This window comes from Pseudomonas sp. R151218B TE3479, assembly GCF_053629195.1.
In genome coordinates this window covers 3,259,441-3,315,519 of sequence record NZ_JBRJHV010000001.1, presented here as the reverse complement: position 1 = coordinate 3,315,519, position 56,079 = coordinate 3,259,441, and the positions used below count along the sequence as shown (strand labels likewise).

Annotated in this window: 54 protein-coding genes (2 of these 54 cut by a window edge); 28 read left to right on the top strand and 26 right to left on the bottom strand. The window is 62.0% G+C overall.

Annotation, left to right across the window (positions count from 1 at the left end; all coding sequences use genetic code 11):
- Positions 1-160: the end of a glucarate dehydratase gene (gene gudD, locus AB7M32_RS14770; protein ID WP_454250337.1), read on the top strand. Its footprint begins 1,184 nt before the window's first position; 160 of the gene's 1,344 nt are visible here — the last part of the coding sequence; the start codon falls outside the window, past its left edge; the stop codon is at positions 158-160.
- 201 nt (positions 161-361) lie between these two features.
- On the opposite strand, the gene glgB is transcribed toward gudD, so the two are convergent.
- The 3 genes from glgB to AB7M32_RS14755 all read right to left on the bottom strand — a co-directional run bounded on the left by glgB (position 362) and on the right by AB7M32_RS14755 (position 8,158).
- Positions 362-2,596, bottom strand: coding sequence for a 1,4-alpha-glucan branching protein GlgB (gene glgB, locus AB7M32_RS14765; protein ID WP_454250336.1), 2,235 nt, complete (start codon positions 2,594-2,596; stop codon positions 362-364).
- An 11-nt stretch (positions 2,597-2,607) separates the two neighbouring features.
- The gene (gene treS, locus AB7M32_RS14760; RefSeq protein WP_454250335.1) at positions 2,608-5,952 is read right to left on the bottom strand and encodes a maltose alpha-D-glucosyltransferase; all 3,345 of its coding nucleotides are present in this window, start codon (positions 5,950-5,952) and stop codon (positions 2,608-2,610) included.
- A 208-nt stretch (positions 5,953-6,160) separates the two neighbouring features.
- Positions 6,161-8,158, bottom strand: a complete 1,998-nt coding sequence (locus tag AB7M32_RS14755; RefSeq protein ID WP_454250334.1) for an alpha-1,4-glucan--maltose-1-phosphate maltosyltransferase — start codon at positions 8,156-8,158, stop codon at positions 6,161-6,163.
- 211 nt (positions 8,159-8,369) lie between these two features.
- Here AB7M32_RS14755 and AB7M32_RS14750 point away from each other — a divergent pair, with 211 nt between their 5' ends.
- Positions 8,370-8,534 carry a hypothetical protein gene (locus tag AB7M32_RS14750; protein ID WP_170866802.1) on the top strand — a complete coding sequence of 55 codons (165 nt, stop codon included), beginning with the start codon at positions 8,370-8,372 and terminating at the stop codon, positions 8,532-8,534.
- 63 nt (positions 8,535-8,597) lie between these two features.
- Here AB7M32_RS14750 and AB7M32_RS14745 read toward each other — a convergent pair whose 3' ends face one another.
- Positions 8,598-9,104, bottom strand: a complete 507-nt coding sequence (locus tag AB7M32_RS14745; RefSeq protein ID WP_454250333.1) for an MgtC/SapB family protein — start codon at positions 9,102-9,104, stop codon at positions 8,598-8,600.
- Positions 9,105-9,239: 135 nt separating this feature from the next.
- On the opposite strand from AB7M32_RS14745, the gene AB7M32_RS14740 reads away from it, so the two are divergent.
- The 3 genes from AB7M32_RS14740 (at position 9,240) to mapR (ending at position 12,751) form a co-directional block, all read left to right on the top strand.
- Positions 9,240-9,476 (top strand): DUF3203 family protein, encoded by a 237-nt coding sequence (locus tag AB7M32_RS14740; RefSeq protein ID WP_060738240.1) that lies wholly within the window; start codon positions 9,240-9,242, stop codon positions 9,474-9,476.
- A gap of 307 nt (positions 9,477-9,783) precedes the next feature.
- The gene (gene ccoG, locus AB7M32_RS14735) at positions 9,784-11,196 is read left to right on the top strand and encodes a cytochrome c oxidase accessory protein CcoG (protein WP_454250332.1); all 1,413 of its coding nucleotides are present in this window, start codon (positions 9,784-9,786) and stop codon (positions 11,194-11,196) included.
- Between the two features lie 145 nt (positions 11,197-11,341).
- The gene (gene mapR, locus AB7M32_RS14730) at positions 11,342-12,751 is read left to right on the top strand and encodes a GntR family transcriptional regulator MpaR (RefSeq protein ID WP_454250331.1); all 1,410 of its coding nucleotides are present in this window, start codon (positions 11,342-11,344) and stop codon (positions 12,749-12,751) included.
- A 112-nt stretch (positions 12,752-12,863) separates the two neighbouring features.
- Here the strand turns inward: mapR and AB7M32_RS14725 are convergent, their stop codons facing one another.
- Both AB7M32_RS14725 and AB7M32_RS14720 read right to left on the bottom strand, forming a co-directional pair.
- On the bottom strand, positions 12,864-13,610 hold the full coding sequence (locus tag AB7M32_RS14725) for an SDR family oxidoreductase (RefSeq protein ID WP_454250330.1): 747 nt from the start codon (positions 13,608-13,610) through the stop codon (positions 12,864-12,866).
- A gap of 78 nt (positions 13,611-13,688) precedes the next feature.
- Positions 13,689-14,567 (bottom strand): Dyp-type peroxidase, encoded by an 879-nt coding sequence (locus tag AB7M32_RS14720; protein WP_454250329.1) that lies wholly within the window; start codon positions 14,565-14,567, stop codon positions 13,689-13,691.
- Positions 14,568-14,795: 228 nt separating this feature from the next.
- Between AB7M32_RS14720 and ampC the strand changes: the two genes are divergently transcribed.
- Positions 14,796-15,944 carry a class C beta-lactamase gene (gene ampC, locus AB7M32_RS14715; RefSeq protein ID WP_454250328.1) on the top strand — a complete coding sequence of 383 codons (1,149 nt, stop codon included), beginning with the start codon at positions 14,796-14,798 and terminating at the stop codon, positions 15,942-15,944.
- A 177-nt stretch (positions 15,945-16,121) separates the two neighbouring features.
- On the opposite strand, the gene AB7M32_RS14710 is transcribed toward ampC, so the two are convergent.
- From AB7M32_RS14710 to AB7M32_RS14700, 3 genes are all read right to left on the bottom strand, one after another.
- Entirely contained in the window at positions 16,122-16,667 is a 546-nt protein-coding gene (locus tag AB7M32_RS14710) for a DUF4174 domain-containing protein (protein ID WP_454250327.1), read from the bottom strand.
- Positions 16,668-16,938: 271 nt separating this feature from the next.
- Positions 16,939-17,724, bottom strand: a complete 786-nt coding sequence (locus AB7M32_RS14705) for a sulfite exporter TauE/SafE family protein (protein WP_053183477.1) — start codon at positions 17,722-17,724, stop codon at positions 16,939-16,941.
- A gap of 108 nt (positions 17,725-17,832) precedes the next feature.
- On the bottom strand, positions 17,833-18,537 hold the full coding sequence (locus AB7M32_RS14700; RefSeq protein ID WP_454250326.1) for a hypothetical protein: 705 nt from the start codon (positions 18,535-18,537) through the stop codon (positions 17,833-17,835).
- A gap of 339 nt (positions 18,538-18,876) precedes the next feature.
- Here AB7M32_RS14700 and AB7M32_RS14695 point away from each other — a divergent pair, with 339 nt between their 5' ends.
- Both AB7M32_RS14695 and AB7M32_RS14690 read left to right on the top strand, forming a co-directional pair.
- Positions 18,877-20,028, top strand: coding sequence for an aldose epimerase family protein (locus AB7M32_RS14695; protein ID WP_454250325.1), 1,152 nt, complete (start codon positions 18,877-18,879; stop codon positions 20,026-20,028).
- Positions 20,029-20,259: 231 nt separating this feature from the next.
- Positions 20,260-21,081, top strand: coding sequence for an aldo/keto reductase (locus AB7M32_RS14690; RefSeq protein WP_454250324.1), 822 nt, complete (start codon positions 20,260-20,262; stop codon positions 21,079-21,081).
- Between the two features lie 176 nt (positions 21,082-21,257).
- Here AB7M32_RS14690 and AB7M32_RS14685 read toward each other — a convergent pair whose 3' ends face one another.
- The gene (locus tag AB7M32_RS14685; RefSeq protein ID WP_454250323.1) at positions 21,258-23,621 is read right to left on the bottom strand and encodes a DNA polymerase II; all 2,364 of its coding nucleotides are present in this window, start codon (positions 23,619-23,621) and stop codon (positions 21,258-21,260) included.
- Between the two features lie 317 nt (positions 23,622-23,938).
- Here AB7M32_RS14685 and AB7M32_RS14680 point away from each other — a divergent pair, with 317 nt between their 5' ends.
- From AB7M32_RS14680 to AB7M32_RS14660, 5 genes are all read left to right on the top strand, one after another.
- Complete coding sequence (locus AB7M32_RS14680; protein WP_060738251.1) at positions 23,939-24,379, top strand: CBS domain-containing protein; 441 nt, start codon at positions 23,939-23,941, stop codon at positions 24,377-24,379.
- Between the two features lie 69 nt (positions 24,380-24,448).
- The gene (locus AB7M32_RS14675; protein ID WP_454250322.1) at positions 24,449-25,045 is read left to right on the top strand and encodes a paraquat-inducible protein A; all 597 of its coding nucleotides are present in this window, start codon (positions 24,449-24,451) and stop codon (positions 25,043-25,045) included.
- Positions 25,042-25,701, top strand: coding sequence for a paraquat-inducible protein A (locus tag AB7M32_RS14670; protein ID WP_072405287.1), 660 nt, complete (start codon positions 25,042-25,044; stop codon positions 25,699-25,701). Before AB7M32_RS14675 ends, AB7M32_RS14670 begins: the two co-directional genes overlap by 4 nt.
- Positions 25,682-27,340, top strand: coding sequence for a PqiB family protein (locus AB7M32_RS14665; RefSeq protein ID WP_454250321.1), 1,659 nt, complete (start codon positions 25,682-25,684; stop codon positions 27,338-27,340). The genes AB7M32_RS14670 and AB7M32_RS14665 overlap by 20 nt, the downstream gene beginning before the upstream one ends.
- A gap of 17 nt (positions 27,341-27,357) precedes the next feature.
- On the top strand, positions 27,358-27,894 hold the full coding sequence (locus AB7M32_RS14660) for a PqiC family protein (RefSeq protein ID WP_454250320.1): 537 nt from the start codon (positions 27,358-27,360) through the stop codon (positions 27,892-27,894).
- A gap of 103 nt (positions 27,895-27,997) precedes the next feature.
- Here AB7M32_RS14660 and AB7M32_RS14655 read toward each other — a convergent pair whose 3' ends face one another.
- Positions 27,998-28,627 (bottom strand): glutathione S-transferase family protein, encoded by a 630-nt coding sequence (locus tag AB7M32_RS14655; protein WP_454250319.1) that lies wholly within the window; start codon positions 28,625-28,627, stop codon positions 27,998-28,000.
- A 233-nt stretch (positions 28,628-28,860) separates the two neighbouring features.
- On the opposite strand from AB7M32_RS14655, the gene AB7M32_RS14650 reads away from it, so the two are divergent.
- On the top strand, positions 28,861-29,295 hold the full coding sequence (locus tag AB7M32_RS14650; RefSeq protein WP_454250318.1) for a phage infection protein: 435 nt from the start codon (positions 28,861-28,863) through the stop codon (positions 29,293-29,295).
- Between the two features lie 215 nt (positions 29,296-29,510).
- On the opposite strand, the gene AB7M32_RS14645 is transcribed toward AB7M32_RS14650, so the two are convergent.
- The 4 genes from AB7M32_RS14645 to AB7M32_RS14630 all read right to left on the bottom strand — a co-directional run bounded on the left by AB7M32_RS14645 (position 29,511) and on the right by AB7M32_RS14630 (position 34,085).
- A complete protein-coding gene (locus AB7M32_RS14645) occupies positions 29,511-30,605 on the bottom strand; it encodes a DUF1615 domain-containing protein (protein ID WP_454250317.1) in 1,095 nt (364 codons plus the stop codon).
- 836 nt (positions 30,606-31,441) lie between these two features.
- Positions 31,442-32,416 carry a porphobilinogen synthase gene (hemB, locus tag AB7M32_RS14640; protein WP_158455402.1) on the bottom strand — a complete coding sequence of 325 codons (975 nt, stop codon included), beginning with the start codon at positions 32,414-32,416 and terminating at the stop codon, positions 31,442-31,444.
- 116 nt (positions 32,417-32,532) lie between these two features.
- Positions 32,533-33,390, bottom strand: a complete 858-nt coding sequence (locus AB7M32_RS14635; RefSeq protein ID WP_454250316.1) for a PhzF family phenazine biosynthesis protein — start codon at positions 33,388-33,390, stop codon at positions 32,533-32,535.
- Complete coding sequence (locus AB7M32_RS14630; RefSeq protein WP_454250315.1) at positions 33,387-34,085, bottom strand: glutathione binding-like protein; 699 nt, start codon at positions 34,083-34,085, stop codon at positions 33,387-33,389. The genes AB7M32_RS14635 and AB7M32_RS14630 overlap by 4 nt, the downstream gene beginning before the upstream one ends.
- Positions 34,086-34,391: 306 nt before the next feature.
- Here AB7M32_RS14630 and AB7M32_RS14625 point away from each other — a divergent pair, with 306 nt between their 5' ends.
- The gene (locus AB7M32_RS14625) at positions 34,392-35,066 is read left to right on the top strand and encodes a histidine phosphatase family protein (protein WP_072405296.1); all 675 of its coding nucleotides are present in this window, start codon (positions 34,392-34,394) and stop codon (positions 35,064-35,066) included.
- Between the two features lie 99 nt (positions 35,067-35,165).
- Here AB7M32_RS14625 and mnmH read toward each other — a convergent pair whose 3' ends face one another.
- Together mnmH and selD are read right to left on the bottom strand one after the other, a co-directional pair.
- On the bottom strand, positions 35,166-36,269 hold the full coding sequence (gene mnmH / locus AB7M32_RS14620) for a tRNA 2-selenouridine(34) synthase MnmH (RefSeq protein WP_454250314.1): 1,104 nt from the start codon (positions 36,267-36,269) through the stop codon (positions 35,166-35,168).
- Positions 36,269-37,303, bottom strand: a complete 1,035-nt coding sequence (gene selD / locus AB7M32_RS14615) for a selenide, water dikinase SelD (protein ID WP_454250313.1) — start codon at positions 37,301-37,303, stop codon at positions 36,269-36,271. The genes mnmH and selD overlap by 1 nt, the downstream gene beginning before the upstream one ends.
- A gap of 297 nt (positions 37,304-37,600) precedes the next feature.
- On the opposite strand from selD, the gene AB7M32_RS14610 reads away from it, so the two are divergent.
- The 3 genes from AB7M32_RS14610 (at position 37,601) to AB7M32_RS14600 (ending at position 40,121) form a co-directional block, all read left to right on the top strand.
- Positions 37,601-38,551, top strand: coding sequence for a nucleoside-specific channel-forming protein Tsx (locus tag AB7M32_RS14610; RefSeq protein WP_454250312.1), 951 nt, complete (start codon positions 37,601-37,603; stop codon positions 38,549-38,551).
- Between the two features lie 46 nt (positions 38,552-38,597).
- Positions 38,598-39,623 (top strand): purine-nucleoside phosphorylase, encoded by a 1,026-nt coding sequence (locus tag AB7M32_RS14605; protein ID WP_072405300.1) that lies wholly within the window; start codon positions 38,598-38,600, stop codon positions 39,621-39,623.
- Positions 39,624-39,836: 213 nt separating this feature from the next.
- Complete coding sequence (locus AB7M32_RS14600) at positions 39,837-40,121, top strand: hypothetical protein (protein ID WP_454250311.1); 285 nt, start codon at positions 39,837-39,839, stop codon at positions 40,119-40,121.
- A gap of 5 nt (positions 40,122-40,126) precedes the next feature.
- Here AB7M32_RS14600 and AB7M32_RS14595 read toward each other — a convergent pair whose 3' ends face one another.
- Both AB7M32_RS14595 and AB7M32_RS14590 read right to left on the bottom strand, forming a co-directional pair.
- Positions 40,127-40,579 (bottom strand): DMT family transporter, encoded by a 453-nt coding sequence (locus AB7M32_RS14595; protein WP_092174976.1) that lies wholly within the window; start codon positions 40,577-40,579, stop codon positions 40,127-40,129.
- A gap of 2 nt (positions 40,580-40,581) precedes the next feature.
- Positions 40,582-41,079 carry a DMT family transporter gene (locus AB7M32_RS14590; RefSeq protein WP_454250310.1) on the bottom strand — a complete coding sequence of 166 codons (498 nt, stop codon included), beginning with the start codon at positions 41,077-41,079 and terminating at the stop codon, positions 40,582-40,584.
- A 114-nt stretch (positions 41,080-41,193) separates the two neighbouring features.
- On the opposite strand from AB7M32_RS14590, the gene AB7M32_RS14585 reads away from it, so the two are divergent.
- Positions 41,194-42,126: a LysR family transcriptional regulator gene (locus AB7M32_RS14585; RefSeq protein WP_454250309.1), complete on the top strand. Its 933-nt coding sequence runs from the start codon at positions 41,194-41,196 to the stop codon at positions 42,124-42,126.
- Positions 42,127-42,139: 13 nt separating this feature from the next.
- Here AB7M32_RS14585 and AB7M32_RS14580 read toward each other — a convergent pair whose 3' ends face one another.
- Positions 42,140-42,742, bottom strand: a complete 603-nt coding sequence (locus AB7M32_RS14580; RefSeq protein WP_454252140.1) for an NADPH-dependent F420 reductase — start codon at positions 42,740-42,742, stop codon at positions 42,140-42,142.
- A 142-nt stretch (positions 42,743-42,884) separates the two neighbouring features.
- On the opposite strand from AB7M32_RS14580, the gene AB7M32_RS14575 reads away from it, so the two are divergent.
- The 3 genes from AB7M32_RS14575 (at position 42,885) to AB7M32_RS14565 (ending at position 45,341) form a co-directional block, all read left to right on the top strand.
- Positions 42,885-43,814 (top strand): LysR family transcriptional regulator, encoded by a 930-nt coding sequence (locus AB7M32_RS14575; RefSeq protein WP_454250308.1) that lies wholly within the window; start codon positions 42,885-42,887, stop codon positions 43,812-43,814.
- Between the two features lie 98 nt (positions 43,815-43,912).
- Positions 43,913-44,677: a hypothetical protein gene (locus AB7M32_RS14570; protein WP_454250307.1), complete on the top strand. Its 765-nt coding sequence runs from the start codon at positions 43,913-43,915 to the stop codon at positions 44,675-44,677.
- 76 nt (positions 44,678-44,753) lie between these two features.
- A complete protein-coding gene (locus tag AB7M32_RS14565; RefSeq protein ID WP_454250306.1) occupies positions 44,754-45,341 on the top strand; it encodes a hypothetical protein in 588 nt (195 codons plus the stop codon).
- A 242-nt stretch (positions 45,342-45,583) separates the two neighbouring features.
- On the opposite strand, the gene AB7M32_RS14560 is transcribed toward AB7M32_RS14565, so the two are convergent.
- The 3 genes from AB7M32_RS14560 to AB7M32_RS14550 form a co-directional block, all read right to left on the bottom strand.
- Positions 45,584-46,306: an alpha/beta hydrolase gene (locus tag AB7M32_RS14560; RefSeq protein ID WP_454250305.1), complete on the bottom strand. Its 723-nt coding sequence runs from the start codon at positions 46,304-46,306 to the stop codon at positions 45,584-45,586.
- A 65-nt stretch (positions 46,307-46,371) separates the two neighbouring features.
- On the bottom strand, positions 46,372-47,484 hold the full coding sequence (locus AB7M32_RS14555) for a M14 family metallopeptidase (RefSeq protein ID WP_454250304.1): 1,113 nt from the start codon (positions 47,482-47,484) through the stop codon (positions 46,372-46,374).
- A 61-nt stretch (positions 47,485-47,545) separates the two neighbouring features.
- Entirely contained in the window at positions 47,546-48,325 is a 780-nt protein-coding gene (locus tag AB7M32_RS14550) for an ABC transporter substrate-binding protein (protein WP_454250303.1), read from the bottom strand.
- Positions 48,326-49,166: 841 nt separating this feature from the next.
- Between AB7M32_RS14550 and AB7M32_RS14545 the strand changes: the two genes are divergently transcribed.
- Entirely contained in the window at positions 49,167-49,448 is a 282-nt protein-coding gene (locus AB7M32_RS14545) for a fructose-bisphosphate aldolase (RefSeq protein ID WP_454250302.1), read from the top strand.
- Between the two features lie 440 nt (positions 49,449-49,888).
- Here the strand turns inward: AB7M32_RS14545 and AB7M32_RS14540 are convergent, their stop codons facing one another.
- Positions 49,889-50,323, bottom strand: coding sequence for a rhodanese-like domain-containing protein (locus AB7M32_RS14540; RefSeq protein ID WP_454250301.1), 435 nt, complete (start codon positions 50,321-50,323; stop codon positions 49,889-49,891).
- Positions 50,324-50,425: 102 nt separating this feature from the next.
- Between AB7M32_RS14540 and ftrA the strand changes: the two genes are divergently transcribed.
- Positions 50,426-51,385 carry a transcriptional regulator FtrA gene (gene ftrA, locus AB7M32_RS14535; protein WP_454250300.1) on the top strand — a complete coding sequence of 320 codons (960 nt, stop codon included), beginning with the start codon at positions 50,426-50,428 and terminating at the stop codon, positions 51,383-51,385.
- Positions 51,386-51,452: 67 nt separating this feature from the next.
- On the opposite strand, the gene cobF is transcribed toward ftrA, so the two are convergent.
- Positions 51,453-52,211 (bottom strand): precorrin-6A synthase (deacetylating), encoded by a 759-nt coding sequence (gene cobF / locus AB7M32_RS14530; protein ID WP_072405313.1) that lies wholly within the window; start codon positions 52,209-52,211, stop codon positions 51,453-51,455.
- A complete protein-coding gene (locus tag AB7M32_RS14525; protein WP_454250299.1) occupies positions 52,208-52,786 on the bottom strand; it encodes a histidine phosphatase family protein in 579 nt (192 codons plus the stop codon). Before AB7M32_RS14525 ends, cobF begins: the two co-directional genes overlap by 4 nt.
- Positions 52,787-53,085: 299 nt before the next feature.
- Here AB7M32_RS14525 and AB7M32_RS14520 point away from each other — a divergent pair, with 299 nt between their 5' ends.
- The 4 genes in view from AB7M32_RS14520 to AB7M32_RS14505 are tightly spaced (at most 2 nt apart) and all read left to right on the top strand, a layout consistent with a single transcriptional unit that may run on beyond the window.
- Positions 53,086-53,940: a MurR/RpiR family transcriptional regulator gene (locus AB7M32_RS14520; RefSeq protein ID WP_072405315.1), complete on the top strand. Its 855-nt coding sequence runs from the start codon at positions 53,086-53,088 to the stop codon at positions 53,938-53,940.
- Between the two features lie 2 nt (positions 53,941-53,942).
- Complete coding sequence (locus AB7M32_RS14515) at positions 53,943-54,587, top strand: isochorismatase family cysteine hydrolase (protein WP_454250298.1); 645 nt, start codon at positions 53,943-53,945, stop codon at positions 54,585-54,587.
- Entirely contained in the window at positions 54,584-55,936 is a 1,353-nt protein-coding gene (locus AB7M32_RS14510) for a glutamine synthetase (protein WP_454250297.1), read from the top strand. Before AB7M32_RS14515 ends, AB7M32_RS14510 begins: the two co-directional genes overlap by 4 nt.
- Positions 55,920-56,079, top strand: the start of a protein-coding gene (locus AB7M32_RS14505; RefSeq protein WP_072405318.1) for an N-formylglutamate amidohydrolase. 593 nt of this gene lie beyond the right edge of the window; only the first 160 of its 753 coding nucleotides appear in the window; it begins with the start codon at positions 55,920-55,922; the stop codon falls past the right edge of the window. The genes AB7M32_RS14510 and AB7M32_RS14505 overlap by 17 nt, the downstream gene beginning before the upstream one ends.

The window sequence follows — 56,079 nt, the reverse complement described above, 5'->3', positions numbered from 1 at the left end:
AAAACCGGGGTTGGGGATCGAGCTGGACACCGACCAACTGGCCAAGGCCCATGAGTTGTACAAAGGCATGGGCCTGGGGGCGCGGGACGATGCGGTGGCGATGCAGTTCCTGATTCCGGGCTGGACGTTCAACAACAAGCAGCCGTGCCTGGTTCGTTAAAGCGACCGATATCCCTTGTGGGAGCGAGCTTGCTCGCGATGGCGCTGGGTCAGCCACATTGATGTTGACTGACACTCCGATATCGCGAGCAAGCTCGCTCCCACATTTGGATTTAGCTTTTTATGAGCGCCACAAATGACTGTGGCGAGGGAGCTTACTCCCTCGCCACAGTCATCATTCGCCTTCAGGCTTTTGTAAAACCTAACCCTCCGGTCGCATGATCAACACCGCCAACGGCGGCAGGTTCAGTTCCAGCGACAGGGCCTGACCATGGCTGGGCACTTCTTCGGTGGAGGCGCCGCCGCCGTTGCCGTAGTTGGAACCGGCGTAGGTGTCGGCGTCGCTGTTGAGCAACTCCACCCAACGCCCGGCGAACGGCACGCCGACCCGGTAGGCCTCACGCGGCACCGGGGTGAAGTTGGCGACCACCAGCACCGGCTTGCCCTCCTTGCTCCAGCGCAGCCAGGCGTAAACGCTGTTCACCGCATCGTCGCCAATCAGCCACTGGAAGCCCTGCGGCGCGTCATCCTGGTCATGCAGCGCCGGCTCTTCGCGGTACAGCCGGTTCAGATCGCTCACCAGTTTCTGCACGCCCCGGTGCTCAGGGTATTGCAGCAGGTACCAATCCAACTGCTGGTCGTGGTTCCACTCCCGCCATTGGCCGAACTCACACCCCATGAACAACAGCTTCTTGCCGGGATGGCCCCACATGAAGCTGAGATAGGCCCTCAGGTTGGCGAATTTCTGCCAGCGGTCACCGGGCATCTTGTCGATCAGCGAGCGTTTGCCATGGACCACTTCGTCGTGGGAAATGGGCAGTACGAAGCGTTCGGACCAGGCATACACCAGGCCGAAGCTCAGTTCGTTGTGGTGATGGGCGCGGTACACCGGATCTTGCTGGATGTAGTGCAGCGAATCGTGCATCCAGCCCATGTTCCACTTGTAGGCAAAACCCAGGCCGCCCTGCTGGGTACTCTGGCTGACCCCCGGCCACGCGGTGGACTCTTCGGCGATGACCAGCGCGCCGGGAGTTTCCAGCGCCACCACATCGTTGAGGTGCCGCAGGAAATCGATGGCCTCGAGGTTTTCCCGACCGCCGTGACGGTTGGGCACCCACTCGCCGGCCTTGCGCGAATAGTCGCGGTACAACATCGAGGCCACGGCATCCACCCGCAGGCCGTCGACGTGGAAATGCTTGAGCCAGTGCAACGCCGAAGCCAGCATGAAGCCGTGCACTTCGGTGCGGCCCAGGTTGTAGATCAGCGTGTCCCAATCCTGGTGGAAACCCTCCAGCGGGTTGCCGTATTCGTACAGCGCGGTGCCATCGAACTGGGCCAGGCCGTGGGTATCGGTGGGGAAATGCGCCGGTACCCAGTCGAGGATGACGCCGATATCGGCCTGGTGGCAGGCATTGACGAACGCGGCGAAATCGTCGGGCGATCCGAAGCGTGCCGTTGGCGCGAATTGCGACAGGGGCTGATAGCCCCAAGAGCCGCCGAACGGGTGTTCCATGATCGGCATCAGCTCGATGTGAGTGAAACCCAAATCCTTGACATATGGAATCAGCCGCTCGGCCATTTCATGCCAGTTGTATTGCCGGGCCACCTCGCCCGCCTCGTCGATTTCGCACTGCCAGGAGCCGGCGTGCAACTCATAGATCGACAAGGGCGCGCCCGGTAGTTGGCGTTCGCGACGACTCTGCATCCACTCGTCGTCCTGCCACTCGATCTTCAATGGCGAGGCGACTTTCGAGGCGGTGTCCGGTGGCATTTGCGTGGCCAGCGCCACCGGGTCGGCCTTGAGGGGCAGGATGCCGTGGGCGCCGAGGATTTCATATTTGTAGGCCTCCCCCGCCCCCAGCCGCGGGATGAACAACTCCCACACGCCGGATGGATAACGAATGCGCATCGGATGCCGGCGCCCGTCCCAGACGTTGAAGTCCCCCACCACCGAGACGCGTCGTGCATTCGGCGCCCACACGGCGAAGCGCACGCCCTCGACACCGTCGACGGTGGTCAGCTGTGCACCGAGGCAGGAACTGAGGTCGCGGTGATTGCCCTCGGCGAACAGGTAAAGGTCCATCTCCCCCAGCAGTGGGCCGAAGCTGTACGGGTCTTCGGCAACCTGCTCGCCGCCGGCCCAACGGGTGCGCAGCAAGTACGCTTGGGCGCGATCGAAATGGCCGACGAACAATCCCGGGGTTTCGGTGGGTTGCAGTTCCCCCAACTCTTCGCCGCCCTCCCGGGTCAGCACATGCACACTCAGCGCACCAGGCAGGTAGGCGCGGATGAACTGACCGCCAGCACCGTCGCCATGTGGCCCCAGGATGGAAAAGGGATCGTGATGTTCGGCGCGCACCAGCGCGTCGATGTCATGGGGGGCCGGCAGCAAGGATTCCTTGGCCTGGCCCTGGGGTTCTTTATTCGAGACGCTCATGATTCTCTCCACTAAATCGGTCCGGCTAAGTCGGAAAAGGGTTGCAGCCCACTCAACAACCCGACCAGACCGTGCAACGGCACGGGCAGCCAGGCGGGGCGATTCTCGGCTTCATAGGCCACTTCATAGGCCGCCTTCTCCAGGCCGAACAACGCCAGCGCGGCGTCTTCGCCTTCAGCATCCTTCCACTCATGGGCAAGACTAGCTGCCGCCAGCCGATATGCCTCGGCAAATGCCTGGCGGGCCTCTTTCAAATAACGCTCGGCGACCCGTTGCCGCGCCGCATCGGCATCGGCCGTGCTGTCGACGGTATTCAAGTGGATCGCCATGGCCGCCGCATAATCGAAGGAACGCAACACGCCGCTGACGTCCTTGTAGGGGCTGTGCTTGCCCCGTCGTTCATGCAATGGCCGCGCCGGCTCACCTTCGAAGTCGATCAGGTAGGCGTCGCCCTTGATCACCAATACTTGACCCAGATGCAGGTCGCCATGGACGCGGATACGCAAGCCACCGACGGCCTTGCCGGCCAACGTCTGGACATGGGCCAGGACGGTTTTCTTGTGCTCCAACAAGCGTGCGACCATGGCCTGGTCCGCGGGGTTCAATTGGGCTTGGTTCTGCTTGAGCAGGCGCAAGGCGTTTTCCACCTGGCCGGACACGTCCTTGCCGATGGCCTGGGCTTCCTTGGCGTTGGTGGCCTGCGGCGCGAAGTCCGGATCGTCGGTGGTCTGGGCCAGCACCTGGTGCATTTCCCCCAGGCGCTGGCCGAGCATGCCGGCGAAATCCTTCAATTCACCCAGGGCGTTGTAATGCTGCTCCTGCTCGGAAACGGCGTCCGCCAACTCATCGCGCAAAGCGCGTTCGAGGTTGTTCTGGGTCCATTCCCAGGCGTCGCCCTGATTGCTCAGGTAGCCCTGGGCGATCATCAGCAAGGCATCTTCGCCTTCGGCATCGCGGCGAACCACCGAACCCAGCAACGGTGAAATATTGCTGAAACCCGCGGCGGTCAGGTAGGCGCTCATTTCCAGTTCCGGGTGTACGCCCGAGGCCACCTTGCGGATCAGCTTGAGTACCAGACTCCCCCCCACCACCACCGAACTGTTGGACTGTTCAGCGGACAGGTAGCGTACTTCCGGCTCGTCTCCCAGGTTCAACGCAGCCAGGCCTTCGGTCGGTTCGAAACGCAACTCACCTTCGGCGAACGGCAGCACCGTGGCGGTCTGCATGCTGTGCAGCACAGCGCGCACGAAGCTTTCCAGGCTGAATGCATCGGTGATCAACCCCACCTGACGCCCCCGACGTACCCGCGACAAGGCCAGTTGCTGCGGCAATGCCGCACCGACCTGGTCTTCGGCGAGCAAGCCGAACGGCAACTGATAACGCAGGGTCTGGCCGCCACTGGTGACATCGATTTCACTGAGCAGCACCGGATGCTGCGGATCACCGAAACGCACACCATAGACAATGTCGACCTTCTCGATCGCACTGTCCTTGCCGGCGAACCAGCGCCGGTTCTGTAACCAGCTCGGCAGGATGGTTTGCTCCAGCGTGGTGCGCGACGGCACTTCGAGCAACTCTTCCAGGCGTTTTTTCAGTACCAGGGTCGTGAAGTCCGGCAGGCTCTGAGCCGGCTCCACGTGCCAGCTCGGCATCTGGTTTTCCGTCGCCAGGGCAAACCAATAGAAGCCATAGGGCGGCAAGGTCAGCAGGAAATTCAGCTGGCCGATGGGCGGGAAAGCATTGCCACCCAGCATCTCGACCGGGACCATGCCCGCGTAGGTCGACAGGTCCAGCTCGGCCGCCTGGGCGCTGCGGGACACGTTGGCCACGCAGAGGATGATTTCGTGCTTGCCTTCCGGGCTGGTGTACTCCCGGGTATAGGCCAGGATCCGACGGTTGCTCGGGGACAGCATTTTCAGCGTGCCCCGGCCGAAGGCCTGGGACTGCTTGCGCACCGCCAGCATCCGCCGGGTCCAGTTGAGCAGCGAGTGCGGGTCGCCGGCCTGGGTCTCGACGTTGACCGACTGATAGCCGTATTGCGGGTCCATGATCGGCGGCAGCACCAGACTGGCCGGGTCGGCCCGCGAGAAGCCGCCGTTGCGGTCGATGGACCATTGCATGGGCGTTCGCACACCATCGCGATCGCCGAGGTAAATGTTGTCGCCCATGCCGATTTCATCGCCGTAATACAGGGTCGGCGTGCCAGGCATCGACAGCAGCAGGCTGTTGAGCAATTCAATGCGACGACGATCGCGTTCCATCAGCGGCGCCAGGCGCCGGCGAATCCCCAGGTTGATCCGCGCCCGACGGTCGGCCGCGTAGTAATTCCACAGGTAGTCGCGCTCCTTGTCGGTGACCATCTCCAGGGTCAGCTCATCGTGGTTGCGCAGAAAGATCGCCCACTGGCAGTTGGCGGGTATCTCCGGGGTCTGGCGCAGAATGTCAGTGATTGGGAAGCGGTCTTCCTGGGCCAGAGCCATGTACATACGCGGCATCAGCGGGAAGTGGAACGCCATGTGGCATTCGTCACCGTTCATACCCTGGGCATCGACATCGCCAAAGTACAGCTGGGTGTCTTCCGGCCACTGGTTGGCTTCGGCCAGCAACATGCGGTCGGGGTAGTTGGCATCGATCTCGGCACGAATCTGCTTGAGGACGTCGTGGGTCTCGGGCAGGTTTTCGTTATTGGTGCCATCGCGCTCGATCAGGTACGGGATCGCGTCCAGGCGCAGGCCGTCGATGCCCATGTCCAGCCAGTAGCGCATCACCGACAACACGGCCTTGATGACCTGCGGGTTGTCGAAGTTGAGGTCGGGCTGGTGGGAGTAGAAGCGGTGCCAGAAGTACTGGCCCGCCACCGGGTCCCAGGTCCAGTTGGACTTTTCGGTGTCGAGGAAGATGATCCGCGTGCCGTCATACTTATGGTCGTCATCGGACCAGACGTAGAAGTCCCGCGCCGCTGAACCCGGCTTGGCCTTGCGCGCGCGCTGGAACCAGGGGTGCTGGTCCGACGTGTGGTTGATGACCAGCTCGGTGATCACCCGCAGGTTGCGCTTGTGGGCCTCGGCAATGAACCGCCGGGCATCGGCCATGGTGCCGTAGTCGGGGCTGACGCCACGGTATTCGGCGATGTCATAACCGTCGTCGCGCCGGGGAGAAGGATAGAACGGCAGCAGCCAGATGGTGTTGACGCCCAGGTCGGCGATGTAGTCGAGTTTCTCGATCAGGCCGGGGAAATCGCCGATTCCGTCGTTATTGGAGTCGAAATAGGATTTAACGTGGACTTGGTAAATCACCGCATCCTTGTACCAGAGCGGATCCTTGATGAAGGTGGCAGACCGGGGTTTCTTCGCCATTTGCAACTCCTGATAAGTCATTAAAGCCGCGTATACAAGGCTTGAGAGGTCTTTTTGTGGCGGAGGGCTTTATCCCCCTGTAGGAGCTGGCGAAGCCTGCGATCTTTTGATCTTTCGCTTGGGATTCAAGTGTTTGGGGAAAGATCGCAGCCTCGTTGCACTCGACAGCTCCTACACAGCTCCCAGGCAGCGCCTGTGGGAGTGCGCGTTACGCCACGCTGATCCGCCAAATACCGAACGGCTGGTACGCCGGATCGATGCGCATGAACTGGTACTTCCCGTACCAGGTCCAGCGATGCCCGTTCATCAAATCCTCGCCCTGGGTCTGGGCGTCGTCGGGCAGGCCCATCTCCCACAGCGGCAACTCGAAATTGGCTTCCTGCGGGTTGTGCGGATCAAGGCTCACCGCCACCAGGATGAAATTGCTGCCGTCGGCGGTGCGCTTGCCGAAATAGAGAATGTTGTCGTTCCACGCGTTGTAGATTTTCAGGCCCAAGTGGGTCTGCAGCGCCGGGTTCTGTCGGCGGATGCGGTTGAGCTGGGCGATCTCGGCAATGATGTTGCCCGGCGCGGTGAAGTCGCGAGGACGGATCTCGTACTTCTCCGAATCGAGGTATTCCTCTTTGCCCGGTACCGGGGCCGATTCGCACAGTTCGAAGCCCGAATACATGCCCCACAGACCCGAGCCCATGGTGGCCAGGGCTGCGCGGATCAAGAAGCCCGCGCGCCCCGACTCATGGAGAAAGGCCGGGTTGATGTCTGGCGTGTTGACGAAAAAATTCGGCCGGTAGCATTCACGCCAAGGCGATTCGTTGAGCTCACTGAAGTAAGTCGCCAGCTCGGCCTTCGTGTTGCGCCAGGTGAAATAGGTGTAGCTCTGGGAATAACCGACCTTGCCCAGTCGCGCCATCATGGCCGGGGTGGTGAACGCTTCAGCCAGGAAGATCACTTCGGGGTATTGGGCCCGGACATCGGCGATCAGCCATTGCCAGAACGGCAGGGGTTTGGTGTGAGGGTTGTCGACGCGGAATATCTTCACGCCTTCCTTGACCCAGCCCACTACGATGTCCCGCAGTTCCATCCACAGGCTGGGAATCGCGTCGGCCGCGTAGAAATCGACGTTGACGATGTCCTGATATTTCTTCGGCGGGTTTTCCGCGTATTTGATCGTGCCGTCCGGCCGCCAGCTGAACCAGCCCGGGTGCTGCTTGAGCCAAGGGTGATCCTGGGAACACTGGATCGCGAAGTCGAGAGCAATCTCCAGGCCGTGCTGCGCGGCGGCCTCCACCAGGCGCCGGAAGTCCTCGCGGCTGCCCAATTGCGGGTGAATGGCCTCGTGCCCGCCCTCCTCGCTGCCGATGGCATAGGGGCTGCCCGGGTCGTCGGGACCGGCAGTAAGGGAATTGTTCGGGCCCTTGCGGAAACTGCGACCGATGGGGTGGATCGGCGGAAAGTACAGCACGTCGAACCCCATGTCCTGGATCACCGCCAGGCGCGAATGCACATCATTGAACGTGCCATGGCGCTGGGGATCGTCGGTGATCGAGCGGGGAAACAGCTCATACCAACTGGCAAACTCGGACAGCTTGCGCTCCACATCCAACGGGTACTCGGGGCTGATGCTCAAGTAAGGTCGATGATCGGCCAGGGACATCAGGTCGGCACTGTGCGGCGCCAGGAACAGCGCCACCTGCTCCGTTGGCAACAGGCCGGAAAGTTCGTGGTGCAAGGCCGCCAATTGCTCGCTCAGTTCCCCCGTGCTGCGCTCGGCGGCCATTTGCACTTGGTTGCGTCCTTCCTGCAACTCCAGGCTGATCGGCACCCCGGCACCGAATTTCTTCTCCAGTTCGTAGCGGAAACTGGCGAACTGATCGATCCAGGCCTCGATGCAAAAGACATAGCGTCCTTGCTCCGGCACGTTGAACTGGCCGCGCCAGCCGTTATTGCCCAGTTCACTCATGACCTCGCTGTTCCATACCTCATCCTGCAGCGAACGCCAGCGAATGCGCACCGCCAACTTGTCGTGACCGTCGGCGAACACTTTACTGGTCACCGTCACGTCCTGCCCGGCCACGGCCTTGACGGCAAATTGCCCGCCGTCGATCACCGGCATGGTGTTTTCAATCGCGATACGCGGTAACAACAAGGCTTGAGACAACGGCAAATGCGGGTTGTAGGCCAGGTCAGACGGGTGTTCAGCAGTCATCGAGCATCGCTCCTTTTACGCCCCATGGACGCGCTTGTGGCGGTAAAGGCCCAACGGGTCCCTGAAAAAACTCACTTAAACTCCGAACCGGGGCGACGGCTAAAAGTTCAGCGGGATTTTGCCCTCGATGTATCGGGATCAAACCCGGTACAGGGTGGTCAACAACAATAAGCACGACTCAAGCCATGTGCGTTACGGAGATCCGTTCCTGATGAATATTCCCATCCCGGCCGAAACACCCGATCCGAACATCGACGACCCCACCTTGCCTCCGCCCGGTCCTGATCCGGAACCGATTCCAGAGAAAGACCCGCCGTTGGCTCCACAACCGCCCAAGGGTGACCCGCCCAGCGAGGCGCCGCCGGAGCGGGTGTGATGCAGCGACTCGGTGTCATTCCCAAGACCTGTGGGAGCAAGCTTGTTCCCACAGGTCTTATGTTCAGGCTGATGGCTTATTGTCCTTCTCCAGCGCCCGAACAATGACCGGCATCACACTGAAGATGGCCAGGGCCAACACCGTACTGAGTACCGCAGTCGCTTCCCGGCCCAGTCCGGCGGCGACGCCGATCGCCGCGGTCATCCACAGGCCGGCGGCGGTGGTCAGGCCTTTGACATGACTTTCATCGCCGTCGCTGTTTTTCAGGATCGTGCCGGCACCGAGAAAACCGATGCCAGCGACCACTCCTTGTATCACCCGGCTCATGGCGTCGGCCTGGGACCCGGACATCTGTGGCACCAACACGAACAACGCCGCTCCCAAGGCCACTAGCATGTGGGTTCGCACGCCGGCAGCCTTGCCCTTGTGTTCACGCTCGAAACCCAGGATGCCGCCCAACAGCGCGGCCATGACCAGCCGCACCGTGACCCGGGTCATCTGCTGGGCATCGGTGATGTCGGCGAATTCCGCTTGCAGGGTTATCCAGACTTCATGCCACCAAGCTTCCATGGACCGTCCTCTTTCTCATTGGATAAACGATGGACCGCAAGCGAAGCCAGAGGTGCACCCGACCGCTGATCAGCCACAACGAACCCTGGCTTGGCCGCGCGACCTAACGTTCATGACCCCTGAAGGAGGAACACCATGACTGTCCGTATCGATGAGAACCAGACCTGCCATTTCGAAACCCCCGACGGCACCGAACAGCGCCCCGCCAGCGAGCTGACCATCATCACCGACCCGGACAAGGCCATGTCAGTCGTGGAGCTCAATGGCGACCGGTTCTATATCACCGAGGCCGAGGCCGATGCACTGACCGTGGCCGGCGCAGTCGACGGGCGCAAGCATCTGAAGGCCAGCGACAGCGGCTCGGCGATCTGACGCCACCCACCAACTGCGACTGTACGAACTGAGTAGGAGCTGTCGAGCGAAGCGAGGCTGCGATCTTTCCATTCCTCATTGAGTCCAAAGCGAAAGATCAAGATAAAAAGATCGCAGGCTTCGCCAGCTCCTACAGAGCCCAACGGGGGCAAGGTGTTGTTCGCTCGCCCCCCGATGCATCAAAGTGTCGCAGGGCTTGGGCTTTGCGGCATCTGATCCGGTTTTTATCGAAACACCTGAGTCTGTTATGCAAACAGTTCCATGGTCATAGTGCGCCGGCCAGATAGAGGCTGATGAGCGACCGACCATGAGCGATAGAATCCCCGTCCAGTTGATACAGACGTTCGAACCTGCGCCAACGAAGATCAAGGCCAGGACCACCGACAACCTGATCCACACCCGCAGCTTCACCGGTTTGTTCCGCACCTTGCGCATCAGCGGTGCGGGGGTTCTGTTCCTGCTGTTCTTTGGCACGGTGTGGTTGAACTGGGGTAACCGCCAGGCGGTGCTCTGGGACCTTTCCGAAAGCAAATTCCACATTTTTGGCGCAACCTTCTGGCCCCAGGATTTCATCCTGCTGTCGGCGCTGTTGATCATCGCCGCTTTCGGCCTGTTCGCGATCACCGTGTTCGCCGGGCGTGTGTGGTGCGGCTACACCTGCCCACAGAGCTCCTGGACCTGGCTGTTCATGTGGTGCGAGAAAATCACCGAAGGCGAACGCAACCAGCGGATCAAGCTGCAAGCGGCCCCCTGGGGCCTGAACAAACTGTTGCGCCGCGGCGCCAAGCACACCTTGTGGCTGGCCATCAGCCTGCTCACCGGCCTGACGTTCGTGGGCTACTTCACGCCGATCCGCCCCTTGGCCGAAGAGCTGCTGACGTTGCAAATGGCTGGCGTGAGCCTGTTCTGGGTGCTGTTCTTTACCGCCGCCACCTACCTCAACGCCGGCTGGCTGCGGGAAGCGGTGTGCATGCATATGTGCCCCTATGCACGATTTCAGAGCGTGATGTTCGACAAGGACACGTTGACCATCTCCTACGACACGGCCCGTGGCGAAATCCGCGGCCCGCGCAAGCGCGAGGTGAAGCCGGCCAATATTGGCCTGGGGGACTGCATCGACTGCCAGATGTGCGTGCAGGTCTGTCCCACCGGCATCGACATCCGCGACGGCTTGCAGATGGAATGCATCGGCTGCGCGGCGTGCATCGACGCCTGCGACTCGATCATGGACAAGATGGGCTACGCCCGTGGCCTGATCAAATACACCTCGGAGCATCAATTGCAGGGGGGCAAGACTCATCTGCTCAGACCTCGGCTGATCGGCTATACCGCCGTGCTCCTGGTGATGATCGGCGCGCTGGCCCTGGCTTTGGTGCAACGGCCCATGGTGTCACTGGACGTCAGCAAGGACCGCGGCCTGTTCCGCGAAAACAGCGCGGGCCAGATCGAAAACATCTACAGCCTGAAAATCATCAACAAGACCCAGCAACGCCAGGACTATCAGCTGTCCCTGGTGGACGGTGACGGTTTTGTCCTGCAAGGCAAGACGCAACTGAGCCTGGCACCCGGGGAAATCGTCGATGTGCCGGTGTCGGTGGCGATGCTCAGCGAGCGGCCTCGCAGCGGCTCCCAGGAAATGACCTTCAAGGTAGCCGACAGCGATGAACCCGGCATCTACAGCCTGGCCAAGAGCCGTTTTGTCGCGCCAATGAATCGTTGAAGCTTTAAGATGCCGTGCGCCCTGTGGGGAGCGAGCTTGCTCGCGATAGCGGTGGTTCATGTGCCTCCGTCATCGTCGGAACGCCGCCCGGAGCAAGCTCGCCCCACAGTGAAGTCCACACATGCCACCCAAGACTGGGCCCGCCATGAAACGCTATGAAAAATTCGCCGACGACATCGCTGAACTGATCCGCTCCGGCATGCTGGGGCCCGGCCAGCGCGTACCCTCGGTGCGTTATGCCAGCCAGACCTACGGCGTCAGCCCGTCCACCGTGTTCCAGGCCTATTATCTGCTGGAGCGCCGCGGCCTGATCCGCGCCCGGCCACGCTCGGGCTATTTCGTCAACACCCATGCGCCGAGCCCGTTTTCCGAACCGGCCATCAGCCCCCAGGTGCACGAATCCACCGAAGTGGACGTCAGCGAACTGGTGTTTTCGGTGCTGGACTCGATCAAGGACCCGGCCACCGTACCGTTCGGCTCGGCATTCCCCAGCCCGATGCTGTTTCCGTTGCAACGCTTGTCTCGCTCGCTGTCCAGCGCCACACGGGACATGGACCCACGGGTAGTGGTCACGGACATGTCGCCAGGTAATCCACAATTGCGTCGACAGATCGCGTTGCGCTACATGGTCGGCGGATTGATGCTGCCCATGGAGGAACTGCTGGTCACCAACGGCGCCCTGGAAGCCTTGAACCTGTGCCTGCAAGCCGTGACCGAACCCGGCGACCTGGTGGCGATCGAGGCACCGGCGTTCTACGCCAGCCTGCAAGTGCTGGAACGACTCAAGCTCAAAGCCGTGGAAATCCCCGTCCATCCACGCGACGGCATCGACCTGGAGGTGTTGGAACAGACCCTCGAACGCCATCCGATCAAGGCCTGCTGGTGCATGACCAGTTTCCAGAACCCCATAGGCGCGACCATGCCCGAGGAAAGGAAAAAGGCCCTGGTGGAACTGTTACGCCGCCACCAGGTGCCGTTGATCGAAGATGACGTGTACGCCGAGCTCTATTACGGCCAGCAGGCCCCCAAACCCGCCAAGGCGTTCGACACCGAAGGGCTGGTGATGCATTGCGGTTCGTTCGCCAAGAGCCTGGCGCCGGGCTATCGCATCGGCTGGGTGGCGGCCGGGCGCTACGCGCAGAAAATCGAACGGCTCAAGCTCATGACCTCGCTGTGCGCCTCGATGCCGGCCCAGGCCGCCATCGCCGACTACCTGCAACACGGCGGCTACGACCGCCACCTGCGCAAACTGCGCTACGCCCTGGAAGAACAGCAAAGCGCGATGCTGGCCGCCATCGCCCGCTATTTCCCGGCCCAGACCCGGGTCAGCCAGCCGGCGGGCGGCTACTTCCTGTGGCTGGAGCTGCCGGAACGGATGGATTCGCTGAAACTGTTCCAGATGGCCCTGGCCCAAGGCATCAGCATCGCCCCGGGGCCGATCTTTTCACCGACCCGACGTTTCAGGAATTGCATTCGCTTGAATTACGGCAGCCCGTGGACCGAGACCTCGGAAAAAGCCATGGAGACGTTGGGGCGGATTATTCGATCGTTTTGATAGGGGTTGTCGGTCAGGACGCCATCGCGAGCAAGCTCGCTCCCACATTGGAACACCGTCCCCTGTGGGAGCGAGCTTGCTCGCGATGGGGCCAGACCAGACAACCCGGGGGTCAGCGCCCACCCCCCAGGTCCACAAATGTCCCGGTGGCGTAGGAAGCCTTGTCCGACAGCAGCCAGATAATCGCCTCGGCGACTTCATCCGGCCGGCCGCCCCGGGCCATGGGAATCGCCGATTCCAGCTTGCTGACCCGGTCCGGATCGCCGCTCAGGGCATGAAAGTCGGTGTAGATGTAGCCGGGACGCACCGCGTTGACGCGAATGCCTTCGCCGGCCACTTCCTTGGACAAGCCAATGGTGAACGTGTCCAAGGCGCCCTTGGAGGCCGCGTAGTCGATGTACTCGTTGGGTGAGCCCAGGCGAGCGGCCACCGACGAGACGTTGACGATGCTGCCGCCCTGCCCGCCATGCCGGGGCGACATGCGCAGCACCGCGTGCTTGGCGCAGAGAATCGGGCCCAGCACGTTGGTCTTCAGAATCTTGAGAATGCGAAATTCGGACATCTCATCGAGCCGGGACTTGTGGGCGACCGTGCCAGCGTTGTTCACCAGGGCGGTGACACGGCCGAGCTCGGCATCCACCCGACTGAACAGGGCGATCACTTCGTCCTCGATGCTGACATCGGCGCGCACGGCAATCGCCTGCGCCCCCTTGGCCCGGACCTGTTCGAGCACCTCTTGCGCGGCGCTTTCATCGGACTGGTAGTTGATGCAGATCCGATAGCCCAACTCGGCAGCCAACAGCGCCGTGGCCGCCCCGATTCCGCGGCCGCCACCGGTGATGACGATGACTTTATCCACGCTTGCTTCTCCCATTCCACGGATAGACGTCCGGCCCAAGGATAGCGTTCACGTCACGCTTTGCACAAACCGCGGCGCCTACCGGGCCAAGGCGCGCAGATCCAGGCGTCCGTCCCGCAACGGCGGGCACCAGTAATAGCCGCCGGTGATCGGTCGGCTCATGCGGTACAAGCCGTCGGTGATGCCGTCTTCCAGGCCGCTCATGCGCCGCAATTGGGCCTCGAAGGCATCGAGGGAGAAACCGAACGCCAGGAACATCAGCCCTGCACGGTCGCCTTCGATCCAGGGCATGGACCGACGGACCACGAATGCCTCCGGGGCAAAGCTTTCCTGGGCGGTGCGCTTGACGTGGGCCGATTCCGGCGCGTCGTCGATTTCTTCGTTGTCGCTCAGGCGCCGGCCCATGATGTTGTCGCGCTCATGGGGCTGCATCGCTGCGAAACCGTCCAGGTCGTGTTGCCACTGCTGGATCGCGGCGAAACTGCCACCGCGGACCCCGTCGGCGCCCTGGGCCAGGGCGGCGGCGATGGCCGCTTCGTCGTGGGGGTTTTCGGTGCCGTCTTCATAGCCGGTCAGGTCATGGCCGGTCATGTGGCGGAAAGTTTCGTTCATCTGCACCAGGCGCAGCGCCGGGGCCAGTGCTGCTTCGATGACGCGGCTGCGGTGCATCAGCTCGCCGCGGTCCTCACCGTGCAGCCAGCACCACAGGGCATGTTGGGTCGAGGGGTTGTCCACGCCTACGCCCGTCAACGCCGGAAAAGCCCGCAGGCCAGCGACCTGGGCACCCAGCGCCTGGACCAGCGATTCGCCAAAGCCGATCACGGCCCGGCCATCGAGCGACAACAGGAGTTTGTCTAGCGCAGCCGGCAATGCCTCGACCGATTCCAAGGCAAAAAACAAATGACGGGCCTGAGGCGGAACAGGGGTGGCGAGAATGCCGGGCTGGTAGTAACTCATGTGAACTCCTTTAGAAAGAGCCGCGAGTTTACCCGGCGGCCGCCGCTTTGTGTGGTTTGGCTTGAGGTCCGGTCGCGTCGGGCAACCCGACCGTTTTGTGGGAAGGTTCCCGTGGCCCCGTCAGACAACTCAGAAACATCCCCCCGGCCCGATAGCCTCGGATTGCCGGGCCGCCAAAAACGCCCTAGATTGAGCCCCCTCCAGGAAGGCCAACGAGAACGCTGCACCATGCCAATTGCCAGATCGATAATCGCGGGGATTTTTTTGCTGGTCTGCGGGATGCCCGTAGGCTTTGCTCAGGAACGCATTGAAGACACGGTCAATGCCGTCATCCAGCCCTTGATGAAACAACAGGACATCGCCGGCATGGCCGTGGCGATCACCTACAACGGTCAACGCCATTATTTCAACTACGGCGTGGTCTCCAAGGACACGAAAAAGCCGGTCACCGACCAGACCCTTTTCGAAATCGGCTCGGTCAGCAAGACCTTCACCGCTACCCTCGGCGCCTATGCCCAGGCCCAGGGCAAACTGTCCCTGGCGGATCCGGCCAGTCGCTTTGCCCCGGAGCTGCGCGGCAGCGCCTTGGAGGGCACCCGCCTGCTCGACCTTGCCACCTACACCGCCGGCGGCCTGCCATTGCAGTTTCCCGACGAGGCGGATCATCCGGACCGGATGTTCAGTTACTACAAGAACTGGAAACCGCTCTACCCGGCCGGCACCCAGCGGCTCTACTCAAACCCGAGCATCGGCCTGTTCGGCTATCTGGCGGCCCGCAGCCTGGGCCGGCCATTTGACGAGGTGATGGAGCGCACGCTGATGCCTGGGTTGGGCCTCAAGCACAGCTATGTGCGGGTACCGCAGGATCAGATGGGCCGATACGCCCAAGGCTATGCAAAGGACGGCAAGCCTGTGCGAGTCGGCGCCGGCGCATTGGATTCCGAAGCCTACGGGGTCAAGATCAGTTCAACGGACCTGATTCGTTTCGTCGAGGCCAACCTGCGACCTGAAAAACTGGACGCGGACCTGAAGCAAGCCATCGCCACGACGCATACGGGTTTCTATAAGGTTGGCGGAATGAATCAGGGGCTCGGATGGGAGTTCTACCCCGCGCCGTTCACCTTGGACGACCTGCTCGCCGGCAACACACCGCAGATGGCCCTGGCCCCACAAAAAACCGAACCTCTCGACCCGCCCCGCCCGGCGCCGGACGGCGCCTGGATCAACAAGACCGGCTCCACCAACGGTTTCGGCGCGTACGCAGCGTTCGTGCCCGGGAAGGACATGGGGATCGTCATGCTTGCCAACAGGAACTACCCGATCGAGGAACGGGTGAAGGCGGCGCACCAGATCCTGATGGCGCTGGATGGCCAATAACAAGGGCGACAAGTCCCGCTGTGGCGAGGGGATTTATCCCCGCTGGGCTGCGCAGCAGCCCTCCTAAGCGGTCACCCCGATCTGTCTGACACGCCAGATTGCCAAAATTCCAGGGCCGCTTCGCGCCCCAGCGGGGATAAATCCCCTCGCCACAAGGGCTTTCGGAGCTATTGGAAATCAATCCTCCAATGGCTTCGCCACCGCCGGCTTGGTTGCCTTACCAGGCTTGGTGCCTTTCGCATCCTTGGCCGGTGCGGGCTCCGGCGCGGGAGGTGGCGCCGGGGGCGTCGCTTCCTTTTCCGCGGCGGGGAGTTTATCGACGGTGTCGAAGAGGTCTTTCAATTCGATCGCCCCGGAATGCTCAAGCTTCTTTTCCCCGTCCTTGCCCACCAGGATGATCTTGGTCTGGGCCCCGGCACCCAACTTGAGGGAGCGGATCAGCGCCATGGTGCTTTGCGGGTCCAGGTCCTTGCCATCACGCTGCCCAATGGTATTGAGCACGGTGTAGAGGACCATATTGCGCTCGGAAAAACCCTGCTTGCCCGCCGGTTCATCCAAGGCCTTTTTCAGGCTGACCCAGGCCGGGTCGACCGTACTGGGCGCGATGACGATCAGGGGACGAGCCTTGCCTGCATCCGCCACCAGGGGGGAGTCGCCATCGGCAGCGAACAGGGGGCCGGCGATGGCCAGCAAGGTAGCGAAGGTCAACGACCGAATGAGCATGCGCCTCTCCTTTTGATATTTACGCTGTACTGATTGCACAGGGCGGCGATTGTTCCGCGAGAGTCGCTCGATACTGCGCCTGCCTGCCTTGAAGCTTAGGCCAGGGGGATCATCGCGCAACCGTGAGGAGAGTTCGGCGCGAGAGTTGGAACGGGGACCACTGTGGGAGCGAGCTTGCTCGCGATAGCGATCGCCCCGTCGACTTCGGTGTTGACTGTCATGCTGCTATCGCGAGCAAGCTCGCTCCCACAGTGGAACGGGAGTGATCGTTCTAGAACGCCAGCTTGAACCCGATCATCGCCAGCATCACCGCCAGGCAGGGGCGCAGCAACTCGTCGGAGATACGTCCGGACAAATGACTGCCCAGGTAGATCCCCGGCAACGAACCGATCAGCAGGAAGCCCAGGATGTGCCAGTCCATGTTGCCCATGCTCGCATGGCCCAGGCCAGCGACCAGGGTCAGCGGCACGGCGTGGGCGATCTCTGTGCCCACCAGGCGCTTGGTGACGAGGAACGGGTAGAGAATGAACAGCGCGACTGTGCCCAGGGCGCCGGCGCCGATGGACGTCAACGCGACCATAGTCCCCAGCACGAGGCCGGTGATGACCGTCAGCACATTGAGACGCGCGCCAGAGGGGTTGTAATGACCACCGGCACGGTCGTGGGCGAATTGCAGCAGACGTTTCTTGAACAGGATTGCCAGGGCAGTGGCGAACAACACGAAGCCCAAGGCTTGCTTGATCACCGCGTTCATGGCGTCGGGCGAGCTGTGCAGGCTGCTGAGGAACCACAAGGTCAAGCCGACCGCCGGCACGCTGCCCAACGTCAACCAGCCGGTGATGGCCCAGTCGATGTTGCGGTTCTTGGCATGAACCAACACACCGCCAGACTTGGTAATGGCCGCATACAGCAGGTCCGTACCCACTGCCGTCGCCGGGTTGATACCAAACCACAACAGGATCGGGGTCATCAGCGAACCACCGCCGACGCCGGTCATTCCAACGATGAAGCCGACCACCAGGCCCGCAACGACTAAACCGACATTACCGAAATCCATTAAACCCGTCTCAGCACGACCGCATGAAAAATCTGGCCGCGAGCATAGCGATTTTTCTTATAACTCCCTATATCGATATGATCTATCTTTATTCCTTTTCACCACTAATCACTGAACCGGCAGGAAATTGAGGAACAGCAGGCTCTGGGCGTAATTCAAACCGATACGCCGGTAGCGCTCGTCGAGCATCTGGGTCAGCAGGTCCAATCGGGCAACAATTTTCCCGAACTCGACGGCAAAACTCAGGTTGCTGCCCTCCTCCGAAATCTCATTGGAAAACAGCAGCGGCTTGCCGTCCTTGTTCTGCCGCTGGCTAAGCAGCCAGGTGGCTTTTTCGATGTTGCGCGCCGCATTGCTGACAAAACGCGGGTCGATGGTGTCGGTCATGTAGAACTCGAGGCGATTGCCATGAGCGGTGACCAACATGCTGCCGATGGCATAGATGAACGCCCCGACCCGATCACCGAGAAACTCCGGGCTCATGGCATAGCTCAGGGCGGCCAGATCCTTCTTGCCACCCAGGGTCGGCAAGGGTTGTTGCTGCTCAATGGCCATGCGCACCTGTTTTTCCGCGGTGCGGGCGTCAAGAAAGCCGGATTTGCGCAACTCCTCGGGGTTGCGCAGATAAAGCTTGCTCATCAGCAGGTAGAGGCTTTGCAGGTTGTCGTGCATGGCCAACGTTGCCATGCGGTCGACACTGGTCTGCAAGAACTCCTGGGGCTTGGCGTTGCTGAACTGCGTGACCATGTCCTGCCCCTGCTGATGGCTGCAGCCGCCGCTGAGCAGCATCGACACACCGACCAACCCTGCCATGCAGGCACGGTGCAACCTCGTCACAGAAGAAAAAACACCGGCCATCGAGTCTCAATCTGGGCAGGGGGAAGCGACGGGGGTCGCCGCTTCCAGGCCATGGATAGAGCGGCAAAAATCGCAAAAGTGCAGTGTCCAGAGAAAATCCTCGCCCTTTAGCAAAGTCTTTTTTGCCTAATTAGTCTTACTTTTTAATTGATAAATCTTCATTTATGGCTATAAATCCCTTTTCATCCTTTAAATAGAAAGACTACTAGACACAAAAGCCTTCATCGCTGTCCGACCAGTAACGGACTCGACCCGCGTTAAAACAACAACAAAACAACAGGAAGGAAGGTCACCATGCTTGAATCAAAACAACTGCTCACGGCCCTCGGAGTGTCTCTGATGATCGCCACCTCGGCTTCCCAGGCTGCCGGCCTGACCAATGAACGCGGCGCGTTCGGCAAGACCGACGACGGCACGGCGGTGGAAAAATTCGTACTGCGCAACAGCCATGGCATGGAGGCCACGGTCATCACCTATGGCGGCATCCTCCAGTCATTGAGCGTGCCGGACAAAAACGGCAAGGTCGCCGACATCGTGCTCGGTTTCGACGATGTGCAGGGTTACCAGAAGAATGGCAGCGTGTATTTCGGCGCGACCATCGGCCGTTTCGGCAACCGCCTGGCCGACGGGGCTTTCGAGCTGGACGGCAAGCGTTACCAAGTGCCACAGAACGACCATGGCAATTCCTTGCACGGCGGGCCGCAAGGGTTCGACAAGCGTGTCTGGAAGGCCCAACCCCATAATGCCAAGGACTCGGTGGGCGTCACCCTGACCTACCTGTCACCCGATGGCGAGATGGGCTTTCCCGGTGCACTGAAAACCGACGTCACCTATAGCCTCAACGAACAGAACGAGTTGCGCATTGAGTACAAGGCCACCACCGACAAGCCCACGGTGCTGAACCTGACCAACCACAGCTATTTCAACCTGGCCGGCGCAGGCAACGGCGACATACTCGAGCAGGTCGCGACCCTGCACGCGGCCCACTACACGCCGGTCACCGGCAAACTCATTCCCACCGGCGAACTGGCCCCGGTGGCCGGCACACCGATGGATTTCACCCAACCCACCGCCATCGGCACCCATATCAAGGCTGATCACCCACAACTCAAGTTCGCCGAACCGAAACAGGGCGGCTTCGACTTCAACTGGGCACTGGACGCCAAGGGTGACGTGACCAAACTGGCCGCCGAGGTGTATGACACGGAGTCCGGACGACGCCTGCAGCTGTACACCACCGAGCCTGGCGTGCAGTTCTACACCAGCAACTTCCTCGATGGCACCGTCAAGGGCAAGCAAGGCAAGGTCTATCCGCATTGGGGCGCGTTCACCCTGGAAACCCAGCACTACCCCGACTCGCCCAACCAGCCGAACTTCCCTTCGACGCGACTTGATCCGGGCCAGACCTACACCCAGACCATGGTGTTGAAGTTCTCCGCGAAGTAATTCCCCCGCCGAATCGTTCCCATGCTCTTGTGGGAGCGAGCTTGCTCGCGATAGCGGTGTGTCTGCCAGTGATGAAGCTGGATGGGCCGACGCCTTCGCGAGCAAGCTCGCTCCCACGGGTTGGTGTTGCGTTCGGATGCTGCGGGCTCGCGCAGAGCATGGGAACGATCCATGCGGGAACACTTGGTCTATCCTGCTGCCACACGTCAAAGCAAAAAACAGGAGATAGGCATGAGGACGCTGGAATTGGCGGGTGTGTCCGTACCGGTAATCGGCCAGGGCACCTGGCGCATGGGTGAAGAACCGTCCCATCACAAGAAAGAAGTAGCGGCCGTGCGGTTGGGGATCGAACTGGGCATGACCCTGATCGACACGGCGGAGATGTATGCCGAAGGCGGTGCGGAGACCGTCGTTGGCGAAGCGATCACCGGCCTGCGCGACCAGGTGTTCCTGGTGAGCAAGGTCTATCCCCACAACGCCAGTCGCAAAGGCATCCCCCTGGCCTGCGAACGCAGCTTGCGCCGGCTCGACACCGATTACATCGACCTTTATCTGCTGCACTGGCGCGGGCAGTACCCCTTGGCAGAAACCGTCGAAGCGTTCGAACGCCTGCGCGAAGAAGGCAAGATCGGCCGTTGGGGTGTGTCGAACTTTGACGTCGATGACCTCGAGGAGTTGGCCTCGCCGGCCTGCGCCACCAACCAAGTGCTGTACAACCTGCAGGAGCGCGGCATCGAATTCGACCTGCTGCCCTGGTGCCAGCAACGGCGCATGCCGATCATGGCTTACTGCCCGGTCGGCCAGGGCGGGCACCTGCTCAAGGATCACACCCTGGGAAAAATCGCCGAACGCCATCGGGCGACACCCGCGCAGGTCGCACTGGCCTGGTTGCTGCGCCAGGACAATGTGATCGCCATACCCAAGGCGGTGAAACCTGAACATGTGCGCCTGAATGCCGAAGCGGCCAGTCTCAGGCTCGAACCTCAGGATCTGGCCGCCCTGGACCTGATATTTCCCCAGCCCCAGAGCAAGCAGCGATTGGCGATGGTGTAGGAGCTGTGTAGGAGCTGTCGAGTGCAACGAGGCTGCGATCTCTCCCCTGACACTTGAATCTCAAGCGAATGATCAAAAGATCAAAAGATCGCAGGCTTCGCCAGCTCCTACAGAGCCCAGCGGGAGCAAGCTCCCTCGTCACAAAGGCGTCCTGCCAATAACAGGGCCTCCTCCCGTCAGAACAACCCCATCTGCCCTCCCACCAATGTCGAAAAATCATCATCCACAAACGGCAGGATCGCATCCGCCACCGGTTGCAGCTGTTTGGTCACGTAGTGGTCGTAATCGATTGGCGCACTGCGAATTTCCAGCGGCTCGGGGCCGGCGACAGTGATGACGTAGCTGATCCAGCCGCCATTCTGGTATTGCCGCGGGCGGCCCTGGCGCTGGTTGAACTCATCGGCCAGCCGCGCGGCCCGCACGTGAGGTGGGACGTTGCGCTCGTAATCTTCCAGCGGCCGTCTCAGGCGCTTGCGGTAGACCAACCGATCATCGAACGCACCGGCCAGGGTCTGCTGCACATAATCGCGCACATACTCCTGATAGGGCTTGCGGTGGAAGATCCGCTCGTACAACTCCTGCTGGAACTGCCGGGCCAGCGGCGACCAGTCGGTACGCACGGTTTCCAGGCCTTTGTAGACGATTTCATCGCTGCCGTCGGCGCGGGTCACCAGCCCGGCGTAGCGTTTCTTGCTACCCTCCTCGGCCCCCCGGATGGTCGGCATCAGAAAGCGCTTGAAGTGCGTTTCGAACTGCAGCTCCAGCGCGCTCTCCAACCCGAACTCGGCACGCACCTGCTCACGCCACCAGTGGTTGACGTGTGCCACCAACTCGCGACCGATCCTGGCCGCTTCCTCCTGACCATGGGCACGACGCAACCAGACGAACGTCGAGTCGGTATCGCCATAGATCACCACATGGCCCTGGGCTTCGATCAACTGGCGAGTGCGCTGCATGATCTGGTGGCCGCGCAGGGTAATGGACGAGGCCAGGCGCGGATCGAAGAAGCGACAACCACTGGAGCCGAGCACGCCATAAAAGGCGTTCATGATGATTTTCAACGCCTGGGACAACGGCGCATTGTGTTCGCGCTTGGCGATCTCCCGGCCTTCGGACACCCGCGCGACGATGGCCGGCAGGCAATGCCGAGTCCGGGAAAAGCGCGCCCCGCGAAAGCCCGGCACCGACTCACGGTCATCCGGGTGGCGCAGCCCTTCGATCAAGCCCACCGGGTCGATCAGGAAGGTGCGGATGATCGACGGATACAGGCTCTTGTAGTCCAGCACCAGCACCGACTCGTAGAGCCCCGGCTGGGAATCCATGACAAAACCACCCGGGCTGGCCTCGGGCGGACGCTGGCCGAGATTGGGGGCAACAAAACCCTGGCGGTGCATCAGCGGCATGTACAGGTGCGTGAAGGCCGCCACCGAACCACCGCTACGGTCCGCTGGCAGGCCGGTGACGCTGGCCCGTTCCAGCAGGAACTTGAGGAGCTCGGTCTTGGCGAAGATCCGCGTCACCAGCTCGCAGTCCTTGAGGTTGTAGCGGGCCAGGGCCGGCTTGTCCTCGGCGAACATGCGGTTGATCTCGTCCATGCGCTGGTACGGGTTGTCGATGGACTTGCCCTCCCCCAGCAGCGTCTGGGCGACGTTTTCCAGGCTGAACGACGGGAAGCTCCAGGTCGCCGAGCGCAGGGACTCGATCCCGTCGATGATCAACCGGCCTGCCGCCGAGGCGAAGAAGTGATTGTTGCGCGCGCCGTGCTCGCGCCATTGCATTTCTTCGCCACCGCGCCCCAGGCGCAACGGCACCGCCAGTCGCCGGGCATGTTCATGCAGCACCCGCAGGTCGAATTGCACCAGGTTCCAGCCGATGATCGCGTCGGGGTCGAAACGGGCGAACCAGTCGTTGAGTTTCTTCAGCAGCAGCGTGCGCGATTCGCAGTATTCCAATTGGAAATCCACGCCGCTATCGTCGCCATTAGGGGGGCCGAGCATATAGACCTGGCGCTCGCCGCAGCCTTCCAGGGCAATGGAATACAAATCGCCCTGGGCAGTGGTTTCGATGTCCAGGGACACCAGGCGCAACGGTGGACGGTAGTCGGGCGCCGGTTTCATCTGGGCATCCACCAGCAGGCCATCGGCGGCCGGCGTACCGCCGAACCACACCGGGGCGGTGATGAAGCGCTCCATCAGGTAGCGCTCCGGTGGCCGGATGTCCGCTTCGAACACCTCCACACCGGCGCGGCGCAAGGTGCCGTCCAGGCGCATCAGTTGGGCGTGTTGCTGGCAATACAGGCCCAGCACCGGGCGATGCTCGAAATCCAGCAGGTCCAGGGGGCGTAGCTCTATCTCCTTCTCCCCTTGCAGCAAGGCTTCGAGCTGGCCACGCTGGATCTGCGGCACGAAGGCCACCGACGTCTGCACCGGCAGGCGTACCCGCCGGGGACCGGCGTCGGTCGCCAGCCAGAATTCGACTTCGGTGCCGGCCGGGGTGTCGCGCCAATGCCGGGTCAGGACGAAGCCCTGCTGTAAATCCACCGCTGAAACCTCGAATTTTGCGTAGGCGACGATTCTACCTGTGGCGAGGGGATTTATCCCCGCTGGGCTGCGAAGCAGTCCAAAAACCTGCCAGCGCGGTGTGTCAGGTCGATGTCATCAGCTTATTGGGGCTGCTGCGCAGCCCAACGGGGATAAATCCCCTCGCCACAACAGCGCCTGACCACGAGATGGGTGGTAATTTCCCGGGCAATGACGCTTTTGGACGATTGGCCGCCGCTTTACCGCTTGCTCTGCGCCGTTGGGTCTACGATGCTTTAACAACCAGCAAAAACAACACCCCGACCCGAGGCTTCCCCATGAAAACCGTCGCGCAGTTGCTCCGGCTAAAAGACGATAAGAACCAGCAAGTGCACACCATCTCACCGGACGACATGGTATTGCAGGCGCTGATGCGCATGGCCGAGAAGAACGTCGGCGCCTTGCTGGTGGTGAAGGACGAAAAAGTGCTGGGGATCATCAGCGAGCGCGACTATGCACGCAAAATGGTCCTGCACGGTCGCTCGTCAGTGGGCACGAAAGTGAGCGACATCATGGTATCCCCCGTGATCACCATCGACCCGCATCAGAATGTCGAGACCTGCCTGAGCATCATGACCGACAAGCACTTGCGACATTTGCCGGTGGTAGAAGACGGCAAGCTCGTCGGGCTGCTGTCCATTGGCGACCTGGTCAAGGAAGCCATCGCCGAACAGGCCGACCTGATCCGACAACTGGAGCAATACATTCGCGGCGAATGATCCTTTCCATCGGGTTGCTCATTCTCAACACACTTCTATATTGAAGGGGTTGTTCCTGCGAGCATCCCGATGGCCGCCACCGACCGACTGATCATTTGTGAACATTGCGATGCGGTGTACGAGCCGATTGTGCTCGCCCCGCATCAAAAAGCCACGTGCGTGCGCTGCCACGCGGTGATCCAGCGCTACAACGGCCTGACCATCGAACAGCGCCTGGCCTTGAGCGTGACGGCCGCGGTGCTGTGGGCGTTCGCCAACCTCTACCCGGTGATGAGCATCCGTCTCCAGGGCCTGAGCAACAGCGCGACGTTGTGGGACTCCATCGTGGCGCTGAGCCAGGGCCCCATCACCTTCATCGCCCTGGTGACAGCGGTGGCGATCATCGTTGCACCGGCCTTCCAACTGGCGCTGCTGCTCTGGGTACTGAGCCATGCCTACCTCCAGCGACGGGCGCCTGGGTTCAGCCTGTGCATGCGCAGCCTGGAAACCCTGCGGCCCTGGAGCATGCTGGAGGTGTGCCTGCTGGGCGCGCTGGTGGCGGTGATCAAGCTCGCCGGCCTGCTGGATGTGCTCCCGGGTATCGGCCTGTTCGCCCTGGCGGCCTTGAGCCTGCTGATGATCCGTATTGCCGGGCGCGATGTCCGCGACCTGTGGGACAGCCTATGAACGGCCGGCCGCAGGACACCCCGCCAGAGGCCCGCGACCTGAACCTCTGCCTGTGCCACAGTTGCGGCCTGGCCTGCGACATGGCCGACGGCCCCCAGACCTGCCCGCGTTGCGACGCCGCCCTGCACCGCCGTAAACCCGACGCCATCACCCGCACCTGGGCCTATATGCTCGCGGCGCTGGTGTTCTACATCCCGGCCAACCTGCTGCCGGTCATGAATACCCAGATGCTCGGCGAAGGCGCCGACAGCACCATCATCAGCGGGGTCATCGAGTTCTGGCACAGCGGCGCCTGGGACATCGCGCTGATCATCTTCATCGCCAGCATCGCGGTACCCGGCATCAAGTTCGTGGTACTGACCCTGCTGCTGGTGACCGTACAACGACGCAGTACCTGGGCCCAGGTCCAGCGGGCGAAGCTGTACCGGCTGGTGGAAGTCATCGGCTATTGGTCGATGCTCGATGTGCTGGTGGTGGCCCTGGTGGCCGCCCTGGTCAAGTTCCAGGCACTGAGCGATATCGAGCCTCGACCGGGTATCCTGTTCTTCGGCCTCGTGGTGCTGTTCACCATGCTCTCGGCCATGAGTTTCGACCCCCGGCTGATCTGGGACACTCAACCATCCGAGGAGGTCATGAATGAAGTCGCAAGCCACTGACGGGCAACAACCCGCCCCCGGCCGGGCCCACGTCACCACCCGGCGCTGGACGGTGTCGCTGGTGTGGATCGTGCCGATCATCGCGGTGCTGGTAGGTGTTTCCCTGGTGGTCCACAACTGGCTGCAGGAAGGCCCGACCATCACCATCACCTTCAAGACCGGCCAGGGCCTGACCGCCAACAAGACCCAGGTGAAATACCGCAACGTGGTCATCGGCCAGGTCACCGACGTGCAACTGAGCCAGGACCAGAAGAACGTCACCGCCACGGTCAAGCTCGCCAAGACCGCCGACACCTTCACCCACGAAGACTCGGTGTTCTGGGTCGTACGGCCGCGCATCGGGGCCGGCGGGATCTCGGGGATCGACACATTGCTGTCCGGTGATTTCATCGGCGCTGACGCCGGCCAGTCGAAAGTACGTGCCAAATCCTTCACGGGGCTGGAGAACCCGCCGCCGATCACTTATGGCGAACCGGGCAAGCGCTTCACCCTGCACGCCCAGGACCTCGGCTCGCTGGACATCGGCTCGCCGGTATACCTGCGCAAGATCCCGGTGGGCCAGGTGGTGTCCTACGCCTTGGACGCCGACGGCAAAGGCGTCAACATCGACGTGTTCATCAACGCGCCCAACGATGTGTATGTCACCGAAAACACCCGGTTCTGGAACGTCAGCGGCGTGGACGTGAACGTCGGCGCCAACGGTTTCGCCGTCAAGACCGAATCGCTCTCGGCCTTGTTGCTGGACGGCATCGCGTTCCGGGCACCGGAGTACAGTCCCAATGACAGCGCCGCCAGTGAAGACAAGACCTTCGAGCTGTTTGCCGACCAGCAGAGCGCCCTCGCCCCACCCGATGGCAAGGGCCAATACCTGGCCTTGCGTTTCGACCAGGCCCTGCGCGGGTTGCGCGTCGGCGCGCCGGTGGAGTTCCTCGGCGTGGAAGTCGGCAGGGTGGTGGCCATCAACCTCGATTTCGATGAGAAGCAACGCAGCTTTCCGGTCAACGTCGGCGTGGTGATCTATCCTCAGCGCCTGGGCAAGGCCCATGAAAAACTGCTCAAGTCGCTCAATCATGATCCCGAAGACGAAGCGGCCGGTGCCCGCCTGATCGGCAGCTTCGTCGAGCGCGGCCTGCGCGCCCAGGCCCGCAGCGGCAACCTGCTGACCGGGCAGTTGTACATCTCGCTGGACTTCTACCCCAAGGCCGAAAAAGTGGCCTTCGACCCCAGCGCCCGCCCCGTGCGTATCCCGACCCTCCCGGGCAGCCTCCAGCAATTGCAGGAACAACTGCAGACGATGGTCGAGCGGATCAACAAGCTGCCACTGGAGAGTATCGCCGGCAACCTGGATGGCAATCTGGTGGAACTGCGCAAAGGCCTGGCCCAGTTCAACAGCAAGACCCTGCCAAGCGTGCAACACACCTTGCAAGACGTCAGCAAGACCCTGCAATCGGCCAATTCGACCCTGGCCGAAGATTCACCCCAGCGCGAACAACTGACCCAGACCCTGGACGACCTGGGGCGCATGTCGCGCTCGCTGCGCGAGCTGTCGGACTACCTGAGCCGGCATCCCGAATCGCTGCTTCGCGGTCGTCCCAAGGACGCACCGGCACAGAACCTCATATTGCCGGTAAAAGAATGAGTACAGGAGCCCGTCCCATGCCACTGACGCTGAAATTCACCTTGGTCGCCGTGGCACTGCTGCTCGGCGCCTGTCGCAGCGATCCGATTCATTACCACACCCTGAGCCCGGCTCAGCCGACAGGCCCGTCACGCTCCGGCGTGGATATCCAGATCGAACAGGTGAGCGTCCCACCCCAGGTGGATCGCACCCAAATGGTCATTCGCCAGGGCAACAGCGGATTGGCGATCCTGGAAACCGAATGGTGGGGCGCCAGCCTGGCAGATGAACTGCACAGCAGCCTGGACGAACAACTGAACAACCCTGGCGCGCCGAAATCATCGCTGCGGGTGGACGTGCAGCGCTTTGATTCGATCCCCGGCCGCTATGCCCGCATGGACGTGCAATGGCGCCTGCGCAACCTGGGTGGCGACACCCGCCTCCTCACCTGTCGCAGCAGCCTGCAAACGCCAGCGGGGGCCAGTATCGACGAACTGGTGACGGCGCATCAGCACAACGTCCAGCAATTTGTCGACTTGGTTGAGCAGGCGGCTGTACGCAAGGCTTGTCCTTGACCTGTAGGCGCTGCCGAAGGCTGCGATCTTTTGATCTTTTGATTTTTCGCTTGAGATTCGAGCGTTAGCGCAAAGATCGCAGCCTCGCTTCGCTCGGCAGCGCCTACAAAGGCCAATGCAACGACAGCATCGGTGCAACGCGCGGATGGTGATCGATGCGCTCCAACAATCCGTAAAACTCCGGACGGGCGTTCAGCATTGCCTCCCGCGTGTTTCTCCACTTCGTGATCACCGCCGCCAGGATATCCATCGCCCCTGGCTCGGCACCGCCGAGAAACGGCCGGGCCGGGAACTGATCGGCAAACAGCGCCCAGTTTCGGTACAGCCGTTGCTGGGTGCCCGCTACCAAGCGCTGCCGAGTCGCTTCATCCGCATCGTCCAGCCAGCGTTCCGGAAAGTCGATGATGCCGATGGGCGTGTAGCAATTGGCTGCGATATAGACCAGCCCCCGTATGGCTTGCGCACGCTGGGTTGGGTCATCAGGGAGCAGCTTCGACGCCGGAAAGGTCAGCCCGAGGTGAATCAGGATCGCCGCCGCTTCGGTCAGCACCGAGCCGTCCGGCAACTGCAAGGTCGGGACCTGCTTCTGAGGGTTGAGTGCCTCGAGTGCTTTCGCGGCGTCGCTGTCCTGGGTCGAATAGGCATCGACCCGCCGATACGCCACATCACAAAGATCCAGGGCAATCTCCACCGCCGCAGAACCGGATTGCCTGTAACCGAATAACTGATACATGAACTTGCCTCCTGCCTGTGGGTTACCCGGTAGAGCCCACAAACCTGGCCGTGTTCCACCCGGAGGACGACACGCACGTTGTGGCCCAGCCTCGCTGGATCAACCGACATCGATGGACTGACGAGCTATCACTGCCGTCGATGTTCACCATCATGCCAATGAAGTTCTCTTGATGGTCGCCCGGGACAACAATGGCCCCACACAAAACCACTGCACCCCCGGAGCACACCATCATGAAACGCCAAGTCATCCTCAGCCTCGCTTTCTCCGTACTGGCCGCCAACGTATTTGCCGCCTCCTCGCAACCCGTCGTCGCCGAAGGCGGTTCTGATCGCCTGATCGAAAACCGTGTCGCCGAAGGTGGCTCTGACCGCCTGCTGGAACGCCGTGTCGCCGAAGGTGGCTCCGATCGCCTGCTGGAACGCCGTGTCGCCGAAGGTGGCTCCGATCGCCTGCTGGAACGCCGTGTCGCCGAAGGTGGCTCTGACCGCCTGCTGGAACGCCGTGTCGCCGAAGGTGGCTCTGACCGCCTGCTGGAACGCCGTGTCGCCGAAGGTGGCTCTGACCGCCTGCTGGAGCGCCGTGTCGCCGAAGGTGGCTCCGATCGTTTGCTGGAACGCCGCGTTGCCGAAGGTGGCTCCGATCGTCTGATCGAAAACCGCGTATGAGTTGCTTGACCGCAATGCCTGGAAATATCGCAAATGATGGGCAACACACCCCGTGGCGAGGGAGCTTGCTCCCGCTCGGGCGCGCAGCGGCCGCAACCTTCACACAGCCGCTGCGCAGTTCACCCGATGCACCGTTGCAGAACACTCCCAACCCAAACCCATCACAATAAAAGCCCGGCCTCATCCGCCGGGCTTTTTCATGCCTCAACGCCTGGCTAGCGCCCCGCCGCCCGCGCCATGCAGCGCTGATAACGCTCATCCACCCGCTTGGCGAACCACGCCGTGGTCAGCTTGCGCGTGATTTTCGGGCTCTTGAGCACGATCCCCGGCAATACCGCCCGCGGCAACGGCTTGCCCTCGGCCCGCTCAGCCAGTTCGAACACACGCTTGTAGAGCGTGCTGTCCTCGAAGGCCAGGCTGTCGCCCTGCTCCAATTGATCGCGAATGGTCGGGTTGCGCATTCCCAACGACTTGCCCAGCGTGCGTACCGCCAACTCCGTGCTGCCCGGCATGATTGAATCATGGGCAACCAGATCGCCATCCAGCGCCAGGGAGATGCCCGACGCTACACTCACCGCATGCTGGAAAGCCGCGTTGCGACTGGCGTACCACCCGGCATTGAAATCGGCGAAACGATACAACGGCTCGGTATAGTTCACCGGATAGCCCAGCAAATGCGCGATACCGAAATACATCCCGCCACGGCGACTGAACACTTCGCGACGAATCGAGCCATCCACCGTGTAGGGATAATCCCGCGCATTGGCTTGGGCAAACGCGATACTGACCTGCATCGGCCCACCCGTGTGCACCGGATTGAAACCGCCGAACAGCGTCTTGCCCAGCGGCACCATGCCAATGAAGTCATCGAAGATCCCGCTCAGCTCTTTCTCGCTACGGGCCGCGTTGAGCCTGTCGCTGTAGCTTTTGCCATTGGGCGAGCGCACCTGGAGCGCGCCGCTGACCAACAGCTCCGGAATGTGCACCTTCGCCGCACGGCGGTTGATCTCCTGACGGGCGATCTTGCCCAGCCCCGGCACCGGTGGGTCGGCCTGGAACGTCGACTCCTGCTCGGTCACCGCCAGGACCGCACAGATATTCTGCGTCGTGGACGGAATCTGCTGGGCCGCAAAGGCCACGTAGATGTCAGTCGCCCAACCTTCACGATCCGCCGTCTTGGCCGGCAACAACTGCACGATCTGCTTCTTGACCTCGGCGGGCTGGCGCTCGGGCTCCTGCAACTGACGGCTGCCGCAACCGGCCAGGGCCAGCAACGCCGCGAGGCTGATCATCAACTGGTTGAATTGCATGGTGCTCCATCGCGTTCGTTATTCCGGAGCAACCATACGATCAAAAGCGGATGCGGGCTATGCCCAATGTGGGAGCGAGCCTGCTCGCGATGACGGCGGCACAGGCATCCTCGATACAAGCTGACCCACCGCTATCGCGAGCAAGCTCGCTCCCACAGGAGAATGGCGGTGTACCCGGATCTTCCGTCCAATCCAAAACCCATGTGGGAGCGAGCTTGCTCGCGATGACGGTGGCACAGGCGTCCTCGATACAAGCTGACCCACCGCTATCGCGAGCAAGCTCACTCCCACGGGAGAATGGCGGTGTACCCGGTTCTTCCGTCCAATCCAAAACCCATGTGGGAGCGAGCTTGCTCGCGATGACGGTGGCACAGGCGTCCTCGATACAAGCTGACCCACCGCTATCGCGAGCAAGCTCACTCCCACGGGAGAATGGCGGTGTACCCGGTTCTTCCGTCCAATCCAAAACCCATGTGGGAGCGAGCTTGCTCGCGATGACGGTGGCACAGGCGTCCTCGATACAAGCTGACCCACCGCTCTCGCGAGCAAGCTCGCTCCCACAGGAGAATGGCGGTGTACCCGGATCTTCCGTCCAATCCAAAACCCATGTGGGAGCGAGCTTGCTCGCGATGACGGTAGCACAGGCACCTTCTATGCAAGCTGATCCACCGCTCTCGCGAGCAAGCTCGCTCCCACAGGAGAATGGCGGTGTACCCGGATCTTCCGTCCAATCCAAAACCCATGTGGGAGCGAGCTTGCTCGCGATGACGGTAGCACAGGCACCTTCTATGCAAGCTGATCCACCGCTCTCGCGAGCAAGCTCGCTCCCACAGGGATCAGATCCCGCTCAGCGCCAGGTCCATGGCGAAGTAGGTGAAGATCAGGTCTGCCCCCGCCCGCTTGATTGCGCCAAGGCTCTCGCGAACCACACGGGCTTCGTCGATGGCGCCGGCCTGGGCGGCGAATTTGATCATCGCGTATTCGCCACTGACCTGGTAAGCCGACAGCGGCAGGTTCGAAGCCTGGCGAATATCGCGGATGATGTCGAGGTAGGCACCGGCCGGCTTGACCATCAGCGCATCGGCACCTTCCTGCTCATCGAGCAGGGATTCACGCAGGGCTTCGCGGCGGTTCATCGGGTTCATCTGGTAGCTCTTGCGGTCACCTTTCAGCGCACTGCCGCCGGCCTCGCGGAACGGCCCATACAGCGCCGAGGCGAATTTGGTGGAATAGGCCATGATCGCCGTCTGGCTGAAGCCGGCTTCATCCAAAGCTTTGCGAATCGCCTGCACCTGGCCGTCCATGGCCGCCGACGGCGCGATCACATCGGCACCGGCGCGGGCCGCCGCCACGGCTTGCTTGCCCAGGTTGATCAAGGTCCGGTCGTTGTCCACTTCATCGCCGTGGAGCACGCCACAGTGACCATGGTCGGTGTATTCACAGAAGCAGGTGTCGGACATCACGATCATTTCCGGCACCGCGTCCTTGCAGATCCCGGCCATGCGTGACACCAGGCCGCGCTCACGCCAGGTGTCGCTGCCATCATTGTCCAGGTGATGGGACACACCAAAGGTCATCACCGACTTGATGCCAGCACGGGCATAGCGCTCGATCTCACCGGCCAGCTTCGACTCAGGGATGCGCACCACGCCGGGCATGCTCTTGATCGGTACGAAATCGTCGATTTCTTCTTCGACGAAGATCGGCAGCACCAGATCGTTCAGGGTGAACTCGGTTTCCTGGAACAGGCTGCGCAGGCTTGCATTGCGGCGCAGGCGGCGTGGACGTGCTTCGGGGAACTGGCTGGACATGGGACTCCTGGGCAAAAAATGCGGCTCGATCACAGGGAGCGAAGCTTATGCCCAGGCCAGCCGGGGCACAAACGCCAGCTGGAAAACAGAGTGTTACCAGCCGGGTAATAATCGCCTCACAAGGTCAACGAGCCATTGATGCACGTCACCACCGCGCCACCAATCCAGACCTCTTCCCCCAGTTGCTCGACATGAATTCGCCCGGCCCGGCCCATCGTCAGCCCCTGGCTGACCACGTAGGACGCAGGTGCCAACCCTTTGCCGAGCATCCATTGCGCAAGCCCGGCGTTCAGGCTGCCGGTGGCCGGATCCTCGGGCATGCCATCACCGGCGATGAAGCCCCGCACCTCGAAGTGGGCCTCATCGCCATCCACGGCCCGATCCCAGGGTGCGATCACGCCCACGGCCAGGTCCAGCAACTGCTGGTAATCAGGCTCGAGCGTCAGGACTTGCCGGCGATCCTTGAGCATCACCGCCAGCCAGCCGGCACCGTTATCGACCCATTGCGCCTCGACAATCGCCTGCGCTGCGAGCCCCAGCCCCTTGCGCACCCGCTCCAGCAGCTCGGCCTCCAGCGGACCGGACTTGAGCAAGGGCGGCGCGAGGAACGCCAACCCATGATCGCTGCGGCGCACCCTGACCAGGCCGACGCCACATTCCTGCACGATCTCCTGCCCTTTGGGCACGCCTCCGGCTTCCAGCCAGGCGTGACAACTGCCCAGGGTCGGATGCCCGGCAAACGGCAACTCGGTGGAAGTGGTGAAAATACGCACCCGGTAATCGGCTTCCGGGTGCCGCGGCGCCAGCAGGAACGTGGTTTCGCTGAGGTTGGTCCAGTTGGCAAAAGCGGCCATGCGCGAGTCACTGAGCCCATCGGCTCCCAGCACCACCGCCAGCGGATTGCCCTTGAGCGGTACATCGCTGAACACATCCAGTTGCTTGTAATCGAATCGGCTGGTCGTCGGCTTGCTCATTCCGGAATCTTCAACCCACGGGCCACGGCCGGTCGCGCCAGGAAGCGCTCCAATACCCGCGTCACATTGGGGAAGTGCTGGATACCCACCAAATCACCGGCTTCATAAAAACCGATCAAATTGCGCACCCAAGGAAACGTGGCGATATCGGCAATGGTGTAGCGCTCGCCCATGATCCAGTCCCGCCCCTGCAGACGGCCATCGAGCACCTTGAGCAGGCGCTTGCTTTCTTCGACATAACGATCGCGTGGCCGCTTGTCCTCGTAGTCCTTGCCGGCGAACTTGTTGAAGAACCCCAACTGCCCGAACATTGGCCCGATACCACCCATCTGGAACATCAGCCACTGGATCGTCTCGTAGCGCGCCGCCAACTCCTGGGCCAGTAATTGTCCGCTCTTGTCCGCCAGATAAATCAGGATCGCCCCCGACTCGAACAACGCCAACGGCTGGTCCCCCGGCCCATGGGGGTCGAGAATCGCCGGGATCTTGTTGTTGGGGTTCAGGGAAAGGAACTCGGGCGACAGCTGGTCGTTGCTGGCGAAGTCCACTTTGTGGGGCTCGTAGGGCAGACCGGTCTCTTCCAGCATGATCGAGACCTTCACGCCGTTGGGGGTTGGCAGGGAGTAGAGCTGGATCCACTCCGGGTATTGGGCGGGCCATTTTTGGGTGACGAGGTATGGCGTCAAGTCGGGCATGGGGTCGGCTCGGAAATGAAGGAAACCCCGAGGATAATCCAAGATGTTGAGGACGACATCACTGCCCGTCACACAATTCACGTCGTCCCTTCTTAATTCAGCAACATCCTGTCGTTAACGTTCGTCCCATCTCCTGACGGAGATCGCTACAGTGCACCGGAATCGAACCAAAGTGCTCGAAGGGACTCTGAGCAATGCCCCCAAAGAACCAACGAGGCGTAACGACAGGGAAAACACCCGAGGCCAAGCGCTTCGCGGTGCCAGGGTTTGTCAGCCTGACTCAAGCGTGCTGAAGACTATTATTCGATGATGAACCCACTGAATTTCGCCAGACGCTTCAAACACCGTTCGTGGCTGATGCTGCCAACGCTGCTTGTGGTCTGTGGCCTGGTGCTGTCGCTGGAATCCAGCGTCAGCCGCGCCCAGCCAGCCGACGGCGTACAGACCCTGGTGTTCCTGCGCCACGCCGAGAAACCCGCCGGAGGCCTGGGCCAGCTCAACTGCCAGGGCCTCAACCGCGCCATCGACCTGGCCACCCTGCTGCCGGAAAAATTCGGCAAGGCCGACTACGTGTTCGCGGCCAACCCGACCCGCAATGTCGAAGAGGGTGAGCTGGACAACTCCTACAGCTATATTCGCCCGCTGATGACCATCAGCCCCAGCGCCATCAAGCTCGGGCTGCCGGTAAACATCAATTTTTCAGCCAACGACACCAGCGACCTGGCTGACGAGTTGCTGCACGACAAGTATCACAACTCCACCATCTATACCGCCTGGTCCCATGGCTACCTGCCGGAGCTGATCAACAAGGTCGCCGCAGAGGCGGTGGGCAAGAAGCAGACCATTACCGAAGACTGGGCCTCCGGGGACTTCGATTCGCTGTATGTGCTGACCCTGACCTGGCACAACGGCAAGGCCAGCCTCACCAGCCAGAGCTACAAGCAAGGTTTGGACAACGGCCAGCAAACCTGTCCGACCTGATCATCACTGTGGGAGCGAGCTTGCTCGCGATAGCGGTGGGTCAGCTTGCATCAAGGGTGCCTGTGTCGCCGCCATCGCGAGCAAGCTCGCTCCCACAGGTCACCGTCCCCGGGCCTCCCGCTCGCGCAAGTACTCCAGCACCGCCGCCTGCTCTCCCGAGAACTCGATCCGCAAGCCCTTCTTTTCCCGCTGGAACACGTACATCGGGTCGTAATACTCACGCAGCAAACCCTCGATCCAACCGCGATGCACATCGACGGCGCCGCTGTGGGCCTGCTCGGCCAGGGCGGTTTCCAGGATGTCTTTCAAGCGCCGGTGACGGTCGCCACCCAGGCGTTTGTGAATGTTGTCCAGGCTTGCCAGCAATCGCTCGGAAAACAGCGAAAAACCTTCGTCGCCATGTACCGCGACAAATTCCGCACACAGGTCAATGACGTAATCCTGCAGGATCCGTTCGACCCGGCCCTCCAGGCTGTCTTCCAGCCAGACCATCGGAACCTGCTGCATGCGCTGGTACAAGGACAGCGGCAAGGCGCAGCTGCCGACCGCACGGCTCTCATCTTCCAGCACAAACTGTTCGATGCCGCCGGCGCGTTTTTTCAGCACATCCACGGCCAGGCGGTTTTCAAAATCGATGTTGGAAGGCTGGCCGGTGGCGCGTTTGCCGAAGCTCGAACCGCGATGGTTGGCGTACCCTTCCAGATCCAGGCTGTTGCCCAGTTGGCCCAGCACTTCGGTCTTGCCGGTACCGGTCATGCCGCCCAGCAGCACCAGGTCGCACTCGGCGACCGCCTGTTCGATGGTGTCCAGCAAGAACGTGCGCATGGCCTTGTAGCCACCGCCGACCCGAGGGTAATCAATGCCCGCTTCGTCCTTGAGCCATTGCTGGACGATCTGCGAACGCAAGCCGCCGCGAAAGCAATACAGCAGACCACCGGGGTGGGCCTTGGCGAACGCCGCCCAAGCCTGGATGCGTTGGGCCTTGGTCTCACCGGACACCAGTTGATGCCCCAGGACGATAGCGGCCTGTTGCCCCTGTTGTTTGTAGCAGGTCCCGACACGTTGCCGTTCGTTGTCGGTCATCAACGGCAAATTGACCACGCCGGGGAAAGCGCCCTTGATGAATTCGACTGGGGCGCGCGTGTCCATCATCGGTCGGTCATGGAGGAAGATGTCGCGGTAATCGGTGATGTCATGGCTCATCAAGACACCTCGACCGCGTAACGCTGTCGTTCGACCAACTCGCCGATGGGCTCCAGCGCCAGGCCGAGTTCAGTGGCCATTCGCAGGAATTCGTCCTCGCCTTCGGAGGTGACGGCAATCAACAGGCCGCCGCTGGTCTGCGGGTCGCACAGCACTCGCTTATGCAGTTCCTGGACCCGACCGACCTTGCTGGCGTAGCTGTCGTAGTTGCGCAGCGTACCGCCCGGCACACAGCCCAGGTCGAGGTAGTATTCGACGCCCGGCAGACGCGGCACCGCGTCATAGCGGATGCGCGCGGTCAACTGGCTGCCGTCGGCCATTTCCACCAGGTGCCCGAGCAGGCCGAAACCGGTGACGTCGGTCATCGCCGTCACGCCATCGAGCTTGCCGAAGCGGCTGCCGGGTTTATTGAGGGTGCACATCCAGTCACGAGCCAGGCCAACATCGGCGGCGCGCAGCTTGCCTTTCTTTTCCGCCGTGGTGAGGATGCCGATGCCCAGAGGCTTGGTCAGGTACAGGCGGCAACCGGCGGTGGCCGTGTCGTTGCGTTTCATATGGCGCTTTTGCACCAGGCCCGTGACCGCCAGGCCGAAGATCGGCTCAGGCGCATCGATCGAATGCCCGCCAGCCAGGGGAATACCGGCCTCGTCACACACGGAACGACCGCCGCGAATCACTTCCCGGGCAATCTCCGGGGCCAATACGTTGACCGGCCAGCCAAGAATCGCGATGGCCATCAGCGGATCACCGCCCATGGCGTAGATGTCGCTGATGGCATTGGTGGCGGCGATGCGACCGAAATCGAAGGGATCGTCGACAATCGGCATGAAAAAATCGGTGGTCGAGACCACCCCACGCTCTTCGTCGATGGCATACACCGCAGCGTCGTCGCGAGAAGCATTGCCGACCCACAGCTTGGGATCGAGGTTCTGCGCACCACTGCCGGCCAGGATCACTTCCAGCACTTGGGGCGAAATCTTGCAGCCGCAACCGGCGCCGTGGCTGTACTGGGTCAGGCGAATCGGCTCGCTCATGGGCATATCTCCGGTCAGTCAAGGGGATCGATTCTAACAGCAACGTCGCCGACTCAGTGCCGTGCCGAGCATTCGCCCGTGCAACACTTTGGTGCTGCTTCAGGCGGGCGTGAAGCATTCGGCGCACCTGGCCTGACCAAAAGGACAGGAAAACCGCCTTAAACCCAAGATTTTCAAGCCACTGCATAAAATTGGTATGGGATGTGCAAACGTTTGCGCATTCGCTCACCTCCAGCGGATCGACGTTTTTTTCAATCACGGAACACGGGCTTCGGCCCGCACGAACAAGGACTTTCCATGCACTTCACTTCCCGGTGTCGCGCCACGCCCGGCGTATGGGCAACCACCCTGCTACTGACCGCCGTTACCGGACTACTCAGCGCCACGACCCACGCCCAACCCACCGAGGTGTCCGCCCAAGGCGAAACCCTCAGTCCTGAAGCCACCCCGTCGAAAAAAGGCGCCTACCTGTCGGACTGGTACAACCAGGACCTGACGCTCATCGGCAGCAAGGACATCAGCTTCGGCCCGCAACCGGTCGACGATATCTATCTGGAATATGAATACTTCGGACGCAAGGGGCCCTTCGAGCTCTATGGCTACGTCGACATCCCGAAGATTTTCAACATTGGCAACAGCCACGACAAAGGTGCGTGGGACCACGGTTCACCCGTGTTCATGGAACACGAACCGCGGATTTCCATCGACTACCTGGCCGGCCGCAGCCTGGCCATCGGGCCGTTCAAGGAATGGTATGTGGCATTCGACTGGATCTACGACCACGGCAGCAACAGCGCCAATCGCGCGAACACCCTGTACAGCGGCCTGGGCACCGACATCGACACTCACTCGAAGGTCAACTTGTCGGCCAACTTCTATGGCCGTTATCAATGGGAAAACTATGGCGCCAGCAATGAATATTCCTGGGACGGCTACCGCGCTCAACTCAAGTACATCGTGCCGATCAGCCAGTTCAGCAATGGTGCCTCGCTGACGTACATTGGCTTCACCAACTTCGACTTCGGTTCGGACCTGCACAAGGACAACCCGGCCCGCACCGCCAACGCCACGGTCGCCACCAATGTCTTGCTGTACGCGTTCACCCACGTGCGCTTCACTCTGGTGGGCCGCTACTTCCACAACGGCGGCAACTGGCAGGATGGCAGTGAACTCAACTTTGGCGATGGCAACTTCCGCGCCCGCTCCGATGGGTGGGGGTATTACGCCGGGGTCGGCTATCAATTCTGAGCACATCGTCGCAGCACCCTTTCGAATCCATGGAGGTCACGAACACATGATCAATCGCCTGTTTGCTTCAATCGGCCTGGCAAGTACTGCACTCTTTGCGGCAAGCGCCGGGGCCGCTCCGCCACTTCAACCCAAAGTGATGCTGATCACGATGTTCGCCCCCGAAGCGCAGAACTGGATCGATCGCTTGCAGCTCAAGGATGAAATCCGCGTACCAGGGTTGTCCGCCGAGTACCCGACGATCCGCTGCAATGCCGAACGGGTCTGCCTGCTGATCACCGGCATGGGCCAGACCAACGCGGCGGCTTCGACCCTGGCCCTGGCGCTCTCCCCGACCTTCGACCTGCGCAAGAGCTATTTCCTGGTGGCCGGGATCGCCGGCATCAACCCGCACCACGGCACACTGGGCACAACCGCCTGGGCCCATTACCTGGTGGAGTTCGGTACTCAATGGGAGCTGGATTCGCGGGATGCGCCCAAGGATTGGCCCACCGGCTACCTGGGCATCAACACCAAGGGGCCGAACGAAAAGCCGCCGCTGGACTACAAGACAGAAGTCTTCGAACTCAACCCGGCCCTGCAAGCCAAGGCCTTTGCCCTCAGCCAGCAGGTGACCCTGGCCGAAAGCAAGGAGTCCGCAGCCTGGCGCTTGAAGTATCCGTATGCCCCGGCCAACCAGCCGCCGGTGGTGACCCGCTGTGACACCCTGGCCGGCAACACTTGGTTCTCCGGCACGCGCCTGAGCGAGCGTGCCGAAGTCTGGACCCGCCTGCTCACCGACAACAAAGGCGTCTACTGCACGACCCAACAGGAAGACAACTCGACTTACGAGGCCTTGCTACGGGCCAGCCGTGAAGGTCGGGTGGACATCAACCGGCTGGCAGTGCTGCGGGCCGGGTCCGACTTCGACCGCCCCGAACCCGGTGGCAATGAAGTGGATAATCTGCTCAAGTACGCCGACCAGGGCGCGTTCGTCCCTGCGTTGGAAAACCTGTTCCGCACCGGCAACCCGCTGGTGCAGGACATCGTGAAGAACTGGTCGGCGTGGAAGAACGGGGTGCCAGGCCTCTGATTGCTCCTCCGTGGCGAGGGAGCTTGCTCCCGCTGGGCTGCGCAGCGGCCCCTGGCTCTTAGCGGCTGCTGCGCACCCGAGCGGGAGCAAGCTCCCTCGCCACGGGGCTATCGAGCTGAACCCCAGGGCTGTTCCCAACGGCTCAGCCAATGGAATTTTCCGTCCCGGGCAGGATCATTTGAACATCAGCCGCGCGCCCCCAGGAGACCGCCGATGCCTCTCACCCCCTCCGCCGCCGACAGAACTCACCTGGACTACGGTCTCGACACCCTGTTCGGCCGCCAGACCAAAAGTATCGACTGCCAATACGCCGTCCAGCGCCTCGACGAGGACAAGCCGGTGTGGTTCGCGCTGCACGTTCAACCGCCGATGCCGGACGACCTGGACAAGGCCGAAATCGTGGTGTTCAGCGCCGAGGGCCGGCGCCTGAGCGGCATCGTCCGCAGCACTGAACGCCTGGCCGATGGCAGCCTGCAACTCAATGTGGAACCCGACTGAACCGTTCAGGCCTGACGGGCATTGCTGCGATACATGAACACCAGCGCCAATGCCAGGCAGGCCATGGCGAGGACTCGACTGCCGGACAATTCGATGGCCGGGTTGCCCAGCCAGCCGAAGTTGTCGATCAGCATGCCCATGCCCAGTTGCCCGACAATGACCGCTACGGTGGCCACGGCAGTGCCGACCCTGGGCACCGCGCCCACCATCACCATCATGTACACGACACCGAACAAGGCCCCGCTGAGTTGCCATTTCGGCATGTCCAACAGCGTCAACCCGTGGGCCGGTTCGAAAAACACGATCAGCAGCCCGGTGGTCACCGTGCCCACCGTGAACGTCAGCAAGCTGCTGCGCAACACACCGACCGTCTGGCCCAGGCGCCCGTTGATAGCCGCCTGCACACTCAATACCGCACCGGCCGCGACGACCAGCAGCAACAACACAAACAGGTTCATGTTCAACCTCGGGCAATCAGGACAAGGGCGATGACAATCAAGGCCAACGCCAGCCAGCGTTCGCTATTGACCCGCTTGCGGGCCGTCCCGAACCAGCCGAAATGATCGATCAGGACACTTTTGCCCACCTGTCCGGAGAGAATCGCGATCATGGTCATGGCGATGCCGATATGCGGCGTGGCGAGTGTCAGCACGACCACATAGATCGGACCGAGGAAACCGCCGATCAATTGCCAGCGCGGCAACTCATGCAAGGCTGGGCCTTGCTGCCGGCCACTGAGCAACAACAGCAGGAAAAGAATCGCCGAACCGACGCCGAAGATGCTCAGCGTGGCCCACAGATGCCCGACCTGGGCCCCGAGCGGCCCGAGCAGGCCGGCTTCCACCGATAAGCCCATGCCGGCCAGGATCACCAGGGGCAGCAATAGCCAGTGCAGCAATGTCCGGGGTCTGGAGGGAGCCGATACCGGCGCGGCCTCGCTGAGTGAAGATGCTTGCATGATCGGAACCTGTTCATTGAAGGATGGCCGGCATTATCGGCTGGTGTCGCTGTGCGATAAATGTGAGTATCCCGATAACACTTTTGCGTAACGCGCACAGGAAAACCCCGCACCATGCACGGCCTCACTGAACTGGGCTTCAAGGCATTGCGATTGTTCGTCGCCGTGCTCGATCACGGCAGTTTTTCGGAAGTCGCACGGCGCGAAGGGTTGGCGCCGTCTTCGATTTCCCGGCAGATACAGTTGATGGAACAGGCCCTGAACCAACAGTTGCTCTATCGCCACACCCGCGCCGTTTCACCCACCGAGGCTGGCCGCCTGCTGGGGCATCATGCACGGCTGCTGCTGGTGCAACTGGAGGAAGCCGAGCAGGCGCTGCAGGAGCAACACAGCGAACCGTCCGGACTGGTGCGGATCAACGCCCCGGTGGTGTTTGGCCAGCGCCACCTGACACCGTGGCTGGGGCAGCTATGCGAGCGTTATCCGAAGCTGCAACTGGAGATCCAGCAGACCGACAGCTACGTCGATCCCCTGCAAGAAGGCGCCGACCTGCTGTTCCGCATCGGTGCGCTGCACGATTCGAGCATGCAGGCACGGATCCTCGCGCCCCATCGTTTCCAGATCGCCGCCAGCCCGAGCTACCTGGCTCGCCACGGCGCGCCACTCAAGCCCCAAGACCTGGCTCACCACCAGTGCCTGGCCTACAAAGGCGTGACCGGTCAGCAGCGCTGGTTCTTCCGCCGCCCGGGCCAGGCCTGGACACCCTACAGCGTCAGCGGCCCGATCACCGGCAACCACGCCGATACCTTGACCCAGGCCGCCGAACAAGGCCTGGGGCTGGTGATGTTCCCGTCGTGGCTGATCGGCGAAGCCGTGCGTAACGGCACGCTGGTCCCGGTGCTACAGGATTACCAGGCGTCCAACAGCCTCGAACCGCAACAGATCGCCATCCTCTGGCCGGGCAGTCGACGCCTGTCGGTGAAGGTCCGCACGGTCATCGATTTCTTCCTCGAGTGTTTTGGCGAAGTGCCCTACTGGGATCGCTGAACACGGCGCGGCCTCAGTCGAACTTGACCAGATTCAGTACCGGCAGCGGGCCGCCCGGGAATTGGGTCAAGCGTGCGCCGACACTCAAAGGGCCCAGGTCCACGCCGAAAAAGCCCAGGCGCTCGATCAACTGCGCGACTTCACTCCGTGCCTGCGCGTCGTCACCGGTCAGGAACAGCACCCGCTTGCCGCCTTCGGACGCCGGGTCTGCCTCCAGCAGGCGCGCCAGCAGATGATTGAAGGCCTTGACCACCCGTGCGCCCGGCACCCACTCGCTGAACACCTCGGTCGAGGCCCGGCCCTGGAGATCCACGGCCTTGAACCCCGGCACTTCGATCGCGTTGTTGGCGTCGATCACGACTCGCCCGGCAAAATCCGGCAAACCGCCCAGCGCCTGGGGCAACTTCGACCAGTTGACCGCCACCAGCACCATCGGCTGGGCGGCGGCCTCCTCCACGGTCCCGGCACGCACGCTTGGACCGAGGTCAGCCACAAGCTCGGCCAGGCTTTGCGGGCCACGGCTGTTGGCAATCACTACATTGATGTTCTGGCGGGCCAGGGCGCGGGCGAAAGCACTGCCGATGGCGCCGGCGCCAATGATGCCGATGGTGTCGATGCTGCTCATGTTTTGTGTCCTCAAGGTTGGATAAGCCTGGCGGTGATGTCCGCCGTTGAGGTGCATAGTGCCCTTGCCATTACCTTCTGATTAGTCGGTAATATGGTGAATCATTTTCAAGCCTTAATATCAGGTCCATGCCATGGAAAGCCTTGCCAACCTCGAATGCTTTGTCCGCAGCGCCGAAACCGGCAGTTTCTCGGCGGCCGCGAGACTACTCGCCCTGACGCCCGCGGCCGTGAGCCGCAACGTGGCGATGCTGGAGCGCAACCTGGGGGTGCGGCTGTTCCAGCGCTCGACCCGCAAGCTGTCCCTGACCGAAACAGGAGAACATTTCCTGGCCAGCATCGGTGGCAACCTGCACGCCCTGCAAGCGGCCATTGGTGCGGTGACCACAGAGCGCGGCGAACCGGCCGGCGTCTTGCGCGTCAGCCTCTCGCCAAGTTTTGGCATCGGTCAGGTACTGCCGTTGATGCCGCAATGGCTGGCTCGGTATCCGCTGATCCGTCCGGACTGGCACTTCGAAAACCGCCCGGTGGACCTGATCGCCGAAAGTTTCGACGCGGCCATTGGAGGCGGCTTCGCACTGACGCCCGGGGTGGTATCGCGCACCCTGGCGCCCGCTCACCTGATTGCCGTCGCCAGCCCCGCCTACCTGGCCGAACGCGCCCTGCCCCGGCAACCCGAGGACCTGGCCGGCCTGGACAACATCGTGCTGCGGGCCAGCCGCACCGGCCGGGTGCGCCAGACCGTGCTGCGCAACGCCGCCGGGTGCGAGTGCGCCGTGCAACTGGCCGAATCCATGATCTTCAATGATCCCGTTGCCATGCGAGAGGCCGCCTTGCTCGGCCTGGGCGTGACCCTGCTGGTGGTGCCCGACGCGCTGCCCTGGCTGGAACGTGGCGAACTGGTGCGGCTGTTACCGGATTGGTACGTCGATCTGGGGGTGATTTCCCTCTACTACCCCAGTCGCACGCTGATGCCGGCCAAGACCCGGGCCTTTATCGACTTCATCACCGAGCACTTCGAGCGCGAGGCGTTGGCTCGGCGCTTCAGGGCCGGGCCGGGTTGAATATCGGCGACACGGCATTGATGGCGCGTCGGCTGTCGGTGGATGACCTGGGCGAGGCGGTGCTAACGTGACGGCCCATTTCCGACAAGGATGATCGCGTGCTGCTGCTCAAACTGCTGGTGATTCCCGCCTTCCTGCTGCTGATTTCCCGGGCGGGCAGGCGTTGGGGACCGAGCGTGGCCGGCTGGCTCTCGGGGTTGCCAGTGGTGGTGGGGCCGATTCTGTTGTTCCTGGCCCTGGAGCAAGGCGAGGTGTTCGCCGCGCAGTCGGCGACTGCGGCGCTGGCGGCGATGTTCGCGATGATTGCCTTCTGCGTGGTGTACGCCCAGGTCGCCCAGTATCGCAACTGGCCCTGGGCGCTGGGCATCGCGCTAGGCGTCTGGGCCTTGGTGGCGTTGATCCTGTCCTGGCTACCGGCTTCGCTGCCGCTGTCGAGCTTGATCGCCCTGGTCGCGCTGCTGGGGGCGCCGTATCTGTTCCCGACGGTCCGGCCGATGATGAAAGGGCCGACGGCCAAATCCGACAAACTGCTGCTACGCATGATCGCTGGCGCACTATTGACCCTGGCAGTGACGATGCTGGCCAGCACCGTGGGCGAACGCTGGAGCGGGCTGCTGGCGGTGTTCCCGGTGCTGGGCAGTGTCATGGCGGTGTTCTCTCAACAAACCCGCGGGCCGGCCTTCACCGCTGCGCTGCTGCGGGCCACGGCCACCGGCATGTATTGTTTCGCCGCCTTCTGCCTGACCCTGGCTCTCGCCCTGCCGGTGCTGGGCATGCCGGCCTTTGCCTTGGGCGTCGCGGTGTCGATGGCCATGTTGCTGGTGACCCGCCGCCTGCTGGTGCAGGCGGCATCGCCAAAATGACGGTCTCTTGCTGGAGTCCGGTAGGACGCCCATGGGATGATCGGCCTTCAAGCGCGACCCTCTGTGGAGATTTTCAATGTCATTGCTGACTAAACAAGCCGCCGCCCTGTTGCTGGGGGCCTTCGCCAGCCTGGTCGTGGTATCCGCCCTGGCGGCCCCGGCCAAACCTGCCAGCGATGCACCGGCGCAGAAGGTGTCGATGCTGGGCGGCAAGTTCACCTTCACCTTGCCCAAGGGGTTTACGGCGACGCCATTGCCCGCCGGTGAAGCCGCCCAGGGCACCGCCGGGGCGACGGGAACGATGTACAGCAATGCCACCAGCAAGACCGTGGTGATCGCAGCGGAAAACATCATCATCGACGGTGCGAACGTGAAAGATGACGATGGCGCGTTCCTCGACACCACCATGGCCGACTTCGCCGCCCAGCGCCTCAAGTCCCTGCCGGATGCCAAGATCCTCAGCGAAAAAAGCCTGAAGCAAAAAGGCACCGGCCTGGGCCTGCGCCAGCTCGACACCCGCGCGACCCAGGGCGGTGGGCCGACCCTCGACACCACCTTGCTGGGTGCCTCCGGCACACGCATGGCGGTGGTGCAGATCATCTCCCGGGCCAGCGACAAGACCGGCCATGAAGCCTTGGTGAAACAGATCGCCAGCGGTCAATAAGCCCCCCAGAACATGTGGGAGCCGAGCTTGCTCGCGATGGCGTCGGCACACCCAACTTTGATGCAAGCTGAACCACCGCTATCGCGAGCAAGCTCGCTCCCACAAGGTTCTGTATTCGCCGAAAAATCGAGGACAACCGCCGTCAAAATGTGAGAGCGAGCTTGCTCGCGATGGCGTCGGCACACCTGGCATCGATGCAAGCTGACTCTTCCCTATCGCGAGCCCCCCGCTCCCAAAGGGATTTAGAGTGATCGGGGATTGAGCCGCTCCAGCCAGGCCCGCAAGTCCTGCACCTCCAGGGCACTGATGCTGTGGCCGACCCCGGGGTAGGCATGGAATTCCGGCTCCAGCGCCAGGGTCTTGAGGAAGGTGTTGGCCTCGGTGCCATCGTGGTAGGGAATGATCGGGTCTGCCGTGCCATGGCCGATGAACACCGCCAGTGTCCGTCGTGACTCGTCGGGGGTCAGTTCCGCCCGCAGCACCGACAGGACCCGTCCGCCCATCGCGGCGATGCCGCCGACGGCTTCGGGGTGTCGCAAGGCCACTTCGTAGCTCATCATCGCTCCCTGGCTGAACCCCACCAGATAGACCTTGCTCGCGTCGGTCGAATACTTGGCCCGCGCCTTGTCGATGAACTCCAACAGCATCTGGCCGCTGGCCTTCAGGTCGGAGGTGTCACCGTCGTAGGCGCCCTCGCCCTTCTTGGCGAACCACTGGTAACGATCCTGCTCCATGCTCTTCGGCGCCCGCACCGAGAGGTAGTTGTAATCCTGCGGCAACTCGTCCTTCAGTGCGAACAGGTCCTGCTCGTTACTGCCGGAACCGTGCAGGAAGATCACCAGCGGTCGGTTCCGCGCCTGCTCATCGACTTGGGCCAGGTAGTTGAGTGGCAAGTCCGTGTGCAAAGGTTGGGCCTGCAACCCGGACGAGACCAGCAACAGGAACAGGGCGAGCGCTTTGAACATCGATCTTCCTCCATCGTTTCGATAGCCGCACGGCAAGGCGCGTGCGGTGAGGTAGACAGCAGTTATCAGTCGTTGATCAATTTCCCCGTACGAATCGGTTCACGCCCGGCGACTTTTGCCTGCCAGATCCCTGGCTGGGTGTAGCGTCCACGGTCCAGGGCAAACAGCACGCCACTGGTGCCGGCCCGCACGGTAGTGACCCGATCATTCAGCGGGTCGACCACTTCGAACAGCGGATCGCCCCGCTCCACCCATTCACCAGCCTCCCGCAGGAAGCTCACCACGCCATGGTGCGGCGCGAACAGGTATTGCGTGCCTTCGAACGGAAAGCCCTCGCAGCATTCGCTGGGTGCGGGCGGCCAGTCCCCAGCGATAAGTCCCTGCTCGGCGAGAAACCCGAGGATGGCTTCACAATTGGCCTGGGCCTGCTCCACCCGAGTATCGCCCATGCTGCCCAACTCCAGCGTCGTCGCCAGGTTCGCCGGTGGGATCGCCGCCGCAGGAAAGGCCTTGGCCAGGCGCAACCAGGGCGAGGAGCAGGACTCATCGAAAGAACTGCCGCCCGAATCCTCGCACAGCAACGCCACACCGGCTTTCAAGCGTGCGGCCAAAGAACGCCATTGCGGCCACTGCTGTGGCAAGGCATACAAATGGATCGCCGCCTCGAAATCGCAATGCAGGTCCAAGGTGATGTCGGCGTCGCAGGCATGGCGCAGCAGCAGGCGATGCAGCGCTTCGAGTTGCGAAGGGGGTGGCGACAGGTCATCGAGGACCTCGGCCATGGTCTGGCGGATCAAGGTGATATTGGCGGCCGGGTCGTCCCCCAGGCGATCACCGATGCGTTGCGCCACCGGTGCACTGAGCTCCACGAAGGAACGGTTGAAATTCTTGCCGCTGCCCAGTTCGAAACGCCCCATGTGAGCACTTTGCAGGTGTTGATCCAGACCGATAGGGTTGGCCACCGGCACCAGCTCGATCACTCCCTTGAGCATGCCCTGGGCCTCAAGATCGTTGAGCCGCTGCTTCAGCTCCCAGGCAGTACGCATGCCCGGCAATTCATCGGCGTGCAGGCTGGCCTGGATATAGGCCTTGCGCGGCCCATGGCCGTAGCGAAACACACTGAGCCGGCGCTCGGTGCCCAGGTGACTCCATGGCAGGGTATGGTCGATGCGTTGCATGAAATCTCCGAATGACCCGGTGTAGGAGCTGTGTAGGAGCTCCTACCGCAGCTCCTAACGATTAATGCCCGTAGACGTCAAAGGCGAAGTATTTGTCCTGCACTTTCTTGTACGTGCCGTTGGCGCGGATTTCGGTGATGGCCGCGTTGAATTGATCGGCCAGGGCCTTATCACCCTTGCGCACCGCAATGCCGGCACCGCCGCCGAAGTATTTCGCATCTTCATAGGTCGGGCCGACGAAGGCGAAGCCTTTGCCTGCGTCGGTTTTCAGGAAACCTTCGTCGAGGTTCACCGAGTCGGCCAGCATGGCATCGAGGCGGCCGGCGACCATGTCCAGATTGGCTTCCTGCTGGGAGCTGTAGCGCACCAGGTCGATACCGGCGGGCACCAACACTTCGGTAGCGAAACGGTCATGGGTGCTGGCGCGCAGCACACCGACTTTCTTGCCCTTGAGTTCGGTCAGCGGGTCCTTGACGTTGGTGCCTTCCTTCATCACGAAGCGCGCTGGGGTGTGGTAATACTTGATGGTGAAATCGACATTTTTCTTGCGGTCGTCGGTGATGGTCATGGACGACAGGATCGCGTCGATTTTCTTCACTTTCAGCGCAGGGATCAGGCCATCGAACTCCTGCTCGACCCAGACGCACTTGACCTTCATCTGTTCACACAGCGCATCGCCGATATCGACATCGAAGCCGGCCAGCTTGCCGTCGGGGGTTTTCATCGAAAAAGGCGGGTAACCGGCTTCGATCCCGAGGCGGATCGGCTTGGCGTCTTCGGCCATGGCCGACAGGGACAACACGGACAGTGCCAGGGCACCGAACATGGCTAGCTTCTTCATTTTCGCTCCTGAGTGTGCAGGGGTTTTATGGGTCATTATTGGCAGATTCGTAGGCAGCGTTCGGTCAGCGAAGAACCGAAGTGGCCGGGAGTCTAGAGGGGCGCTCAGGAGGGGAATTGTGTAGAGGCGACAATTAGTTATAAAAATAGCTTGGTTTTTGTGTGTATCCATTGCTGCGGCAACGGCTACTTAGGGTTCCGCCCTGACGGCAGGTCACTTTCGAAAAGCCGGAATGCCGGCCCAGGCGAAAGTAACCAAAAACGCTCTGCCCAGGTAAAAGGCCAAAGTGAGGCGGCCTTATAGCCGACCTGCCTCTTTGTCGTACTCGCTCCCACAAGTTTTTGACGCTCCGCGTTCCGTTTCTGAAATCAATTGCTCCCCCTGGCCTTCTGAAAATCTCGTAGGAGTCCCTCCCTTTGTGGCGAGGGGATTTATCCCCATTGGGCTGCGAAGCAGCCCCTCTTTTCGTCAGACCAACCCCATGCCCAGGGTTTACGGCGGCTGCGCCACCGAGCGGGAGCAAGCTCCCTCGCCACGGGGTTTGTGGGCGTCCTACAGGTCGGTTGTTGCCTCAAAAATCCCCTTCTATAGTCTGGTTCACCTGCTGGCTTTGGTCAGTGGGGAGGGTTTCGCAGCCCTAACAACGGATGAGACTTTGCACCGTCGAATGAAAACTCAGGCAAACTTGCCCGCGTTCATTTTATGGCGGTTGCGCGTGGGAGATCTTCGGGTCTGCCGGGTTTGGTCTCTTCCTCGGTCTGCGAACCCGCGCGCAACTGCCACCCGTTTGATTCGCAGCAAACAAGGTGGCAATTCATTTTCCTTGATAGAGCCCAACCTTATGACGACAAATCAATCATCTAACCGCTTTACCCCGCTAACCTTCATCGCCACCACCCAACCCATCCTGTTCATCGACCGCACCGCCCCATTACCCGAACTCCATGCCTGCGTCAGCGAACGCCTGCACGCCACCCTCGACTACCTGACGCTCATGGCCTGTACTACCCTGCGTGATTCAGCCGAGACCGACATCAACACCATCGCCAACATCGCTCGGATCATGGTCCAGGATGTTGCGGATGTTTTTGGGGTAATTGAGCAGCGCGGGCTCGAAGGGTAATAAAGCTTCCCTGAGAAGCGAGCTTGCTCAATATCCTCATCGACAGTGACATCGCCTTCGCGAGCAAGCTCGCTCCCACAGGGGAAACACGTTCCCCCAGAACCAGGCCGGCTATAAGGCCGCTTCGCGTTTGATTTTGATCTGGGGCGCCCCGTTAACCACGATGGCCGAACGCAGGCATTGTGGAGTGGGCATCCCGGCATGGATGCCGGGATAGCCGCGCTGGGCCATGGATGGCCCTTCGCGGTCAGCCCACGGAACAATGCCGGAGTGAGGGCACACCGAGCCTAAGCGAGGTGCCGAGTGGTGGGGCAAAGCGCTTTTGGTTACTTTTGGCTGGTCCGGCTCCCGGCTCTTCCAAAAGTGACCCGCCGTAAGGGCGGAACCCTAAGTAGCCGTTACCGCAGCAACGGATATACACACAAACTATAAAAACCAAGTCAGCAGTCACAACGAATAGCCTGATCCGTCACACGCTCCACCGAGCCGGTCAGGCGAAAGCCTTCATCGAGCCAGCCCATGACGCCGCCGATCATTTCCTTGACCGGGTAACCCAAGGTTGCCAGGCGCACCGCCGCCTTGTTCGCGCCATTGCAATGGGGGCCGGCGCAATACACCACGAACAGGGTGGTCTTGGCATAAGCGGCCAATGCCTGGGCGGTGAGCGTGCGGGTCGGCAGGTTGATCGCTCCGGGTACGTGGCCGCGTTCGTAAGCCAGCGGTCCGCGTACATCCACCAGCACAAAGTCGACATTGCCGGCCTGTTGGCTGGCGTGAACGTCGGAACAATCCGTTTCGAATGACAGGCGACGGCTGAAATGCTGTAGGGCGATATCGGAAGGGGCAGCAGGCACTTCGCGAACCAGGCTGGTCATGGGGTGTACTCCAAGGGTAGATAAAGGCGTGAAGAGACTTTATCCCCCCGATGCTTGCGGCTACAGTGGCGTACAAGACACTCTGTGGGAATTTTCCGACAAATGCAGCCTCTCCCGGGTTTGGTCGCGATCCTCGCCTACGACGGCCTATGTACTTTTGAATTCGGGGTTGCCGTCGAGATCTTCGGATTGGAGCGGCCGGAATTCGATTTCCCCTGGTACGAGCATCGGATCGTCGCGATCGATGACGGCCCGATGCGCGCCATGGGTGGCTTCCAGGTATTGGCCGATGGCGGCATGGAACTGCTCGAAACCGCCCGGACCATTGTCGTGCCAGGCTGGCGCAGCCGCAGCGAGCCACCGTCCGAGGCGTTGCTCGATGCTCTACGCCGGGCCCACGCCCGTGGGGCGCGCCTGCTGTCGATCTGCTCCGGGGCCTTCGTACTGGCCGCCGCCGGGCTGCTCGATGGCCTGGGCGCCACGACTCACTGGCGCTACACCGACGAACTGGCCGAGAGCTTTCCCGCCGTCCGGGTCGACCCGGATGTGCTGTACGTGGACTCAGGACAGGTCATTACTTCGGCGGGCAGCGCCGCCGGGATCGATGCCTGTCTGCACCTGGTGGCGCGGGATTATGGCGTCCAGGTCGCCAACACCGTGGCGCGCCGGTTGGTGATGTCACCGCAACGTACGGGCGGCCAGGCGCAGTTCATTCCCTCGCCGGTCAGCCGTACGCCACGCAGCGACCTGTCGAGCGTCATGCAATGGGCCCGCGAGCGCCTGCACGAACCCCTCGGTGTGCGCGAACTGGCCAGCCAGGCGGCCATGAGCGAACGTACTTTCCTGCGCCACTTCACCCAGGCCTGCGGCGTGTCGCCCAAGGCCTGGCTGCAACACGAACGCCTGGCCCGGGCCCGCGAGCTGCTGGAAAGCACCGGCGACAACACCGACAACATCGCGCAACTGTGTGGCTACCGCTCGGTGGAGAGCTTTCGCGTAGCGTTTCGCAGCGTCGTGGGGTTGGCGCCGTCGGTGTATCGGGAGCGGTTTGGGCGGGGGTGAAATCAAGTGCCAAACAATAGGGCTGCTGTGGCGAGGGGATTTATCCCCACAGGTTGATACGCAAGCGTCATTGAGGCCTGTGCAACAAATAAGTATCCATGATCCACCCATTGGCTTTTCGCGCGGCCTTGCGGGTGCGTTCGATGTCATCGGCCACGTCCCCCAGCCGGCCGGCGATCAGGATTTCATCCGGCGTCCCCACATAGGCGCCCCAGTAAATCTGCGTATCGGGATCGCTCACCTGACGATAGGCATCCTCGGCATCGAGCATCACCACCATGCTCGCCGCGTCGCCCACCTGACCCGCCGCCAAACGGCGTCCGGTGGTGATTTCCAGCGCACCACCAATGCTGTTCAACGGCACTTTGTGCCGGGCGGCCAGGGCCTGGACACTGGTGATGCCGGGGATCACCTCGAACTCGAAGGCGCAACGGCCCCCGTCGAGAATAGCCTGCAGGATGCGCACGGTACTGTCGTACAACGCCGGATCGCCCCACACCAGGAAACCGCCCCGCTGCCCGTCGGACAGTTCTTCATCGATCAACCGTTCGAAGGTGGCCTGTTTCGCATGGTTCAGCGCTTCGACGCTGTCCTTGTAGTCCAGGTCGCCGCGTTGGCGTTCCGGGCTGTAGGTTTCGACGAAACGGTAGGTGCGATCCACGATATAGCGTCGACAGATTTCGCGCCGCAGGTCCAACAGTTTGTCCTTGGCCGGGCCCTTGTCCATGAGGAAGACCACGTCCAAACGGTTCAAGGCTTTCACGGCCTGCATCGTCAGGTGATCCGGATCGCCGGCCCCAATGCCAATGACTGACAACATCTTCATTGCGGCGACTCCTGGCCAGGTTCCTGGGTGCGCAAGCGCCATACGCCGTTGAAACGCAACTCCAGGGTGGACAACGGTTCAATGTCGATTCGATTGAATGTGGCGGCCGGGCAGCCCAGAACGTTCATCAAGGCTGCGCGGATCACGAAGGGGTGGGTGACGGCCAGCAGATGCCCCGGTCGGGTTTCCAGGCTGACCAGCCAATCCCCGACACGGCGACACAACCGGGCGACGGATTCACCGCCATGGGGGGCCGCCTCGGCATCGTCGAGCCAGGTTTGCAGGGCCTGTGGCTCCACCTTGAGTAATTCATTAATGGACAACCCGCGCCAGCGTCCCAGATCGCAATCGGCCAGGGCCGGGTCCACCTGGGACTCGTCGCCGAACAGCGCGGCCGTCTGGCGAGTGCGCAGTTCCGGCCCGCACAGCAGTTGCCGGACGTTTCGATAGCCATGCTCGACCTGCCCGCGTCGCCTCAGCCAGTCAGCGTCCAGCGCCTCGTCCGTACTGAAGCGCGCTTGTTTCTGGGCAACGGTGCGGGCGTGGCAGATCAACGTCAGGCGAGTGGTTTGCACACTGGGTTCTCGGGTAATCGAACGGGTCGCATGGACGGGATATTCACGGGTTTAGTTGTACAGCACCTTATACGAAATCAAATAAGTGAGACAAAAAGGCGTTATGTCCGACATGTCCAAGAGGCAACGACTGACATACTCATTCCATCTGGCCGAGACCAACTCCCACGGGCTTTTCGCACAACTTTGGGGCATTTTAAACGGAACGTAAAAACCACTGGACATGTAGCACCAGCTACATAAATACTATTTTTAGGAGTTATGAAAGAAATTCAACATTCATCCAGCAAGGAGCACGGATGCCGCCCCTCAGAGACCTGATCACCGATCCCGGCCTGGTGTTGACGCCGTCGGAACGCAAGGTCGTACGTGCCCTGCTCGATCACTACCCACGCAACGGCCTCGGTCCGATGTCACGCCTAGCAGACCACGCCGGCGTCAGCGACCCGACCATCGTGCGGCTGGTGAAAAAACTCGGGTTTGGCGGTTATGCCGAATTTCAGGATGCGCTGCTCAGTGACATGGACCATCGCCTGCGCTCCCCTCGCACGTTGCTGCAACCGCGGGCCAAATTGCAGCAAGGCGATACCTGGAGTCAGTACCTGGCCGCCAGCCAACGCAACCTCGTCGACACCCAGGCCCTGACCCAACCCGAAGACGTGCGCATTCTCGTGCAGTGGTTGCTCGACAGCCGCCACCAGGTGCATTGTTTCGGCGGGCGCTTCAGCAGCTTCCTGGCCCACTACCTGTTCAACCATTTGCGATTGCTGCGCGCCGGCTGTTTTGCCCTGGAAGATAACGCCCAACTGCCTGACCGCCTGTTCGATGTGCAGCGCCAGGACGTGGTGCTGATTTTCGATTACCGTCGCTACCAGGCCCAGGCCCTGCGCGTGGCCAGCGCGGCCAAGGCGCGGCACGCCCGGGTCGTCCTGTTCAGCGACGTCTATGCTTCGCCGTTGCGCGAGCTGGCCGACCTGATCATCAGCGCCCCGGTGGAATCGGCTTCGGCCTTCGACAGCCTGGTGCCAGCGCTGGCCCAGGTCGAGGCCCTGATCGCCTGCCTGACCCTGCAATGCCCCGAGCTGGCCGAACGCCTGGAAGGCATCGACGCCCTGCGCACGGAATTCAACACGCACCTGCTGGAGGAAAAATAAGGATGTTCTCGCTCCCCCACCGCTCGCCCCGGGATTTACCGTTCGTTCGCGAGCACACGGCCTTGCTGCTGGTAGACATGCAACGCGCCTGGCTGGAACCGCAATTCGATGCTCACCTGCACAGCCCCGAGGCCGAGTATTTCCTCCAGCGGGCCCGCCAGCAGGTCATTCCCAACCAGCAGCGCTTGCTTGATGCAATGCGAGACGCGGGGCACAACGTACTGCACACCCACATCGAAAGCCTCACCGCCGATGGCCGCGACCGCTCCCTGGATCACAAGCTGTCGGACATGCACCTGCCCAAGGGCAGCCCCGAGGCGCAGATCATTGCCGAACTGGCGCCGGGGGAAAACGAAATCGTGCTGCCCAAGACCTCCTCCGGGGTGTTCAATTCCACCAACATCGATTACGTGCTGCGCAACCTGCAGACCCGGCACCTGATCGTCGCCGGAATCGTCACCGACCAGTGCGTCGACATGGCCGTGCGTGACGCCGCCGACCACGGCTACCTGGTCACGCTGGTGGAAGACGCCTGTGCGACCTACACCGAACAACGGCACCTGGCGTGCCTGAACGCGATCAAGGGCTATTGCTGGATCACCGACACCGACACCGTACTCGCTCGTTTGCAGGAGATGCAGCCATGAGCCGTCTCGATGCCGCTGCCCTCCTCGCGCCGCTGCCGGTCACGACCCTGGTGACCACCGACCTGATCGGCGTGACCCGCGGGCGCTCGTTTCCCAGCGATGAGTTGCCCCACTACATCACCGCCGGGTGCGGCTGGGTGCCGGCCAACAGCGCGTTGACGCCCCAGGATGTCATCGCCTCGACCAACCCCTGGGGCGCCTATGGTGACCTGCGACTGGTCCCGGACCTGTCCAGTCGGGTGACCGTCAACAATGGCCCCGACACCCAGGCGCCTGCCCTGGACTTCATCCATTGCAATATTCGGGAGACCGACGGCCGGCCCTGGAGCGCCTGCCCGCGCACGCTGCTGCAGGACGAAGTGGAGCGTTATCGCAGCGAACTGGGCCTACAGGTTTTCGCCGCGTTCGAGCATGAGTTCAACCTGACTGCCACGCCTGCGCAGCCTGATCGCCTGGCCTTCAGCCTCCAGGCCCAGCGCCAGCGGGCCGGGTTCGCCGGGTGGCTGCTCAGTGCCCTGCGGGCTGGCGGCGTCGAACCGGAAATGTTCCTGCCGGAATACGGCAAGCAGCAATACGAGATCACCTGCCGCCCCACCCTGGGCGTGGCCGCTGCCGATCGAGCAGTGAACGTACGGGAAATCACCCGCGAGATCGCCCGGCAGATGGGCCTGGACGTGAGCTTTGCCCCCAAGACCTCGGAAAATGCCGTGTGCAACGGCGTGCATCTGCATCTGAGCCTGCAAGACCTGAGCGCAAACCCGGTACTGCATGACGCCGCCAGCAGCAATGGCTTGTCCAGCCTCGGCCAGCATTGGGCCGCGGGTGTGCTGCATTATCTGCCGGCGCTGTGCGCGCTGACCGCGCCGACGCCGTTGTCCTACGAGCGCCTGCAACCTCATCATTGGAGCGCATCCTATGCGTGCCTGGGACAGCGCAACCGCGAAGCGGCGCTGCGCATCTGCCCGACCGTGAGCCTGGGTGACAAGCCGCTGGCGAACCAGTACAACCTGGAGTTTCGCGCCATGGACGCCACCGCCTCACCGCACCTGGCGATGGCCGCGCTGTTGATTGCCGGGCGACTGGGCATCCAGCACCGATGGGCATTGAACGCTGTCACCGATGAAATACCCGATGAGCTGGATGAAACACAACGTCGCGCCCGTGGCATTATCGCCCTGCCGACAACCCTGGCGCAGGCACTGGACTGCCTGCGCCACAGCGAGGCGCTGCTCGAGGCCCTGCCCGGCCCGCTGGTCGAAACCTATTTCGCCTTGAAGGCCCAGGAGTTGGCCTTGACCCAGGCGCTTTCACCTGCCGAACGTTGCGAGCACTATGCACGAATCTATTGAATGTGCTGAATCGGGCCTCTACACCAGGCCGGCCTATCGACTGACCCGGGAGGAGTCCGACCACCCGGTGCTGCTGGTGTGTGAACACGCCAGCCGTTTCATTCCCGTGGCGCTGAATGACCTGGGCCTGGATGAAACCGCGT

Excerpts from the sequence above, each read along its gene's own strand:
- glgB (WP_454250336.1), bottom strand. The coding sequence starts at position 2,596 with ATGAGCGTCTCGAATAAAGAACCCCAGGGCCAGGCCAAGGAATCCTTG.
- treS (WP_454250335.1), bottom strand. The coding sequence starts at position 5,952 with ATGGCGAAGAAACCCCGGTCTGCCACCTTCATCAAGGATCCGCTCTGG.
- AB7M32_RS14755 (WP_454250334.1), bottom strand. The coding sequence starts at position 8,158 with ATGACTGCTGAACACCCGTCTGACCTGGCCTACAACCCGCATTTGCCG.
- AB7M32_RS14750 (WP_170866802.1), top strand. The coding sequence starts at position 8,370 with ATGAATATTCCCATCCCGGCCGAAACACCCGATCCGAACATCGACGAC.
- AB7M32_RS14745 (WP_454250333.1), bottom strand. The coding sequence starts at position 9,104 with ATGGAAGCTTGGTGGCATGAAGTCTGGATAACCCTGCAAGCGGAATTC.
- AB7M32_RS14740 (WP_060738240.1), top strand. The coding sequence starts at position 9,240 with ATGACTGTCCGTATCGATGAGAACCAGACCTGCCATTTCGAAACCCCC.
- ccoG (WP_454250332.1), top strand. The coding sequence starts at position 9,784 with ATGAGCGATAGAATCCCCGTCCAGTTGATACAGACGTTCGAACCTGCG.
- mapR (WP_454250331.1), top strand. The coding sequence starts at position 11,342 with ATGAAACGCTATGAAAAATTCGCCGACGACATCGCTGAACTGATCCGC.
- AB7M32_RS14720 (WP_454250329.1), bottom strand. The coding sequence starts at position 14,567 with ATGAGTTACTACCAGCCCGGCATTCTCGCCACCCCTGTTCCGCCTCAG.
- ampC (WP_454250328.1), top strand. The coding sequence starts at position 14,796 with ATGCCAATTGCCAGATCGATAATCGCGGGGATTTTTTTGCTGGTCTGC.
- AB7M32_RS14710 (WP_454250327.1), bottom strand. The coding sequence starts at position 16,667 with ATGCTCATTCGGTCGTTGACCTTCGCTACCTTGCTGGCCATCGCCGGC.
- AB7M32_RS14705 (WP_053183477.1), bottom strand. The coding sequence starts at position 17,724 with ATGGATTTCGGTAATGTCGGTTTAGTCGTTGCGGGCCTGGTGGTCGGC.
- AB7M32_RS14700 (WP_454250326.1), bottom strand. The coding sequence starts at position 18,537 with ATGGCAGGGTTGGTCGGTGTGTCGATGCTGCTCAGCGGCGGCTGCAGC.
- AB7M32_RS14695 (WP_454250325.1), top strand. The coding sequence starts at position 18,877 with ATGCTTGAATCAAAACAACTGCTCACGGCCCTCGGAGTGTCTCTGATG.
- AB7M32_RS14690 (WP_454250324.1), top strand. The coding sequence starts at position 20,260 with ATGAGGACGCTGGAATTGGCGGGTGTGTCCGTACCGGTAATCGGCCAG.
- AB7M32_RS14680 (WP_060738251.1), top strand. The coding sequence starts at position 23,939 with ATGAAAACCGTCGCGCAGTTGCTCCGGCTAAAAGACGATAAGAACCAG.
- AB7M32_RS14675 (WP_454250322.1), top strand. The coding sequence starts at position 24,449 with ATGGCCGCCACCGACCGACTGATCATTTGTGAACATTGCGATGCGGTG.
- AB7M32_RS14670 (WP_072405287.1), top strand. The coding sequence starts at position 25,042 with ATGAACGGCCGGCCGCAGGACACCCCGCCAGAGGCCCGCGACCTGAAC.
- AB7M32_RS14665 (WP_454250321.1), top strand. The coding sequence starts at position 25,682 with ATGAAGTCGCAAGCCACTGACGGGCAACAACCCGCCCCCGGCCGGGCC.
- AB7M32_RS14660 (WP_454250320.1), top strand. The coding sequence starts at position 27,358 with ATGCCACTGACGCTGAAATTCACCTTGGTCGCCGTGGCACTGCTGCTC.
- AB7M32_RS14655 (WP_454250319.1), bottom strand. The coding sequence starts at position 28,627 with ATGTATCAGTTATTCGGTTACAGGCAATCCGGTTCTGCGGCGGTGGAG.
- AB7M32_RS14650 (WP_454250318.1), top strand. The coding sequence starts at position 28,861 with ATGAAACGCCAAGTCATCCTCAGCCTCGCTTTCTCCGTACTGGCCGCC.
- AB7M32_RS14645 (WP_454250317.1), bottom strand. The coding sequence starts at position 30,605 with ATGCAATTCAACCAGTTGATGATCAGCCTCGCGGCGTTGCTGGCCCTG.
- hemB (WP_158455402.1), bottom strand. The coding sequence starts at position 32,416 with ATGTCCAGCCAGTTCCCCGAAGCACGTCCACGCCGCCTGCGCCGCAAT.
- AB7M32_RS14635 (WP_454250316.1), bottom strand. The coding sequence starts at position 33,390 with ATGAGCAAGCCGACGACCAGCCGATTCGATTACAAGCAACTGGATGTG.
- AB7M32_RS14630 (WP_454250315.1), bottom strand. The coding sequence starts at position 34,085 with ATGCCCGACTTGACGCCATACCTCGTCACCCAAAAATGGCCCGCCCAA.
- AB7M32_RS14625 (WP_072405296.1), top strand. The coding sequence starts at position 34,392 with ATGATGAACCCACTGAATTTCGCCAGACGCTTCAAACACCGTTCGTGG.
- mnmH (WP_454250314.1), bottom strand. The coding sequence starts at position 36,269 with ATGAGCCATGACATCACCGATTACCGCGACATCTTCCTCCATGACCGA.
- selD (WP_454250313.1), bottom strand. The coding sequence starts at position 37,303 with ATGAGCGAGCCGATTCGCCTGACCCAGTACAGCCACGGCGCCGGTTGC.
- AB7M32_RS14610 (WP_454250312.1), top strand. The coding sequence starts at position 37,601 with ATGCACTTCACTTCCCGGTGTCGCGCCACGCCCGGCGTATGGGCAACC.
- AB7M32_RS14605 (WP_072405300.1), top strand. The coding sequence starts at position 38,598 with ATGATCAATCGCCTGTTTGCTTCAATCGGCCTGGCAAGTACTGCACTC.
- AB7M32_RS14600 (WP_454250311.1), top strand. The coding sequence starts at position 39,837 with ATGCCTCTCACCCCCTCCGCCGCCGACAGAACTCACCTGGACTACGGT.
- AB7M32_RS14595 (WP_092174976.1), bottom strand. The coding sequence starts at position 40,579 with ATGAACCTGTTTGTGTTGTTGCTGCTGGTCGTCGCGGCCGGTGCGGTA.
- AB7M32_RS14590 (WP_454250310.1), bottom strand. The coding sequence starts at position 41,079 with ATGCAAGCATCTTCACTCAGCGAGGCCGCGCCGGTATCGGCTCCCTCC.
- AB7M32_RS14585 (WP_454250309.1), top strand. The coding sequence starts at position 41,194 with ATGCACGGCCTCACTGAACTGGGCTTCAAGGCATTGCGATTGTTCGTC.
- AB7M32_RS14575 (WP_454250308.1), top strand. The coding sequence starts at position 42,885 with ATGGAAAGCCTTGCCAACCTCGAATGCTTTGTCCGCAGCGCCGAAACC.
- AB7M32_RS14565 (WP_454250306.1), top strand. The coding sequence starts at position 44,754 with ATGTCATTGCTGACTAAACAAGCCGCCGCCCTGTTGCTGGGGGCCTTC.
- AB7M32_RS14560 (WP_454250305.1), bottom strand. The coding sequence starts at position 46,306 with ATGTTCAAAGCGCTCGCCCTGTTCCTGTTGCTGGTCTCGTCCGGGTTG.
- AB7M32_RS14555 (WP_454250304.1), bottom strand. The coding sequence starts at position 47,484 with ATGCAACGCATCGACCATACCCTGCCATGGAGTCACCTGGGCACCGAG.
- AB7M32_RS14550 (WP_454250303.1), bottom strand. The coding sequence starts at position 48,325 with ATGAAGAAGCTAGCCATGTTCGGTGCCCTGGCACTGTCCGTGTTGTCC.
- AB7M32_RS14545 (WP_454250302.1), top strand. The coding sequence starts at position 49,167 with ATGACGACAAATCAATCATCTAACCGCTTTACCCCGCTAACCTTCATC.
- AB7M32_RS14540 (WP_454250301.1), bottom strand. The coding sequence starts at position 50,323 with ATGACCAGCCTGGTTCGCGAAGTGCCTGCTGCCCCTTCCGATATCGCC.
- ftrA (WP_454250300.1), top strand. The coding sequence starts at position 50,426 with ATGCAGCCTCTCCCGGGTTTGGTCGCGATCCTCGCCTACGACGGCCTA.
- cobF (WP_072405313.1), bottom strand. The coding sequence starts at position 52,211 with ATGAAGATGTTGTCAGTCATTGGCATTGGGGCCGGCGATCCGGATCAC.
- AB7M32_RS14520 (WP_072405315.1), top strand. The coding sequence starts at position 53,086 with ATGCCGCCCCTCAGAGACCTGATCACCGATCCCGGCCTGGTGTTGACG.
- AB7M32_RS14515 (WP_454250298.1), top strand. The coding sequence starts at position 53,943 with ATGTTCTCGCTCCCCCACCGCTCGCCCCGGGATTTACCGTTCGTTCGC.
- AB7M32_RS14510 (WP_454250297.1), top strand. The coding sequence starts at position 54,584 with ATGAGCCGTCTCGATGCCGCTGCCCTCCTCGCGCCGCTGCCGGTCACG.